The sequence below is a fragment of the Proteus genomosp. 6 genome (genome assembly GCF_040139785.1).
Taxonomy (GTDB): domain Bacteria; phylum Pseudomonadota; class Gammaproteobacteria; order Enterobacterales; family Enterobacteriaceae; genus Proteus.
Genome location: NZ_JBEEVJ010000013.1, coordinates 1 through 57,671, shown reverse-complemented (window position 1 = coordinate 57,671; position 57,671 = coordinate 1). Strand labels below are relative to the sequence as shown.

General features: G+C 37.5%; 51 protein-coding genes (1 of these 51 running past the window's edge). 15 read left to right on the top strand and 36 right to left on the bottom strand.

The genetic code is table 11. The features are described from left to right. A protein-coding gene (locus tag ABN212_RS15335; protein WP_109371377.1) for an aminoimidazole riboside kinase crosses the window boundary here: on the bottom strand, positions 1 to 651 show its 5' portion. It extends 297 nt beyond the left edge of the window; 651 of the gene's 948 nt are visible here — the first part of the coding sequence; it begins with the start codon at positions 649 to 651; its stop codon lies beyond the left edge, outside the window. Between the two features lie 272 nt (positions 652 to 923). On the opposite strand from ABN212_RS15335, the gene ABN212_RS15330 reads away from it, so the two are divergent. Beyond that, on the top strand, positions 924 to 2,390 hold the full coding sequence (locus ABN212_RS15330) for a glycoside hydrolase family 32 protein (protein ID WP_349443385.1): 1,467 nt from the start codon (positions 924 to 926) through the stop codon (positions 2,388 to 2,390). Between the two features lie 29 nt (positions 2,391 to 2,419). Here ABN212_RS15330 and ABN212_RS15325 read toward each other — a convergent pair whose 3' ends face one another. Further along, positions 2,420 to 3,415, bottom strand: coding sequence for a LacI family DNA-binding transcriptional regulator (locus ABN212_RS15325; protein WP_196533975.1), 996 nt, complete (start codon positions 3,413 to 3,415; stop codon positions 2,420 to 2,422). Positions 3,416 to 3,882: 467 nt separating this feature from the next. Here ABN212_RS15325 and ABN212_RS15320 point away from each other — a divergent pair, with 467 nt between their 5' ends. The 6 genes from ABN212_RS15320 (at position 3,883) to allS (ending at position 10,204) form a co-directional block, all read left to right on the top strand. Beyond that, a complete protein-coding gene (locus tag ABN212_RS15320) occupies positions 3,883 to 4,518 on the top strand; it encodes a response regulator transcription factor (RefSeq protein WP_109371383.1) in 636 nt (211 codons plus the stop codon). Positions 4,519 to 5,462: 944 nt separating this feature from the next. Continuing rightward, positions 5,463 to 6,125 (top strand): CDP-alcohol phosphatidyltransferase family protein, encoded by a 663-nt coding sequence (locus ABN212_RS15315; protein ID WP_198620858.1) that lies wholly within the window; start codon positions 5,463 to 5,465, stop codon positions 6,123 to 6,125. Between the two features lie 3 nt (positions 6,126 to 6,128). Further along, positions 6,129 to 6,851: a lysophospholipid acyltransferase family protein gene (locus ABN212_RS15310; protein WP_198620859.1), complete on the top strand. Its 723-nt coding sequence runs from the start codon at positions 6,129 to 6,131 to the stop codon at positions 6,849 to 6,851. Then, the gene (locus tag ABN212_RS15305) at positions 6,838 to 7,773 is read left to right on the top strand and encodes a phosphatidate cytidylyltransferase (protein ID WP_198620860.1); all 936 of its coding nucleotides are present in this window, start codon (positions 6,838 to 6,840) and stop codon (positions 7,771 to 7,773) included. Before ABN212_RS15310 ends, ABN212_RS15305 begins: the two co-directional genes overlap by 14 nt. 318 nt (positions 7,774 to 8,091) lie before the next feature. Next, complete coding sequence (locus ABN212_RS15300) at positions 8,092 to 8,913, top strand: CPBP family intramembrane glutamic endopeptidase (RefSeq protein ID WP_198620861.1); 822 nt, start codon at positions 8,092 to 8,094, stop codon at positions 8,911 to 8,913. Between the two features lie 376 nt (positions 8,914 to 9,289). Continuing rightward, a complete protein-coding gene (allS, locus tag ABN212_RS15295; RefSeq protein WP_198620862.1) occupies positions 9,290 to 10,204 on the top strand; it encodes an HTH-type transcriptional activator AllS in 915 nt (304 codons plus the stop codon). A 58-nt stretch (positions 10,205 to 10,262) separates the two neighbouring features. Here allS and ABN212_RS15290 read toward each other — a convergent pair whose 3' ends face one another. The 7 genes from ABN212_RS15290 to ABN212_RS15260 all read right to left on the bottom strand — a co-directional run bounded on the left by ABN212_RS15290 (position 10,263) and on the right by ABN212_RS15260 (position 18,178). Next, on the bottom strand, positions 10,263 to 11,507 hold the full coding sequence (locus ABN212_RS15290; protein ID WP_196533970.1) for an MFS transporter: 1,245 nt from the start codon (positions 11,505 to 11,507) through the stop codon (positions 10,263 to 10,265). Between the two features lie 25 nt (positions 11,508 to 11,532). Beyond that, positions 11,533 to 12,438, bottom strand: a complete 906-nt coding sequence (locus ABN212_RS15285; protein WP_160230627.1) for a carbamate kinase — start codon at positions 12,436 to 12,438, stop codon at positions 11,533 to 11,535. Between the two features lie 47 nt (positions 12,439 to 12,485). Next, the gene (locus ABN212_RS15280) at positions 12,486 to 13,313 is read right to left on the bottom strand and encodes a DUF2877 domain-containing protein (RefSeq protein WP_198620863.1); all 828 of its coding nucleotides are present in this window, start codon (positions 13,311 to 13,313) and stop codon (positions 12,486 to 12,488) included. A 42-nt stretch (positions 13,314 to 13,355) separates the two neighbouring features. Beyond that, positions 13,356 to 14,621 carry a DUF1116 domain-containing protein gene (locus ABN212_RS15275; RefSeq protein WP_100160111.1) on the bottom strand — a complete coding sequence of 422 codons (1,266 nt, stop codon included), beginning with the start codon at positions 14,619 to 14,621 and terminating at the stop codon, positions 13,356 to 13,358. A 12-nt stretch (positions 14,622 to 14,633) separates the two neighbouring features. After that, positions 14,634 to 16,301 carry an acyl-CoA synthetase FdrA gene (locus tag ABN212_RS15270; RefSeq protein ID WP_198625903.1) on the bottom strand — a complete coding sequence of 556 codons (1,668 nt, stop codon included), beginning with the start codon at positions 16,299 to 16,301 and terminating at the stop codon, positions 14,634 to 14,636. A 545-nt stretch (positions 16,302 to 16,846) separates the two neighbouring features. Then, a complete protein-coding gene (locus ABN212_RS15265) occupies positions 16,847 to 17,416 on the bottom strand; it encodes a YceI family protein (protein WP_409339554.1) in 570 nt (189 codons plus the stop codon). Positions 17,417 to 17,500: 84 nt separating this feature from the next. Beyond that, on the bottom strand, positions 17,501 to 18,178 hold the full coding sequence (locus ABN212_RS15260) for a hydrolase (RefSeq protein WP_023582649.1): 678 nt from the start codon (positions 18,176 to 18,178) through the stop codon (positions 17,501 to 17,503). Positions 18,179 to 18,471: 293 nt separating this feature from the next. Here ABN212_RS15260 and ABN212_RS15255 point away from each other — a divergent pair, with 293 nt between their 5' ends. Then, positions 18,472 to 19,347: a pirin family protein gene (locus tag ABN212_RS15255; protein WP_109371408.1), complete on the top strand. Its 876-nt coding sequence runs from the start codon at positions 18,472 to 18,474 to the stop codon at positions 19,345 to 19,347. Between the two features lie 77 nt (positions 19,348 to 19,424). Here the strand turns inward: ABN212_RS15255 and ABN212_RS15250 are convergent, their stop codons facing one another. Then, positions 19,425 to 20,330: a LysR substrate-binding domain-containing protein gene (locus tag ABN212_RS15250; protein WP_349443384.1), complete on the bottom strand. Its 906-nt coding sequence runs from the start codon at positions 20,328 to 20,330 to the stop codon at positions 19,425 to 19,427. 532 nt (positions 20,331 to 20,862) lie between these two features. Between ABN212_RS15250 and ABN212_RS15245 the strand changes: the two genes are divergently transcribed. Next, positions 20,863 to 22,335, top strand: a complete 1,473-nt coding sequence (locus tag ABN212_RS15245; RefSeq protein WP_196533964.1) for an anion permease — start codon at positions 20,863 to 20,865, stop codon at positions 22,333 to 22,335. 184 nt (positions 22,336 to 22,519) lie between these two features. Here ABN212_RS15245 and ABN212_RS15240 read toward each other — a convergent pair whose 3' ends face one another. Both ABN212_RS15240 and ABN212_RS15235 read right to left on the bottom strand, forming a co-directional pair. Further along, positions 22,520 to 23,125 (bottom strand): histidine phosphatase family protein, encoded by a 606-nt coding sequence (locus ABN212_RS15240; RefSeq protein ID WP_109371414.1) that lies wholly within the window; start codon positions 23,123 to 23,125, stop codon positions 22,520 to 22,522. A gap of 22 nt (positions 23,126 to 23,147) precedes the next feature. Further along, a complete protein-coding gene (locus ABN212_RS15235) occupies positions 23,148 to 24,641 on the bottom strand; it encodes an SLC13 family permease (protein WP_196533963.1) in 1,494 nt (497 codons plus the stop codon). Positions 24,642 to 24,750: 109 nt separating this feature from the next. Here ABN212_RS15235 and ABN212_RS15230 point away from each other — a divergent pair, with 109 nt between their 5' ends. The 3 genes from ABN212_RS15230 to ABN212_RS15220 all read left to right on the top strand — a co-directional run bounded on the left by ABN212_RS15230 (position 24,751) and on the right by ABN212_RS15220 (position 27,735). After that, positions 24,751 to 25,665 (top strand): LysR family transcriptional regulator, encoded by a 915-nt coding sequence (locus ABN212_RS15230; protein WP_198620868.1) that lies wholly within the window; start codon positions 24,751 to 24,753, stop codon positions 25,663 to 25,665. Between the two features lie 120 nt (positions 25,666 to 25,785). After that, positions 25,786 to 26,610 carry a VanW family protein gene (locus ABN212_RS15225; protein ID WP_349443383.1) on the top strand — a complete coding sequence of 275 codons (825 nt, stop codon included), beginning with the start codon at positions 25,786 to 25,788 and terminating at the stop codon, positions 26,608 to 26,610. A 195-nt stretch (positions 26,611 to 26,805) separates the two neighbouring features. Further along, positions 26,806 to 27,735 carry a Dyp-type peroxidase gene (locus tag ABN212_RS15220; protein ID WP_109371420.1) on the top strand — a complete coding sequence of 310 codons (930 nt, stop codon included), beginning with the start codon at positions 26,806 to 26,808 and terminating at the stop codon, positions 27,733 to 27,735. Between the two features lie 73 nt (positions 27,736 to 27,808). Here the strand turns inward: ABN212_RS15220 and ABN212_RS15215 are convergent, their stop codons facing one another. Next, the gene (locus ABN212_RS15215; protein WP_196533960.1) at positions 27,809 to 28,156 is read right to left on the bottom strand and encodes a hypothetical protein; all 348 of its coding nucleotides are present in this window, start codon (positions 28,154 to 28,156) and stop codon (positions 27,809 to 27,811) included. 277 nt (positions 28,157 to 28,433) lie between these two features. Then, positions 28,434 to 28,628 (bottom strand): hypothetical protein, encoded by a 195-nt coding sequence (locus ABN212_RS15210; RefSeq protein ID WP_198620870.1) that lies wholly within the window; start codon positions 28,626 to 28,628, stop codon positions 28,434 to 28,436. A 568-nt stretch (positions 28,629 to 29,196) separates the two neighbouring features. Here ABN212_RS15210 and mutS point away from each other — a divergent pair. Next, positions 29,197 to 31,761, top strand: a complete 2,565-nt coding sequence (gene mutS / locus ABN212_RS15205) for a DNA mismatch repair protein MutS (protein WP_198620871.1) — start codon at positions 29,197 to 29,199, stop codon at positions 31,759 to 31,761. A gap of 115 nt (positions 31,762 to 31,876) precedes the next feature. Here mutS and ABN212_RS15200 read toward each other — a convergent pair whose 3' ends face one another. From ABN212_RS15200 to cysJ, 17 genes are all read right to left on the bottom strand, one after another. Then, complete coding sequence (locus ABN212_RS15200; RefSeq protein ID WP_349443382.1) at positions 31,877 to 33,031, bottom strand: hypothetical protein; 1,155 nt, start codon at positions 33,029 to 33,031, stop codon at positions 31,877 to 31,879. Beyond that, the gene (locus ABN212_RS15195) at positions 33,028 to 34,287 is read right to left on the bottom strand and encodes a hypothetical protein (RefSeq protein ID WP_349443381.1); all 1,260 of its coding nucleotides are present in this window, start codon (positions 34,285 to 34,287) and stop codon (positions 33,028 to 33,030) included. Before ABN212_RS15195 ends, ABN212_RS15200 begins: the two co-directional genes overlap by 4 nt. 170 nt (positions 34,288 to 34,457) lie before the next feature. Continuing rightward, positions 34,458 to 35,441, bottom strand: coding sequence for an RNA polymerase sigma factor RpoS (gene rpoS, locus ABN212_RS15190; protein ID WP_023582671.1), 984 nt, complete (start codon positions 35,439 to 35,441; stop codon positions 34,458 to 34,460). Positions 35,442 to 36,128: 687 nt separating this feature from the next. Then, positions 36,129 to 37,247 carry a murein hydrolase activator NlpD gene (gene nlpD, locus ABN212_RS15185; RefSeq protein ID WP_198620874.1) on the bottom strand — a complete coding sequence of 373 codons (1,119 nt, stop codon included), beginning with the start codon at positions 37,245 to 37,247 and terminating at the stop codon, positions 36,129 to 36,131. Positions 37,248 to 37,400: 153 nt separating this feature from the next. Beyond that, complete coding sequence (locus tag ABN212_RS15180; RefSeq protein ID WP_075673789.1) at positions 37,401 to 38,027, bottom strand: protein-L-isoaspartate(D-aspartate) O-methyltransferase; 627 nt, start codon at positions 38,025 to 38,027, stop codon at positions 37,401 to 37,403. Continuing rightward, positions 38,021 to 38,785 carry a 5'/3'-nucleotidase SurE gene (gene surE, locus ABN212_RS15175; protein WP_088494730.1) on the bottom strand — a complete coding sequence of 255 codons (765 nt, stop codon included), beginning with the start codon at positions 38,783 to 38,785 and terminating at the stop codon, positions 38,021 to 38,023. Before surE ends, ABN212_RS15180 begins: the two co-directional genes overlap by 7 nt. Continuing rightward, a complete protein-coding gene (gene truD / locus ABN212_RS15170) occupies positions 38,763 to 39,815 on the bottom strand; it encodes a tRNA pseudouridine(13) synthase TruD (RefSeq protein ID WP_198620875.1) in 1,053 nt (350 codons plus the stop codon). The genes surE and truD overlap by 23 nt, the downstream gene beginning before the upstream one ends. Then, positions 39,812 to 40,297, bottom strand: coding sequence for a 2-C-methyl-D-erythritol 2,4-cyclodiphosphate synthase (gene ispF / locus ABN212_RS15165; RefSeq protein ID WP_023582677.1), 486 nt, complete (start codon positions 40,295 to 40,297; stop codon positions 39,812 to 39,814). Before ispF ends, truD begins: the two co-directional genes overlap by 4 nt. A gap of 4 nt (positions 40,298 to 40,301) precedes the next feature. Next, complete coding sequence (gene ispD / locus ABN212_RS15160) at positions 40,302 to 41,048, bottom strand: 2-C-methyl-D-erythritol 4-phosphate cytidylyltransferase (protein ID WP_196533954.1); 747 nt, start codon at positions 41,046 to 41,048, stop codon at positions 40,302 to 40,304. A 39-nt stretch (positions 41,049 to 41,087) separates the two neighbouring features. Continuing rightward, a complete protein-coding gene (gene ftsB, locus ABN212_RS15155) occupies positions 41,088 to 41,378 on the bottom strand; it encodes a cell division protein FtsB (RefSeq protein ID WP_196533953.1) in 291 nt (96 codons plus the stop codon). Between the two features lie 282 nt (positions 41,379 to 41,660). Continuing rightward, the gene (gene cysC, locus ABN212_RS15150) at positions 41,661 to 42,281 is read right to left on the bottom strand and encodes an adenylyl-sulfate kinase (protein ID WP_198620876.1); all 621 of its coding nucleotides are present in this window, start codon (positions 42,279 to 42,281) and stop codon (positions 41,661 to 41,663) included. Then, the gene (cysN, locus tag ABN212_RS15145) at positions 42,281 to 43,732 is read right to left on the bottom strand and encodes a sulfate adenylyltransferase subunit CysN (RefSeq protein WP_349443380.1); all 1,452 of its coding nucleotides are present in this window, start codon (positions 43,730 to 43,732) and stop codon (positions 42,281 to 42,283) included. The genes cysC and cysN overlap by 1 nt, the downstream gene beginning before the upstream one ends. Before the next feature lie 11 nt (positions 43,733 to 43,743). Further along, a complete protein-coding gene (gene cysD / locus ABN212_RS15140; RefSeq protein WP_198630477.1) occupies positions 43,744 to 44,652 on the bottom strand; it encodes a sulfate adenylyltransferase subunit CysD in 909 nt (302 codons plus the stop codon). A gap of 12 nt (positions 44,653 to 44,664) precedes the next feature. Beyond that, positions 44,665 to 46,086: a siroheme synthase CysG gene (cysG, locus tag ABN212_RS15135; RefSeq protein WP_198620879.1), complete on the bottom strand. Its 1,422-nt coding sequence runs from the start codon at positions 46,084 to 46,086 to the stop codon at positions 44,665 to 44,667. 205 nt (positions 46,087 to 46,291) lie between these two features. Further along, positions 46,292 to 47,023, bottom strand: coding sequence for a phosphoadenylyl-sulfate reductase (locus ABN212_RS15130; protein ID WP_198620880.1), 732 nt, complete (start codon positions 47,021 to 47,023; stop codon positions 46,292 to 46,294). Further along, positions 47,020 to 48,750: an assimilatory sulfite reductase (NADPH) hemoprotein subunit gene (gene cysI, locus ABN212_RS15125; protein WP_349443379.1), complete on the bottom strand. Its 1,731-nt coding sequence runs from the start codon at positions 48,748 to 48,750 to the stop codon at positions 47,020 to 47,022. Before cysI ends, ABN212_RS15130 begins: the two co-directional genes overlap by 4 nt. Continuing rightward, entirely contained in the window at positions 48,751 to 50,562 is a 1,812-nt protein-coding gene (cysJ, locus tag ABN212_RS15120) for an NADPH-dependent assimilatory sulfite reductase flavoprotein subunit (protein WP_349443377.1), read from the bottom strand. Positions 50,563 to 50,860: 298 nt separating this feature from the next. Here cysJ and queD point away from each other — a divergent pair, with 298 nt between their 5' ends. After that, positions 50,861 to 51,226: a 6-carboxytetrahydropterin synthase QueD gene (gene queD / locus ABN212_RS15115; RefSeq protein WP_198632679.1), complete on the top strand. Its 366-nt coding sequence runs from the start codon at positions 50,861 to 50,863 to the stop codon at positions 51,224 to 51,226. Positions 51,227 to 51,306: 80 nt separating this feature from the next. Here queD and queE read toward each other — a convergent pair whose 3' ends face one another. Beyond that, positions 51,307 to 51,978 carry a 7-carboxy-7-deazaguanine synthase QueE gene (gene queE / locus ABN212_RS15110; RefSeq protein ID WP_198632678.1) on the bottom strand — a complete coding sequence of 224 codons (672 nt, stop codon included), beginning with the start codon at positions 51,976 to 51,978 and terminating at the stop codon, positions 51,307 to 51,309. 166 nt (positions 51,979 to 52,144) lie between these two features. On the opposite strand from queE, the gene ABN212_RS15105 reads away from it, so the two are divergent. Continuing rightward, on the top strand, positions 52,145 to 53,512 hold the full coding sequence (locus ABN212_RS15105) for an amino acid permease (RefSeq protein WP_098942033.1): 1,368 nt from the start codon (positions 52,145 to 52,147) through the stop codon (positions 53,510 to 53,512). A 94-nt stretch (positions 53,513 to 53,606) separates the two neighbouring features. Here ABN212_RS15105 and ABN212_RS15100 read toward each other — a convergent pair whose 3' ends face one another. The 4 genes from ABN212_RS15100 to ABN212_RS15085 all read right to left on the bottom strand — a co-directional run bounded on the left by ABN212_RS15100 (position 53,607) and on the right by ABN212_RS15085 (position 57,382). Continuing rightward, positions 53,607 to 54,788, bottom strand: a complete 1,182-nt coding sequence (locus ABN212_RS15100; protein ID WP_198620884.1) for a methionine gamma-lyase — start codon at positions 54,786 to 54,788, stop codon at positions 53,607 to 53,609. Positions 54,789 to 54,807: 19 nt separating this feature from the next. Beyond that, positions 54,808 to 55,206, bottom strand: a complete 399-nt coding sequence (locus tag ABN212_RS15095; protein WP_349443376.1) for a hypothetical protein — start codon at positions 55,204 to 55,206, stop codon at positions 54,808 to 54,810. Positions 55,207 to 55,217: 11 nt separating this feature from the next. Further along, on the bottom strand, positions 55,218 to 56,411 hold the full coding sequence (locus ABN212_RS15090; RefSeq protein WP_109401386.1) for an NAD(P)/FAD-dependent oxidoreductase: 1,194 nt from the start codon (positions 56,409 to 56,411) through the stop codon (positions 55,218 to 55,220). 185 nt (positions 56,412 to 56,596) lie between these two features. After that, positions 56,597 to 57,382 carry an endonuclease/exonuclease/phosphatase family protein gene (locus ABN212_RS15085; protein WP_198625916.1) on the bottom strand — a complete coding sequence of 262 codons (786 nt, stop codon included), beginning with the start codon at positions 57,380 to 57,382 and terminating at the stop codon, positions 56,597 to 56,599. Positions 57,383 to 57,671 lie beyond the last annotated feature (289 nt).

Here is a 57,671-nt window from a genome sequence, read left to right as displayed (position 1 = left end):
GCCTTGGGTGATCACTTTTAAACGAGCGGGATAATCTTCTAATTTTTTAAGTGCATTATTCAATGTCACTTCTTGTGTCATCCACGTAAGCTCATCTTCGGATAATTTTAATATGTCTGCTTTATGCGCATAATTATCAATAACTTCGCGCATTTCTTCATGATCACGCCACATTTGAGGTCGTAAATTAATATCAAAACTCAGTAGTGAACCGCTTTCTTTAATATTTTTGATTGCACAATCTAAGGTCGAGCGACAAATGGGATTCACTAATGCTAAAGAGCAAAAATGCAAAATATCTTTTTCAAACGCAGGTAAAGATTTTTCTGTTAAAAATTGATCCGCAGACTCAGCAACTAAAAAAGTAAAATCACGCTCACCATTTTCTTGTAAAGAGACAAGAACAGTACTGGTACGATGAAACTCATCAAATTCCATTGCACGAGTATCAACGCCCAGATCAAACAATGTTTTTTGCATAAAATGGCCGAACGCATCTTCACCTACACGTCCAATAAAACCACTTTGTTGACCAAGCTTAGCAACGCCAGCAGCAACATTGACTGGCGCGCCACCAGCACATGCTTCATATTGCATGTTTTGCAATGGGATCAAGTCAACAACAGCGTCACCTAAAGACCAGACTTTCATAATCTCTCCTGAAGATAAGCAATTATTTTTCTTAACTATATTCTGTTTTTATGACTATTCATAACGAATAAGTAAAGATATTGCTCGTAAATCCACACTGATAACGTTAACATAATGAGATAAGATGATAAAGTCAATCTCATGCATCGTATTTTTTTCACTCTAAATGTTATCGTTAACAACAAGAGTAATAGTGTGATTACATCTGTTCTTTACCCTTTTGTGATCTTAAAAACACACTAATAACTCTAAAATATAATAAGGATAATGATATGAAACACCGCTTAGAACAATCAACAAAAGCCCTAAATACCTTGATTGAAAAACGAGGCAATAAATTTTATCCCCAGTTTCATTTGGCAGCGCCTGCGGGTTGGTTAAATGATCCTAATGGTCTTATTTATCATGATGGTTTATATCACGCCTTTTATCAGCACCATCCTTATTCTCAAGATTGGGGACCAATGCATTGGGGACATGCCACAAGTACCGATATGATCCACTGGCAACATCAACCTATTGCGTTAGCACCAGGAGATGACTACGACAAAAGTGGTTGCTTCTCAGGATCAGCAATTAGCCATGAAGGTAAACTCTATCTTTTCTATACCGGACACAATTGGTTAGCCGCCGAAGGGGATGATAATCAAATCTATGAAGCGCAATGTGTTGCTATCAGTGAAGATGGCATTCATTTTGAGAAAAAAGGGATCGTTTTAGAACCCCCTAAAGGTTATATGCATTTTCGTGATCCTAAAGTCTGGTATCAAGACGGTAAATGGTGGATGGTTGTTGGTGCTCGTGATGAAAAAGATCAAGGACAAGTCCTACTTTTCTCTAGCGAAACCTTATTTGAGGAAGGTCAACAGTGGAACAACGATTACACTGTTTTAGGAAAAACGGATGATAAAAATGTCTATATGTGGGAGTGCCCTGATTTCTTCCCTATTAGCCAAGAAAACGAATTTGCAATCGTCTTCTCACCACAAGGAAAACGAGCCGAAGGCTATCAATATCGCAATCTCTTTCAATCAGGGGCATTAATTGGCCAGTGGTCGCCAAATCAACCTTTTAAACCACAAGGTCACTTTATTGAACTTGATAATGGCCATGACTATTATGCGCCACAATCATTTACGACACCTGATGGTCGTCGTGTTTCAATGGGATGGATGGATATGTGGAATTCGCCAATGCCTTCAAAATCTGAATTTTGGTCTGGCTGTTTTACACTCCCTCGTGAAATCACGTTTGATAAATCCAAAAATCGCTTACGCATGATCCCCGTTAAAGAAGTCGAATCATTGCGCCAAGAAAAACAGACTATCCAGCCATTAACACTCAGTAATCAATCTATCGAGCTAATAAATAATACTGCCGCTATCGAACTCGACTTAACGTTATCTTTAGACAGTCATGCTGAAAAATTTGGCTTATGGCTAGGTGAAGGGCTTGAGCTATTTGTTGATAATCAATCACATCGTTTAGTTCTTAACCGCCATTATCCTCAGCACAATATGAGTGGAGCTAGAAGTATTCCATTACCTGAAGGTTGTGAATTGAATTTACGTATTTTTATTGATCGTTCATCAATTGAAGTCTTTGTAAATAAAGGCGAATTCACCTTTAGCAGCCGATATTATGCTCAACAAGATACTCAAACTTTACGTCTTTTTGCCATGAATGGCGATGCAACACTGATTAATGGTCAATATTGGCTGCTAAATAGTATTTACTGATATTGAGAAGGTAAGTAAGACGTGAGTCTTTAAATAGACTCACGTTCAACTAATTGACAAGGTACGTGTACGGTATCTCTATGGTTTCGTTCTTGAATAATATGCAACGTCGCCTCTTTACCTAATTCATAATGAGGCAGTTGTACCGTTGTTAATGGTGGATAAAACAATTCTCCCGTACCAATCATATTATCGTATCCCAAAACAGCCACTTGCTCTGGAATACGTAACCCCATAGAAAGTAAAACTTGGTAAGCGAGAAAAGCGATACGGTCATTACCACAAATGAGAATATCAAAGTCAGCCTTTTGATGAACACAATGCTTTTTCAATATTTCAATCACATCACGGTAGTGTTCATCTCCAAACATCATCGTATATTGTTGTAGATCCGCCAATGGTAGCCCAGCCTCTTGCCAAGCATCTTCAACGGCTTTACGACGAATAGGACCTGCAACAGACTCTTCAGGTATATAAAAGCACAAAGGACGGCGATACCCTTTCTCGATGACTTTTTTCATCCCAAAATACTGTCCATGATAATCATCGGGAATATAAGTTGGAAAAGCGTGCGTTTTATCTAAACAGTTTGCTAACACTAAATTCTTATCGAGCAACTTTTCATGTACGGTGATTTCACGCAACCCCATCGTGGTATAAATAATACCATCTGGACGTTGAGCCAAAAGTTGCCAAATGGCATTTTCATAACAATCTTGTGCAGTCAAATTAACAACAAATGAACTCCAACCAAATTCTCTTGCGGTTTGTTCTATCGATAAAATCATTTCCACAGAAAACGGTGTCGTTGCGGTATCAATTGCCAGAACACCAATTGATGATACTTTTGTTCCTTGACCACGAATTTTTCGTGCAGAATAATCTGGAACATAGTTAAGTTGATCAATCGCATTTTGGACTTGTTTCAGTGTTTCTGGTTTTAATAACTCAGGGTTATTAATCGCTCTTGAGACTGTCATCAAAGAAACGGATGCAAGTCGAGCTACATCTTTCAGTGACGCCATAGCATTGGCTCGGTTGGTTTATTAAAAAGGGTCAGTAGAAATAAAGTGCTATTTTACAAGAAGTAAAGCCAAAAAGCCACAAAGGGAATTGTATTGTAACTAAATGCGACTATTAATTACTTCATAAAAAAACACCTAAATATATTATTTTTTTACTTATTAAGTGAGTTTAATATAGTTAAAATCACTTACGATAAAAAACTTAGTTACAATTAATAATAGTTATCTCATCCTTTCATTATAGAAATAAATTATTCTTATCTATAAAATACAAATATTGAAACAAAACAAAGTTCTGATATTTTATCTATAATATAATACAGAAGTATTAATCATTTTTAATTTGATATATTCTGAATATGGCTCCGTTGCGTGAATGTTACCCTACATAAAAAACTTATAAATTAGTCAAATTTCGTTACTCATTCACTTTTAGTGTAAGAGCAGAGTAAAACCAGGAGCAACATATGGAATCAATAATCCACTTAATCACTTTTGAAGATGACAGTACAAAAGTTCAACTTAAAGCCGTTCTTTCTTCTTTAGCGGCTAATGTGAAAACCTATTCAAATGAGCAGGCTTTCTTGAAATACTATTTTTCATCAACAAAAGGAGCTCATAAAGAGTGCATCATAATTAATACAAAGAGTAGTGCAGCACCATCAATTGCACTGATTAAAGAACTCAACAAATTGAAAAACATCATCCCTGTTATTATTATTTCTGGGGATAGTTCCATTGAGAGTTGTCGTAACGCATTTAAATCAGGGGCTTTCGAATATTTAACTCGCCCTCTAAATGTGAATGAACTTCTTAATATTGTCTCGGAATCTTTCCTACATTATGAAAGTGAAGTTGAGCAATTCCGAACATATATATCTCTAAAAGATAAATTTGGTAAGTTATCTAATAGAGAAAAAGAGGTTATGGAGATGATCCTTGACGGAAATACGAGCAAAGAAGCGGCAGAAAAACTTTCGTTATCGCCTCGTACAGTTGAAGTGCATCGTTCAAATATGTATACGAAATTGAAAATAAGATCACTACCACAATTAGTTCAAGAGTATGATTTCTTTAAGAAATATGACTTAAGAGCAAACTGATTTATAATGTGATTTCTATTTATCAATGGGTTGTATTATCTTACTATATAACGATATGACCTGTTTAATTTTCATTATATTTTATTAATGAGAGAAAGCTGTACTTCTAAAAATATTCTATTTTGGATGAATTACACCTAATATGGGAATAATTAATACGCTAGACACCATTCTACGATAGAAAGGGCGGCAACTTATTTTGATGCCACCCTTTCATTAGTGTTCGTTTAATTTCAATTTAAAACATTTGTATATTTTATTTTCATAATCGCTATTATTAATAACTATTATCATTGTTTTTTATTAGTAATAGCAATATAAGAATAAATGAAGTCCTTCATTTGATATAAATCATTTTTTACTTATTATAAAGATGAGTATTCTCATTTCTAATTTCTCATTTCCTTTATTCTTATTTTACGAAGAAAATTATTAATGAGTAAAAAATAATACAAAAGAAATTCCCGTCTCTTTTTTTTATGCCCATTTAAAGACTGGTTATGCGTTTTGATTTTCGATTTAAACAAAAAATTCCTTATAAGAAAATTCTAATCGAAGTGTTTTAATTGTGATTATTTAAACAGTAAAATAAGAAATAATAATAAGTATTTCCTTTTATACTCCCTTTTACTTAAGAAATTTATTCTCTTTATAGTTTAATTAATGTAATACATCATTTACCATTTCTACTTAATAACAATCAAATAAAGAGCATCATTAAATGATCACATTGTGTAAGTATAATGCACTAGCCCTAAATAAGTATTAACACCTAGAAAAACAAATGATTATTAATAATTTATTTATAGTCTTAATAAGAGCAAAAAAAGAAGGAATTAATCTGCATAAAAAAATATAAGATAAACTTATACGTTTATTCTTATTTTCACTTTGAGTAAATGCCCTTATGCTATACCCTCCTAACTCGCTTTTTACAAAGAAAAATGAACACTCAAGATAAAAACCGTCGCCCGATAAAAGCAAGACAAACAAACTGGGCTACAAAGTGCAGCCGCTACTTACAACAAAAAGGGGCAACGCCTAACGGCATTTCCGTGTTTAGTGTCATATTTGCATTACTTGCAGGCTTATCACTCTTTTGTGCCCTCTTCTACACATCTGGACTATTACGCTCAATTTTACTGCTCCTTGGCGCTATCATGATCCAAGGTCGCCTCATTTGTAATTTACTAGATGGTATGGTTGCCGTCGAAGGAGGCATGAAAAGTCCAGTAGGTGCTGTTTATAATGAATTACCAGACAGAATTGCTGATACTTTAATTATTTTGGGTGTCGGTTATGGGCTATCTTCTGACTTTTCTATAGCCATTACGTTGAGCTGGGTGTGCGCTTTTTTTGCAGTAATGACCGCTTATGTTCGTGTATTAGGTGGTGCTTGTGGACTAGATCAACAATTTACAGGCCCCATGGCAAAACAACACCGAATGGCGTTATTAACCTCTGTTGCTGTTATTGCTGCATTTATTCCTAATCTTTGGGGAATATGGCTCTTTTTGATTTCATTATGGATTATTATTTTAGGTTCAATGCTGACCACAATTTTCAGAACCCGTCGAATTTTACGGGATTTAGCACAAGGTGTCTGATTAATGAAAAATGGAAAACTTGCTTTAGATGCAAAAGTGGTATCATCCGTTTTAGTCTCTATTTGTCGATTCCTAACAGGTATTCGCGCTAAACAAACTTCTCCTATTGCAAAAGATATTCCTTGTATTTATTACGCTAACCATTCTAGTCATCTTGATGGCTTAGTTATTTGGTCTTGTCTTTCACCCAATATTCGCCCTTATGTTCATCCCGTTGCCGCTGAAGATTATTGGAACAAAAACCGCTTACGCCGTTATTTATCTCATCGTATCTTTAGAGCTATTCTTATTCCTCGTCATGCCGCCAAAATGAATTTTCCACAAGAGGAAAATTCTTGCGGAGAAAGCGCAGAGCAACTTGCTAATGACGCTGCATCATCGGCACCAAATAAAGCCAATGCACTTGCTCTGATGCAAGAAATTTTAGACCAAGGGGATTCTTTAATTATTTTTCCTGAAGGTACTCGAGGTAATGGCGAATCTATTCAAGATTTTAAAACAGGTCTTTGGCATCTTTCTCGTAAAAATCCGAATGTTCAATTAGTCCCTATTTATCTGGAAAACTTAAACAGAGTTCTTCCCAAAGGCTCTCGCTTAGTTGTTCCTGTTATTTGCAGTGCAATTTTTGGTGCCCCTATTGAAGCCACTCATGAACATGAAAGTAAACAAGAGTTTCTAGTAAGAGCAAAAAGTGCGTTAGAGGAGCTACACAATGGAACGTATTAATAACGAAGTCCTCTGGATCTTTATCGGACTCTTCTCTTTCTTAATTATCGCCAGCATTATTGGTGCTATTTTAGCAGCAGTAAAAGGCCCTACATCCACCATCACCAATCTTAATTCAAGGATCAATGCGTGGTGGGTGATGTGTATTATTGCAGGTGTTGCAATAGGGATTGGAGCAATAGGTTCTGTCGTCCTATTTGCTATTATCTCATGGCTTGCATTACGTGAACTTATTACCTTAACACCCACACATCGTGGCGACCATGAAGCGCTGTTCTGGTGTTTCTTCGTTATATTGCCTATCCAATACATTCTTGTTGGTGTGCAATGGTACAACTTAATGGCAGTATTTATTCCCGTTTACGCCTTTCTATTAATACCAACACGTATGGCACTTTCAGGTGACACTCGCCACTTCTTAGAACGTATGGCAAAAGTGCAATGGAGCGTAATGATAGCAATTTATTGCCTAAGTTATGCACCCGCACTTTTAATGTTGCCAATTGAAGGTTTCGAAGGCCGTAATATCAATTTACTGCTCTTTTTAATGATAGTGGTGCAAGTTTCTGACGTACTTCAATATGTGTTTGGTAAATTATTTGGCAAACATCCTATCGTGCCTAAATTAAGTCCAAATAAAACAGTGGAAGGCTTTTTTGGTGGCATTATCTCTGCCAGCCTTATTGGCATGATGTTGTGGTGGGCAACGCCTTTCTCATGGTGGGCTGCATTTTTACTCTCTTTAGTAATCACATTGGCAGGTTTTGCCGGTGGTTTATGTATGTCTGCAATCAAAAGAGATAGCGGAGTAAAAGATTTTGGCACGATGATCGAAGGTCATGGTGGCATGATGGATAGAATGGATTCGCTCTGTTTTGCAGCCCCTATTTTCTTCCACGTTATTCGCTATTTTTACGTTTAGTTTTACTCTGTTTAATCAAAAGCAAACTAACCTATATAAACTAAAATGCCGATATTAAAACTATCGGCATTTTTATATTCCCTGTTTTACTTATGCTAATTTAATATCATAAATTAACTATCATTATATAAATTAAACATTTGTTTTAATTTTGGATTAAAAGTCAATATATTATATTTTACATATAAATCAAATAATTAAATAAAATTATTGCGCATAAAGAGGTCTGCTTTCTCTACTTTTTTATTTATAGTGATAGCTTAGAAAGCTGCTATCTTTTACCCTAACGCTCCTTTTCTTTCTAGATTATTTATCATTATGATCACTTGGCTACTCCTTGCTTTTTCTTTATTACTTTTGGGTTTTAATCGCACTCTTGCACTTATTACACTTGCATTTACGGCAGTTAGCGCATTTATAACTGGCGTTATTACATGGCAAACTTTGCCCATTATTTTTGGTATTCTGCTATTAGCATTTGCTTATTCACGTTATAAAACACAACCACTGCTACGCGGGTTCATCATTCTTGCACTTATCATCATTGCCAGCGGGTTAGCCTTTCACCTTATTCCTGGTTTTAACAATTTACGTTACCTTTCACACACCGCTATAGGGATAAAAAGCGCCCCTTTTTCATTTTATTTCAATGCTGACAAAGCATTATTACCTTTTATTTTTCTGATCTTTATTCCTACGCTTTTTGTCTGCACTCCATTAAAAGAAGCAAATAAATTACAGTGGGCAATGCTAATTATTGCCATTCCTGCACTGTTATTAATCGCCGTAAAACTAGGGGGATTAGCAATTGAATTGCATTTACCATCGTGGTTACCTGCATTTATTCTCGCGAACCTCTTTTTTGTCTCACTCGCTGAAGAAGCATTATTTAGAGGTGTTATTCAGCAAACATTATCACGCTATCTTCCCCCTTATATTGCACTATTAATAGCAGCCACTATCTTTGGTTTAGCACATTTCGCAGGCGGAGTATTGTTAGTTGTTTTTGCTTCACTCGCGGGGATTATTTATGGGTTAGCTTGGATGTGGAGTGGTCGGCTCTGGGTTTCAACACTATTTCACTTTGCACTTAATCTGACTCACCTGCTCTTTTTTACTTACCCATTTAAAATAGCCTGATTGATTTTTTTTCTTATCGGCTCGACGGATTTTTTATCCTAACTTTCACCACCTTTTACTGATATCTTAACTTCATCAGTAAAAGGATGTGTGAAACGTGAAAGCACTCACACAAATAGAATACAGATATTCTTATTGCGCCCATTATCCGATGAAATTTTTGTTAGTATGCTTTATCGCTTATCTATAAATAATCAAAACTTCATTCGGTACACAATAACAAGCTCAAAATAATAACATCCATTAATACGATAAGAAGTTGCCTCACTTTACGGTATAGACCTTAGAAAAAATAGGTAAGCTTTGCTCTGTTTTCTTTTTTTTAGTTCAGCATTATCTGCTGAAAATTTGCCTCTTTCGCCATCAGGACAAAAATATGTTAGATCAAGAAATGATCCGCACTTTTATACAGGTCGCCGACTGCCAAAGTTTTACCAAAGCAGCCGATATGCTTCATAAAACATCAGCGGCAATTAGTTACCGTATAAAAACATTAGAAGAAAATATTGGTACCCAACTTTTTAATCGCACCACAAGAACCGTTACACTCACACCGGCAGGCGAATATCTATTAGAAAAATGTCGTCAATGGATTGTATGGCTAGAATCAATGCCTATAGAACTTCAACAAATGAACGCAGGTGTCGAACATCAGGTCAATATTGTGATTAATAATCTTCTTTATGATCGCACCGCTGTTGCCAGTATGTTGGCTTGTCTTCATCAACGTTTTCCTTCTACCCAATTTCATATTACTCGCCAAGTCTATATGGGTGTTTGGGATGCACTTATTAATGAAGATTACCATTTTGCTATCGGTGTTACGGGTAATGAATCCCTTAAGAATAATATTAACATTTGTGCGATGGGCGAAATTCAATGGCAATTTGTTGTCGCGCCGAATCATCCTTTAGCCAATATCAGTGGTGTATTAAGTGATGATCAAATGCGTATGTATTCTGCTGTAAACGTCGAAGATACGTCTCGCCATCTTTCTAAACGTACTGCATGGCGCTTATCGGGTCAGCACGAGATCCGTGTACCTGATTTACACACAAAATTAGCCTGTCATTTAAAAGGCGTGGGAATAGGATTTTTGCCATTAAGTTTATGCAAACCACTTATTGATAGCGGACAGTTAATTGCGAAAGAAGTAAAAAATCGTCGTCATAACTCTCCTCTTTCATTGGCATGGTGTGAAGATAAAAAAGGCGCAGTAGTCAGTTATTTAGTGGAGTTGTTTAAGCAAAATCACCCGAGTGTGCAATCGTTTTACGATCCTTTAAATTAAAAAGGCAAACCGAAGTTTGCCCTTTTACTGTATATTCAGTGACTATCTGAATAGCGTACTATGCTTTTGCTTCTTCATTATTGTTGTTGCTTTCTTTAATAAAGAGGCTTGCCACAATACCGATACAAATCAGAATAGCTGCAAAGTAGAAACCTGAGTCCATGCTACCTGTTTTGTCTGATAGGAAACCAGTTAATGTTGGTGCAAAAACAGAACCCAGCATACCGATACAGTTATAAACACCAAATGATGTACCTAGTGCATGTCGCGGTGAGTTATCAGCAACCACAGCAACAAGTACTGGGTTTGTGCTGATTTTACCGACAATGCCGTAAAGGATCAGCGCGCCAATTAACACAGGCATTGATTCTGACATTGGCACAGCAAGAATAGCGACTAATGACAGCGGTAACATGATCAATAATACAGGTTTACGGCGACCAATTTTATCTGAAACCCAGCTAAAAATAAGTGAACCAGGAATAGCAAACCACGGCATTAATGATGCGATAGTTGAAATTTGTGTCCCAGTAATTCCACGCTCAGTTTCTAAGTAATACGGTAACCACGTTACTAAGACAAAGAAGCCATAGATTGAACAGAAGATGGTGACATACGCAAGGTTGATATTGCGATTACCAAATAAATCTTTAAATGTCAGTTTAACTTTTTGTTTTGGTGCGCCATTTTCTGCCGCAGGTTGTGCTTTTGGCTTATCTTTGATGATCCATAACATAACCAAACCAATAATAATAATTGGCACACCAATGATATAGAACGGAGCACGCCAGCTCATTCCCATCTCACCAACAGAAATACTTGAGATGTAGTAACCAATAGACAAACCAAATGCCATACCACTATTGATAATCGCACTACCTAATGTAATACGATGTTTTGGTATCGCTTCTGAGGATAGACCATACTGAGGGCCATAATAGAAACCTTGGAATATCCCCACCATGACCCATGCAAACATAAAGGTCACGTAAGTTGGCATCATACCCGCAATAATGGTGAATCCACCGAAGAGAACAACACCTGTTACTAATACTTTTTTCTTACCTAAATAGTCACCAATCATGCCTGATGGAATATTTAGCGCAGTATATCCGATAAAGAAAATACTCATGATGGAGCCAAGTTGAGCTTTAGACAGATCAAACTCAGCACCAATATTTACCATTAAAGGGCCAACAATAGCACGGCTACCATACAGCGCAATCCAACCAAAGAAGAAGATAATGGTCAGTTTAACCCAATAAGGGACTTTGCCTTTCTCATTCACTTGTGCATCGTTCATAATGACGCTCCTGAAAGCATTTTTATTAAGACTGATAAATTAAAGTGCCAGACTGACCTTCAATAACTTGTTGAATATTTTGTAATGCACCAATATGAGCTTGTTGCCCTGTTGCATTAACAAAATCACTCACTGCCATGATTTTTGGTCCCATTGCGCCATCAGCGACAGCCATTGGTGCAAGTTCTTCTGGTGTTGCTTCACGAATTGCAGCTTGTTCTGGTGTACCCCAATTTTTATAAATAGCATCTGCCTCTGTTAAAATAACAAAGTGCTCTGCATTTAATTCACGAGAAATTAAAGCCGCCGTTAAATCTTTATCAATAACAGCTTCACTACCAATAAATTCATTATTTGAATTGTTGACTGGAATACCGCCACCGCCACCACAAATAACAATATGACCTTTATCTAATAAAAGTCTTACTGCTTCGATATCAATAATCTTTTTCGGTGTTGGTGATGGCACAACACGACGATAATATTTACCGTCTTGTTTAAATGTCCATTGATACTTCGCAATTAACTCTTCTTTAGCAGCTTCATCATAAATAGGGCCAATAAATTTACTTGGATCGTTAAATGCTTCATCATTAATATCAACGGAAACTCGAGTCATTACCGTTGTAATAGCTTGTTCAGGGTGATTTTGATTAATTTTCTGCATCATCATATAACCAATCATACCTTGGCTTTCTGCGACTAAGATATCCAATGGATATGCAGGAACATCTTGATATGCAAGGTTTTGAAGTGCAAGCAATCCAACTTGAGGCCCATTACCGTGTACTAATACAACACGATACTCTTTAGCTAATTTATTAATTGTCTCTGACATCAATTCAATATTTTTATATTGATTTTCAGCAGACAAAACTTCCCCGCGTTGCAATAATGCATTTCCGCCTAAAGCAATAACAATTGTTTTCATAATTATCCGTATCCGAATGTTTATATAAATTCTTTTATTAAAAAATATTAATCAATATGCTGTTGTTGTTTTTTAGTTTGGTAACCAATCCATAAGCCCAGTAATGTATCTGCACCAGAATGATGACCAATAGAGAGTATTTCCAACATATCCTTAAAAATAATCTCTTTATTCTTTATTTTTTTACCTAGTTGAATGAGATAGGTAGAAAATATTCCCTGTGTGGCATATTCCAAATAATGCTTACTGACAATGGTGGTCAATTCAGATAAAGGCGGTGTGTTATTAAAAAAATTATTAAGTTTATTTTCTGGCTCTGCTAAATAATGTGCAAATAGCATCCCCACCAGCATATCATCTGAACTTGGCGTTAATCCGGGGCCTTTTCCTGTAAAAATAGCCCAGTTAACCGCATTGCCTAATAGCTGGTTATGAAATAGCTTAGTTAGTAATCTAATTTCACTGAGTTGCGCGATTTGACGGTAATTTTTCAATGAGCCGTATAGCCCCGTTGCAATCGAGGGAGATAACAGAGAAAAAAAACTTTCTAACCAACGTAAATCTAAATTCGCTTTATCTTGTAAGCGCAAATTCTCACTTTGACCTGCGATCAATGTGAGTTTATTTGCGAGTGTCACTTGATGATTTTTAAGACTCATCACAATCGAGGGATGGCACTGTTTGGCAAAATAATCAAAATCATCTTGTTTTAGTAACCATCCCATCGGGCTTAATCCTTTTCCTTCACGATGAAAAGTCATTAAGCGTTGTTGAGGGCAAATGAAATTCAAAGCATGGTCATAAATGCCCACACATTTAATCTCACCTTCAAAGTCAGTGATATGCTGGCTGGTTTGAAGTGCTTGAATTTGCATAATGCCCCCTTTATTGCTGCACTTTGTCGTTAAAAAACGAGATTAAGCGTCGATGCCTAGCTCTTCAGCAAGTGCAACAATTGCTTTTTCAAAGCAACCTAAAGGTGCGCGTACAGTACCAGCACCAATCTGACCAACACCCGGCTCTTTATGTGCAATCCCTGTGTTAATCAGTGGCGTGATCCCAGTTTCAACAACGCGACGAGCATCTAAACCTAAACATGCACCTTGGAAATCCCAAGTTGGAATTTGCAACATCATGTTGCGTGCAAGATAGATCTCAGCCATTTCTTCAGTCACTTCACGCGCCGCATCCATACCACCTGATGCCCCAACAAAGCGTGTTACACCAGGAGCTGCAACCATTGCTGCGCCACCAATACCGAAGGTTTCAGTGATTGCACTATCACCGATATCTGGATTCGCATCTGCTTGACTAAAGCCTGAGAAGAACAGACCTTGTGGTGTATTTACTGGAGCGGTAAACCATTGGTCACCCATTCCGCTGATTTTGATACCAAAGTTGCTGCCATTACGTGTCATTACAGTGACGATAGTACCTTGCTTGATTTGAGCACCCGCATCCATCGCAGCCTTACAGTAAGCCATTGCTAAGTTCAGGAAGAATTGGTCTGTAATGCTCAGGAATTTAGTTACTTTTGTGATTTCAGCTTCTTCGAAATCTAAAGTGCCTAGTACTGGTGCAAGCTGGCGCAGTAACAGTGCAGATGCGGCGATGTTACGTTGGTGGAATTCATCACCCATCGTAATTGCTTGTCCCATAATTGCCGTCAGATCGATACCGTTTTCAAACGTTGCAATCGCTGCTTTTAATACTGGCGCCAAGCTATTTTGCATCCAATGTAAACGCTCTTGCACATCTGGACCGTAAGCACCAAAGCGCATCACTTTACCGATACCTTCGTTCATGTTGCAGTAAGCGTAGTTACCATGAATGTGGTTTTTGATAACCAGCATTGGCATATGAGCAGAAGTAATACCGCCCATTGGGCCTACTGCATTCACGTTATGGCAAGGAATAAACTCAATTTCACCGGCTTCTAACATTGCCAATGCTTGTTCTTCAGTTTCTGCCCAACCTTCAAATAAAGAAGCACCGATACATGCACCGCGAACAGGGCCACTCATTTCCCCCCAAGTTACTGGTGGACCTGCGTGAAGTAATTTTTTACCTGTCTCTAAAGCAGGAACAACTTCTTTTGCTAAGCTAACATCACACCAGTGAGGACGGGCTTCACGGATACGTTCGATAACTGCTTCATTCGCTTGTTCGATAGTTGAGTACATATCTGCAATTCCTTATTTCAATTTCTTTAATATTTCAGCCAGTTTTTTATTGCCACCTGCGACAGGTGCCCACTGATAATGAACAACGGGGGTGCCACTTGATTGCAGATCGTCTGCAAAGCTACGTAATCCTGCGTTGATCACAGAGATCCCGTTAAGCAGTGGCGACACTTCAGCATGTGCTTCTGCTGGATGAGGCTGGATTAATTCTTTGGCTAATAAAACGGCTTCTGGCAACGTATCCATCACAATAATGCCCGCTTCTTTTAGCTGTTTTTGCTGTTCGCTACGGTTTTGTGGATCGTCTTCAGTACCCGTGATAGTTGCGATAGTGATCAGTGGATTTGCTTCGCCACGTTTCTCATTCAGTTTTTTGATTTCCTGAATTAACGCGCCAGCTGGATCTTGAGTTGCGCCATAACCAATAACAAAATCAACCAGTAACACGCCCGCTTCAGTTTTATTACTTAGCTCACTGATAAATTTGTTACGTGTAGATGGGTCAATCATTGGGTGTGGTTTACCCTGTGTATAGAAGTCATCACCCATATCGATAATTTTGTGACCATCAGCATCTAGCATCGTGCCTTGTTTATGCTCGTTATCGACTTCAACATTGAGTTTTTCAGATAACAACATGGCGCACTCAGCCGCTAACGTACCACCGGCATAAAGACCAATGATTTTCTTACCTGCTACTTTTGGTAATTCCGCGGCAATATCTTCAACACGAGCTAATTCAGCCGCAATACGTGCAGTTTCATCTAAAGTGCGAGTGAAATAGATATTGTCGTCTTGGAATTTCTCAGGTTTTGTTCCTAAGAATTGAGCCACAATCGGTTTGTTATGGCGTTTCATTTCAGCAATGATTTTTTGGCGAACAGCTGGCGCTGGTGGCTTAGAAACAAAAGCAATAACTCGAGTATTAGGATCAGCAGCCAGCATATTGATAGCTGTTATTGCACTGATGCCACCAATTTGCTCAGTTAAATCACGCCCACCTAAACCAATGGAGTGAGAAATACCTTGGCGCTGTAAAACAATCTGTGAGGTGATTTCTTGAATACCAGTACCTGATGCGCCCACAATACCTATTGAACCTTTAGGTGCAATATTCGCGAAAGCAAGAGGAGCACCCGCAATATTCGCAGTACCACAGTCAGGCCCCATCACAATCAGACCTTTTGCAGCTGCTTTTTCTTTTAATGCTTTTTCATCTGCGATAGAAACGTTGTCAGAGAACAGCATAACGTTACAGCCATCTTCTAAACCGGTATCAGCTAATTCAGCCGCATATTCCCCCGCAATAGAGATAAGTAACATATTGGCATTCGTGCTTTTTTGTTTAGCGGTACGCCAGCTACGCACTGTCGTTAATTTGTTACCACCTTTTTGACCACTGGCTATCTCTGCCAGTGCTTCCTCTAATGCCGTAGAAATCATATCGATAATGGAAGGATCGTCTGATTCCGCTTTAATCGAAACACAAATGTCATTCGGTGTGGCTTCGTTAAACATGTCGTGCCAGAAACCGGTGACATCGAGAAGAGATTTATTCGCTGGTGTTCCCATCATGACGGAAATTTCTTCCACCTCTGGGGCTTCACTTAATTTTCGGGAAATAATCATCAGGCTTACTGAATCCTGAAAGCTCCCTTTTTTAATAAAAGCATGGATCATTATGATATCCTTAACGCATTTAATATATGTAACAGCACATATCTATTTGCATTTCGTTTTTTTGATAATAAGAAGCCTATTTGCTTAATTTATTAAGCAATATAAATAAATGTCTGATTTATTAATTTCTAATCTCTGTATATAAACATACTGAAGAAATATCGAAATGTAGAGTGACAGAAGTCACACTTACTTATTGTAAAAAATTTTTATTTAATCGAACGATATTTATTAAATAAATTATGATGAGGAAAGCTTATTAATTTAAGGATAAAACCTAAAACTTCATAGAGGAATTTAACGAATAAGAAACAATCAATGGAATACAAACTTCAAATAAAACAAAGACAACCAATTATCAAGTTACAATTTTATAACATACAACAATAAATAATTATTATCAATAAATAAAAAAGGCTATTTTCCTTTGTTAAATTTTTAAGTTAATCTTTATTTTCAATTGTATTTAATTTTATAAAAAACAAAAAAGCCTTTTATTTAATAAGGCTTTTAAAATAGAAAGAATATTTAATATATAACTTAAGTTACTGCTTAATAGCTTCAACTTGAATTTTTAATGTCATATTATCCGCCATTCCTTCTTTGACTAAAAAGTCTACGCCCCAATCTGAACGTTTAATGGTTGTTTCAAAATCTCCCCCACAAACAGGTGCATTAAATACAGGGCTTTCATAACAATTAAATTTAGTTGCTGTTAAATGAATTGGCAGTGTTTTCCCTTTCATTGTTAATAACCCATCAATAGATGTAGGCTTATTATTAGAAAAATGCCATTGTGTTGAAGAAAACTGAATTGTTAGGTATTTATCTGCATCTAAAATATCGGCACTTTTCACATGATTATCAAATGCCTTTAATCCCGTATTTAATGTTTTAACTGGAATAGAAACATTTATTTTTCCTATATTCTTTTCTGGTGAATAAGTTAAATCCCCTTCAATCTCATAAAAACCACCACTATTGGTCGAAGTGCCAAAGTGATCAATATAAAACATAGCCTTAGTGTGTGTTGGCTCAAGTTTATATTCATTTGCTTGCACTGTCGGCACAAGTAATAATGAGGATAATACGGCAGGTAAAATAAATTTCATTATTGATTCCTAATATATTTTTATAAAATAATGCCCATAAAGAAAAAGCTTTATAGGCATTTTTAAACAAAGAGAATTTAAAATTAATTAACGCTGAGAATCTAAAACTTCGTTATTTTTTAATACGTCTTGAGCTTTGCTATAACTTTCAATTAATAACTGATAAGCAGGGAAAATCTGAGTATACGCTTGCGCCCATTCAGCGGCATCAGCACGATTCCATGTTTTTTGAATTTCAGAAGCAACCGCTGCGGTGTCCATCGGTACTACACCCGCTTGAACAATACGAGCTAAGGTAATTTCTTCAGCCATTTTACTGTAAGTACCTGATGCATCAATCACTGCAAAGACTTGATAACCTTCAGCAACCGCACTAATTGCAGGGAATGCCATACAAACACTCGTAATAGTACCCGCGATAATTAATTGCTTTTTACCTGTTGCTTTAACAGCTTCAACAAACTCAGGATTATCCCAAGCGTTAATTTCACCTTTACGTGCAATATATTTTGCATGAGGTGCATTTTGATGAATTTCAGGAATTAATGGACCATTAGGGCCTTGTGGTACAGAAGCAGTTGTAATAACAGGCATATTAGCTAATGTTGCCATTTTCGCTAATACTGAAGCGCGTGCTCGTAATTCAGTCATTGGCATATCACCTACGGTTTGAAATAAACCACTTTGGTGATCAATTAATAACATAACAGCATCTTCTGGATTAATTACAGGGCGTTGACCATTAAAATTTGCTGGAGTGCTCATTTGTTTATTCCTTTTAATTAATAAAGTTGATTATTAACATGATTGAAGAAAAATATTAGAGAAAAATATTAGGGAAAAATATTTTTATATCGTTTCTCTTCTGCTGTAATAAACAATAGTCAATTAATTAAAAGCTCGGTAGTAGCAATTCTGATAAACACTATTCTAAAAATAGAACACTGAAACATTTTATTATTGTTCTATTTTTAGGATGATGAAATCTAATTTTGATACTACTTAAATATATTAGTCGTTCTAAAATAGCACCTATAGACATTTTATAGGAACATTTTATGAAAAAGATCATAGGTATTTATAAAGCACCTCGTCAACATTGGGTTGGTGATGGTTTTCATGTTCGCTCACTCTTTAGTTATGGTAATCATGGTAAATATTTAAACCCATTTTTACTTTTAGATAGAGCTGGCCCTACTGATTTTCCTGCATCTCAAGGACATAATCGTGGTGTCGGTGAACACCCTCACCGCGGATTTGAAACGGTCACTATCGTTTATAAAGGTGAAGTTGCACACCATGATTCCACTGGAGAAGGTGGCGTAATCGGTCCAGGTGATGTGCAGTGGATGACCGCTGCTTCAGGTATTTTACATCAAGAATATCATTCTGATGCATTTACTAAAGAAGGCGGTGTGTTAGATATGGTGCAGTTGTGGGTTAACCTTCCATCTGAGGCTAAATCAGCACCTGCTGGCTATCAGTTATTAAAAGAAAGCGCGATCCCTGTACTTCCTTTGGCAGATAACGCGGGTCAATTGCGCGTTATTGCTGGGAATTATCATGATACAGATGGCGCAGCAAAAACCTTTTCACCTGTAGATGTGTGGGATCTCCAATTAAAAAGCACAAAATCAGTGACGCTGCCGACCAAGAAAGATCGCTATGTTGGCTTAGTCGTTCTACACGGTAGTGTTTATCTTGATAATCAGACCCAATTACAAACAGGTGATTTGGTTATTTTAGATAATGAAGGTGGTACTGTTAATCTTGAAGCGATTGAAGATGATGCTATCGTCTTATATCTCAGTGGTGAGCCTATTAATGAGCCTGTTGTAGGTTATGGTCCTTTTGTGATGAATAGCGAAGCACAAATCAGACAGGCCATTGATGATTTTAACCAAGGTAAATTTGGTCGTATTCCTAATGAGTAACACTTTTTTAAATACGGTATAAAGCAATAAACATTCAAACGGCTCCCTTTAATATTCGGAGCCGTTTTTATATTGTTCTACTCTTTCAATGGCAACATATTATCAGCAAGGTATTCCAGCAACACCTGAATAGCAGGTAATAACCCTTTTCTTGACGGATAAACTGCATGAATAACATCTTTAGGAAAACGCCAATTTGGCAACACTTCAATTAGCGTGCCGTCTTGTAATTCTTTTTCAACCACACTCAGTGGTAATCGCGCTATTCCTAATCCTTTTAATGTTGCTTTATAAAGCGTAATAACATCTGTTGTCGCTAATTTCGGCGTTACGTGTTGTGTGGAAACCGTACCATTTTCATGAGTCAACGTAAGTGTGTATTGTTGTGAGTGTTCGCTATTTGCCAAAATAGGATAATCTGCAAGTTGTTCTGGTGAATCAGGAAGCTCTTGCCCTTCAAATAACAGGGGACTGGCAACTAGAACACGTCGAGAATAGCCTAGAATTTTCATTGTTAAACCTGAATCATCTAGCGGTAATGCTCTTACTCGTAAAGCTAAATCAAGGCCTTCACTAATTACATCAACAGGTCGATTAATGGCTAAGATCTGAATATTAATATCTGGATATTTTTCCATAAAATCGACTAAAATATCTTGAATATAAATTTGTAATAATGCGACAGGACACGAGAGTTTAATGGTGCCATGTGGGTGCCCTTGTACCGAATAAATAATTTCTTCCGCTATTTCAGCTTCTGCAACCACATTTTTACACTGCTGATAAAATGTCTGCCCGATTTTAGTGACATGAAATTGACGTGTAGAACGATAAATCAAAGAGACATTGAGTTTCTGTTCCAAATCAGCGATACGACGACTTAGTTTAGATTTAGGTATACCTAATGTTTCTGCCGCTTGAGAAAAACCGCCAAACTCAACGACTTTCACAAAATAGTAGAGATCATTTAAATCGTACTTCATTGTGTATCACCTATTAGGTTATTTTCAATATTTAGCTGAATTGTTTCAGATCTCGATATTATGGCAAAAAATAATTGTAAATATTATTTACCATTATTCAGCTATTGTTAATGACATTATAATCACATAGGTTAATAAAATAAAGGCGACCGAGAATAGTAACACAATCCGTTATAATCTTATTAATTTAATATTATAAATGTGATATGAGATAAAATTACATACCATAATTATATTTTATTTCCACCTATCATTGAATTTAGTTTTTATTATTAATGTTTAGTTATAATAATAAAAATAAAAAAACAACAATAAAAACATAAAGATAAATAATCACCCTGTATTTCAATAACATTAAGTTACATAAAATCTCTTATTTTAAAATTAAGTTAATAAATAATTTTATTTTTATGACATCAATCAATGAATATTTAATAATATGTTAATAAGATCATCTTCAATAAAAATACTTATTAGCTTTACTTTTTACTTCCGATTATTTATTTAACCTGCAACCTAATGGAATAACCTGATGAATAAATTAACTCCATTACGACCTATACCTACATTAATCGCCGTTTCTATTACCCTTATTATCTGGTTTCTTGTTCCTGTACCACAGGGGGTTGATCCCAATGCTTGGCATTTATTAGCACTCTTTGTCGGTACTATCGCCGCCATTATTGGTAAAGCACTTCCTATCGGTGCTGTATCTATTATTGCTATCGCATTAGTCGCTGTTACAGGTGTCACTAATCCTAATTCAACCAAAGCCGCTATCGGTGATGCATTAAGTGGATTTTCCAATGATCTTATCTGGTTAATTGGTATTTCCATTATGGTATCAATGAGTCTAAATAAAACGGGACTCGGCGCTAGAATTGGTTATTATTTTATTTCACTTTTTGGTAAAAGAACCATTGGAATAGCCTATTCATTAGCAATTGCAGAAACAATCTTAGCTCCTGTAACACCAAGTAATACCGCACGAGGGGGTGGGATTATTCACCCCATTATGCGATCAATTTCAGATAGTTTTAACTCTAAAGCGGAAGATGGTACAAGTGGTAAAATAGGCCGTTACCTCTCTTTAGTGAACTACAATATAAATCCTATTACTTCTGCTATGTTTATTACGGCAACAGCTCCTAACCCGCTAATTGTCAGTTTAATTATTAGTGAAACAGATCCTACACATGAGCTTAGTTGGTCTATGTGGGCAATTGCGGCTTTTGTGCCAGCTATCGTTTCATTAATTTTAATGCCTATTGTTATTTATCTACTGTATAAGCCTGAAATAACCCGCACTCCAAATGCACCTCATTTTGCCAAAGAGCGTTTAGCGCAATTAGGCCCTATTTCATTACCTGAAAAAATAACTCTTGCCGTCTTCGCCTTGTTATTAATCATGTGGGCTGGTGTCCCAGCATTATTATTTGGTGATGGATTTAGCGTTAATGCAACAACAGCAGCCTTTATTGGTTTGTCGATTTTATTATGTACTGGCGTTTTAAATTGGGATGATATTTTAAAAAACAAAGGTGCATGGGATACAGTAGTTTGGTTCTCTGCATTAGTAATGATGGCATCCTTCTTAGGAAAATTAGGATTAATTAAATGGTTGTCACTCAGTGTAGGGGCAAGTATTGATAGCATGGGTATTAGTTGGGTCAGTGGCATGATATTACTGGTACTAATTTATGTTTATTCTCATTATTTCTTTGCTAGTACTACTGCTCATATTACCGCAATGTTCGCCGCTTTTTATGCCGCAGGTTTAGCCCTTGGCGCACCACCAATGTTATTAGGGCTTATTTTGGCATTCTCATCTTCATTAATGATGTCACTCACTCATTACGGCACAGGCACCGCCCCCATTATTTTCGGTTCTGGCTACGCCACATTAGGTGAATGGTGGAAAACGGGATTTGTGATGAGTGTGGTTAACCTTATCGTTTGGATAACCCTTGGTAGCATGTGGTGGAAGGTGTTGGGATATTGGTAGGATTTAATGGTTTGATTTCAATAAATCAGAGCAAAGTTTCCCTTGCTCTGATTTAATATCGGAGTGACTTATTTTAAATTTCAGATTTAAATTTCAAATTTAAATTCTAGATTTAAATTCTAGCCTTAAATAATAAATACGTTTAAAACAGGATGATTAAATTGAAAACCACTTCTTATTAATCTTAATCAGCGACATTCTTATCTGGCATATAAGATCCAATATTATAGGCTTCTAATTTTGGCGCTTTATCAGAATTAAGATCAAAATTAAATATCGTTATTGTGCCTGGTGTTGCGGGTAATAAAAACTCAGGTGACAAATTTAAAAATACTTTGCAGGCTGCACGAATAACACCACTATGCACAACCGCTAATAAATCACTGTCTTCTTTATGTACCCATTCCTTTAATGCCGCACCAATACGATCACAAAAATCAAACCAATTTTCACCTTTAGGTGGCGTATATGTTCCTGCTCGCCAATTTTTGTATTTATCTGCATGATGTCTTATGAGTTCTGGTTTTCGCTGTCCTGTCCATTCCCCCATATTTAACTCACGTAATAACGGCTCTTTAACCGCTTCGGGATGACCGACAATTTCTGCGGTTTGTACTGTTCGCCCTAAATCTGACGTAATAATCCTAGCGGGTGATAACAATTTAATACTCTCTTTTATCGCCATTGCTTGATTAATGCCTTTTGGTGATAAACAAGAATTAGCATGTCCTTGTAAGCGTGATTCCATATTCCATAAGGTTTCACCGTGTCTTAATAAAATTAGTCTCATTATTATTCCTTAATTTAATGGCTTAAAGACCATATCCAAGAATTTGGAACCAAGTGAATATCGCAATAGAAATTACCGATGCACCAACAAAACAGGTAATTAATCCATATTTCATTTGGTCTAATACACTAAAGTAACCACTTGAAAAATAGATGGTATTTACTTTTGAATGTGGTGGTAATGTAATGGTATATGTGAGTGTAAATGACGCGGCTAATGCTAATGTTACCGGATCCATGCCTAATGTTTTGGCAAGCGCAATAATGGCTGGAATTAATATGGTCGTTTTCACGGTTTTACTCGTAAAAATTAAATGGCTATACATACAGATAAAGACAACAACAACATAGACCATCGTCGTACTCATATTTTCGAGTCCGAGCCCATAAACCATTTTACCAATTAACCATTGCGCACCTTGTGTGGATTCTAAAGTATTACCTGCCGCATAAGCACCTGCTGCAAATATCATAAGATCCCATTTAATATTGGCTTCATTCCACGTTAATAAGCCAATACGAGGCATCAGACAGAGAATGGCAGCAATAACAGCAGTCATATAAACGCTAATTTTGAAGCCAAACATATCTTGGTGATAACTTTCGGTTGCCCATAAGAACACTGCCATTAAAAAGATATACATGGCTTTTTTCTCATTCTTAGTTAATGCACCAAGTTGAGAACGTTCTTTTTTTAATTTCTCTAGCGAACCTTCAAAATCCACTTCCCCCTTAAAAGAGAATAATTTTAATCCAATAAAAAAGGAGATAGTCATACCAACAATAGCTAATGGGAAAGAAGCAATTAACCAATCCATATAACCAATAGAACCACCGGCTTGTGAATTGATAAATCCAACTGCAATAATATTAGCCGCAGTTCCCGTCATTACACCGGATGTTGCCAAAGCATCAGCTTGTACGCCTTGCAACATCATTAATTTCCCGTAATTACTTTTTCCAGGAATTGCCTTATGTATCTCTAATAAGATCATACAAATAGGCACCATTAATGTCGCGCGTGCAGTCGTTGAGGGAACAAAGAAAACTAAGCTGAAGTTAATTAAAATAAGGACAAATAACGCTTTTTTGGGTGTTTGCCCAAATTTGGTGATCATCCATAGAGCAAAGCGTCTGGCAATATTCGATTTGATCATGGCGGACGTTAAAACAAATGCTGAAACCATCAACCAAATAACGTCATAACCTAATGTACCGAAAACCACTTTCTCTTTTGCAACAGTGCCCGTTATTGGAAGTAAGACAATAACGAGCATTGAGGTTAAATAAATGGGTAAAGATCCACACACCCATAAAATTAACGCGGCACAAAAAATAGCAATGGCTTTTTGCCCTTCAATACTTAATCCATCGGGTGTTGGCATAAAAAATAAAACGAGTAATACCAATAAAGCTAAAGGTATTCCTATTGTTTTTAAGGTTATTTTCTTACCGTTTTGTTTTGGTGATGATGGCGCTGGTTTAGCGATGTCATCTCGCTTCGCAGTCTTTTCCATAACCGATTCCTCTTAATGTGTAGGGTAGGAAGTTCAGTATAGAAATATTGAGGTATAAAGATAATTGTATTAATATATTATAACTATAAAAATAATTTATGGTGCTGAGATGAATTTAAGCCAACTTGATGCTTTTCTACTACTTGCCAACGGTTTTAATGTTACTGAAACCGCAGAGCGTCTATTCTGCACTCAACCAAGTGTCAGTATTAAAATCAGAAAACTAGAAGAAGAATTGCAAACAACATTGTTTGAAAGGATCAATAATCGGCTTTATTTAACGCCTCAAGGTAAGGTTTATCAGCAGTACGCAACCCAAATTATTAATTTAGTAAAATCCTCTTCTGAGCATATGCGACAATTTGATGATCCCTCTAAAGGTGAAATTAAGTTTGGCGCTAGCCATTTTGTTGGCGTTTACCTATTACCTCAAATTATGGCGCAATTTAGAGAACAGTATCCAGATGTGAAATTAAGTATGGATATTTCAAGCTCAACACAACTTATCCATAAACTTGATACCCAAGAATTAGAATTTTTGATCATGTCAGATCATATCTATTTAGATCCGACGGAATATCATCTTGATACCTTTCTTATCGATCCCTTAGTGCTTATTTGTTCACCTGAACATTGGCTGTCAAAAAAGAAACATTGCAGATTTTCTGATATTGCCTCAGAAGTTTTTCTGATCAAACCAGAGCACTCTGCTACCCGTGATTTTTTATTAGATAGGATCCAAGAAAATAATAAAGAACTCAAAAATGTGATGGAAATAAATAGCTTGGAAGGAATAAAACAGGGGGTTATTCACGGTTTAGGAGTCTCAATTTTATCTCGTTTGTCTATTATGCAAGAATTAAAATCAGGTCTTTTATGTGAAATTGCATTTGATGATATCCAATTTAGCCGAGGCATTCGTTACTTTTATCATAAAGAAAAGTATATCTCTCCAGCCACTAAGAATTTTTTATCTGTTTTACAATCTCAAGCTCAAATTTTAACGAAAGATATCAATAAATAAATTTATTGGCTAAATTCTTAGCTCTATTATTTTAAGGATATCGGCGTATCAATACACTCATTCAATCGTTATCATACTCACGTTTATCTCTTTCTATTAACTATTGTTTAAAAGGATTTTATGCGTAGAACACTCTCGTCTTATCACCCTATTCTTTATACTTTGAGAGTGGCACAACGTCGTTTATTTCGCTCTCTTAGTTGGCGATTTTCAAATCGAAAATACAGCAGAGACGTTCAACCAGAACATCGGCTTTCACACCGTTATCTAAAACACACATCTAAATTAATTAGTCGCCGTGGCGAAAGTGATATCCAATTACAATACAATAAGATAACGAATCTTAAATTAGTTGAAAAAGCATTAGATGGTATCGTGATAAAATCGGGAGAGTATTTCTCTTTTTGCTATTTAATTGGTAAACCTAGCTATAAAAGAGGTTTTATTGATGGCATGCAACTCTCCTATGGTGAAGCAAGAAAAGGTGTAGGCGGTGGAATTTGTCAAGCCAGTAATTTAATACATTGGTTAGCACTACATTCTGAATTAAAAGTGATTGAAAAAGCCAATCACAGTTTTGATCCCTTTCCTGATGAAGGACGAGTCCTCCCTTTTGGCTCAGGAGCCGCTATTTTTTATAACTATGTAGATTTAGTCTTATATAATCCAACGCCTTATGATTATCAAATTAGATTACATGTCGCTGAACATCAGTTAGAAGGCGAGCTCCTTTGTAGCGAAGCAAGGGAATATCGTTATCATATTTATGAGAAATCTTCTTCTTTTATCAAAAAGGGAGAGCATGTGTATCGTTGTAATGAAATTTGGCGAGATATTTACACTAAAAACAATGTGGGCGCTTTTCCTCAATTAATTAAATCAGAATTATTGTATAAAAATCGTGTTGTCATAAAATATGATATTCCAGACTCAGAATTGAATTAATTCATTTAGATAAATATTTGTTGCCCACATTTTATATTCTAAAAAAGAGTATCATATTGAAACTCGTTACTTATAAAAATAAAAATCTCACCCTCTCTTTGTAATAGAGAGGTTTTTGGTGTAAAACTAAAAAACAATATTTTGTAAATATAGCTTAATTATTATTCATCTATTATTCGTCATTTAGGGATCACTATGAAATACCAAGATGTTACGAAATCACCCTGTGAGAATGCTTATTTTTTAGTTTTTAACCTCACCCACTCATCTGAAAACCGCGATACTCTGATCGATTTTTGTAATAATTTTTCTGGTTTGATACGTAGTATGAGGACACGTTTTCCTGAATTGGAAACAAGTTGTGTAATGGGATTCGGTGCAAATGCGTGGACTACATTATTTCCCAATCAGCCAAAACCCAAAGAGCTAAATACCTTTAAAGAAATTAAAGGTGACACTTATACTGCGGTTTCTACTCCAGGCGATCTCTTTTTCCATATTCGAGCCCTCAAAGTTTCAGCCTGCTACGAATTAGCGTCTATCATCAGCCAAAAGCTAAAGAATATTGTTACGCCTGTTGATGAAGTTCATGGGTTTAGATATTTTGACGGCCGTTCTATTATTGGTTTTGTCGATGGAACTGAAAACCCAGAGTATGAAGATGAGCGTGCTTCTTATGCCGTTATTGGCGATGAAGATCCTGAATTTAAAGGTGGCAGTTACGCCTTTGTACAAAAATATATTCACGATATGGAAGCATGGGAAAAACAGCCCCTTATCGAACAAGAAAAAGTCATTGGTAGACACAAATTCAATGATGTGGAGTTAACCGATGAAGAAAAAGAACCCGGTTCACATAATGTTGTAACCAATATTCAAGATGAGAACGGCGAAGATTTAAAAATTGTCAGAGCCAATATGCCTTTTTCCAATCCATCTAGAAATGAATATGGTACTTACTTTATTGGTTATGCGCGTTATTTTTCAACAACTAACCGTATGTTAGAAAATATGTTTGCAGGCACACCTGAAGGCCATACCGATAAATTACTTAAATTCAGTACCCCTGTAACAGGTACATTATTCTTTGTTCCATCACCTGAATTTCTAGATGATCTAGCGTAATTTATTACAAGTAGATATATAGGCTTGTTACTTATATATCTACTTTTTTATTATGGTTTTTTCTCTGGATCAATTATAAACCGAAAACATTAACGTAAAATTCTTTGCCGTCATCGGTGCTTTCAATGGTATAAGTAATCGGAATTGAATTTTTGCCGCCTTTACCTTCAAAAGAAAGTTCCGCAGCACATGAGTAAGTATCTCTTTTCTCATCATGTTCACGAGTACGCACGCTTTCTACTTTGATCTTTATTTGATCGATCACAGCAGCCATTTTTTGATCACGAAGTTCATCTTTTGTAATATCAATGACTAAGCCTTTTGCTTCTGAGCTGTCACAAGTCGGTGTTCCACCACCACATCCCACTAAAGGTAATGCTAATGCGCTTAATAAAGCTAATTTTAGAATTCTAGTTTTCATGTTGATTATTTCTTCCTTGCTCACAAGATAAAATAAATTTTTCAATATTTTACCTAATAATTATCTCGCAACAATATAGTGAGTTAATAGTCAGAATAAGATAACGATAGAAATTAATATTTTAGTGTTAAGATAATCATTAAGTAAAACCTACAAACTTTAACGCCAATATTAATGTGCTTCGATTTCTTGTTTGTTAATCACACCAATAATATCAACACGAATATTTCGTGTATCCGCTCTTCCTTTATCATCTACTGCGCGAATACGATAGCGACTACTCTCTTTGGGATACCACTCTATTGAGCGCTGATTTTGTACTATTCCCTAGATAAGCATCATCAACAAACCAATAAATAATATTGCTGTCATTATCTGTTGTTGCATTAAATACAATTGATGTGTTTGGTGCTGAAGTACGTCTTAAAGTATAAGTGGTATTACGTAATGGCGATAATATACGAGGCGGCATTCCTGTAACTCTTTATGTTTATTTCAAGAAAATCCAGCAATTCATAATATTTATTATTAATAAAAATATGACTGGCTTGTTTTTGTCTTATTATCCATAAGATACCTTATTACTCTTACATACTCTTAATTTTTTCACACGCTTTAAAAATCGAAAAACACGAGTAAACTATTTTTATGCGAGTTATACCGCAAAAGGGATGATTTTCTTATGTTATGCACTTAAATATCTTGTTTTGCTTTGATGACCCGCGTATTTATATTTTATGTTTAAAAAAGCGTATATCTTTCCTCACTATTGCGTTAAAACATTATCTCCATCAATACTTACTATCGGATAATTAAAGAGTTTTCAGAAAAAATGTGAATTGTCATTGAGGGTTAATCAACGATATTATAGTGATTAAAATTATTTCGCTTTCGGTCTAAAAAGATATTTGTATCATTAAAACAACTGACTGAAACCTTGTGATATGATCGTGCAAAGCTTGTGAAATAGAACGAAATGCAGTGTAACAACAGATTTTCACAAATAACTCAAAATTCAATACGTTAAGACAGACAACAACATGACTGACATTCAACATTTAGACTCCCACACACCAATGATGCAGCAGTATCTTAAGCTTAAAGCAGAGCATCCTGAAATCTTACTGTTTTATCGTATGGGTGACTTTTATGAACTGTTTTTTGATGATGCTAAAAAAGCCTCTCGCTTATTAGATATTTCATTAACAAAACGAGGTCAGTCTGCGGGCCAACCTATTCCTATGGCTGGTGTTCCTCATCACGCCGTTGAGAACTATCTCGCTAAATTGGTGCAATTAGGCGAGTCTGTCGCCATTTGTGAACAAATTGGTGATCCTGCAACAAGTAAAGGTCCTGTTGAGCGCAAAGTTATTCGTATTGTTACGCCAGGTACAGTGACTGATGAAGCCTTACTTGAAGAGCGTCAAGACAACCTTTTAGCCGCAATTTGGCAAGACAAAAATGGTGCTTTTGGCTATGCAACGTTAGATATCACATCAGGTCGTTTTCGTGTTACTGAAATGCCAGATAGTGAAAGCATGATTGCCGAATTACAACGCACCCACCCAGCCGAATTGCTCTATCCAGAAACCTTTGAGTCAATGGCTCTTATTGAGCGCCAGCAAGGTCTACGCCGTCGCCCTATTTGGGAATTTGAACCAGAAACAGCAAAACAACAACTGAATCTGCAATTTGGTACTCGTGATTTAACAGGTTTTGGTGTTGAAAATGCACATTTAGCACTCTGCGCCGCTGGGTGCTTATTACAATATGTGAAAGATACACAGCGCACTGCACTCCCTCATATCCGTAGCATCACGATGGAACGCCCTCAAGATTCAATTATTTTAGATGCCGCAACTCGTCGTAATCTCGAATTAACACAAAATCTAGCAGGGGGCACTGATAACACATTGGCATCTGTACTCGACCTTTGCGTTACCCCGATGGGCAGTCGTATGCTAAAACGTTGGATACATTCGCCATTACGCCAACGTGAACAACTTATCAAACGCCAAGATGCAATTAGTGCATTACAACCGCTCTATTTTGAGTTACAGCCTTTTTTACGCCAAGTCGGTGATTTAGAACGCGTATTAGCCCGTTTAGCGTTACGATCAGCTCGTCCTCGTGATCTCTCCCGTATGCGTCATGCATTTCAGCAATATCACGATATTCATCAAGTGCTTGAACAAGCCGATATGCCTTACATTAAAGAATTACAAAAGCGCATTAGCCAGTTTGATGAATTATGTGAATTACTTGAACATGCCATTGTTGAAACACCACCTGTATTAGTACGTGACGGAGGTGTTATTGCCTCTGGTTATAATGCCGAATTAGACGAATGGCGCGCATTAGCCGATGGCGCAAGTGATTACCTTGATAAACTTGAAATTCGTGAACGTGAGAAATGGGGTATTGATACACTTAAAGTTGGCTTTAATGGTGTACATGGCTATTACATTCAAGTCAGTCGTGGGCAAAGCAATTTAGTGCCTATGCACTATGTTCGTCGTCAAACGTTGAAAAATGCTGAACGTTACATCATCCCTGAATTAAAAGAGTATGAAGACAAGGTATTAACCTCTAAAGGTAAGGCATTAGCTATCGAAAAAATGCTTTATGAAGAGATTTTTGAAAAGCTATTACCTCACCTTGCAGCATTACAAAGTAGTGCTGAGGCTTTAGCTGAAACAGATGTTCTCTCTAACCTTGCAGAACGTGCTGAATCATTAAATTATACTCGCCCAGAATTGAGTGAGAAAACAGGTATTCTGATCACTGGGGGACGTCACCCTGTTGTTGAACAAGTCCTTAGCGAACCTTTTATTTCAAATCCATTACAATTATCACCTCAACGTCGCTTACTGATAATTACAGGCCCTAATATGGGAGGGAAAAGTACTTATATGCGCCAAGCTGCATTAATTACTTTACTTGCTTATATTGGTAGCTTTGTCCCTGCTGAAAAAGCTTTAATTGGTCCAGTCGATCGTATCTTTACGCGTGTGGGTGCTTCTGATGATCTTGCTTCAGGTCGCTCTACCTTTATGGTTGAAATGACCGAAACAGCTAATATTTTGCATAATGCGACTGAAAACAGCTTGGTCTTAATGGATGAGATTGGTCGAGGTACATCCACTTATGATGGGCTATCTCTAGCTTGGGCCTGTGCTGAAAACTTAGCAAATCGAATTAAGGCAATGACACTCTTTGCAACCCACTATTTTGAATTAACCACACTGCCTGAAAAACTTGAAGGTACTGCAAACATTCACTTAGACGCAGTTGAGCATGGTGACACAATTGCCTTTATGCACAGTGTGCAAGAAGGTGCGGCAAGTAAAAGCTATGGTTTAGCTGTTGCTGCATTGGCGGGTGTTCCAAAAGAAGTTATCCGTCGAGCTAAGCAAAAATTAAAAGAGCTTGAAATGCTATCAGGCAACTCCGGCTCTGGTCATGTTGAAACATCACAGCTGATGTTATTAACAGAAGCGGAACCTTCAGAGATTGAATTAGCGTTGGATAAAATCGATCCTGATGCCCTAACACCACGACAAGCATTAGAACAACTTTATCGTTTAAAAGAGATGGCAAAATAGGCCATAAACAGTACAACATACTGATAATAAAAAAAGCTCTGTTTGATTTCACAGAGCTTTTTTATGGTTTTTTTTATAATTTATCAAACAGAGATAGTCAGAGATAAATACAACTCTACTTAATAAAAGCATGGCTATATTTCAGTCGTTCACCCAATAATAGTAAAGTATCTTCGTCGCCGTAATTATCAAACAAACGAATAAATGAAGATAAAGCAGGATTAAACATCATATCGTCATTAATTTTCTCATAAGAAGTATAATTTTTTGTTTTTAATGAGAAAACTAGCGTAGTTTGATCATCGTTACGACCTTTATTTAAAATCAAATCATCATTACTTATCATCAAATCATTTAGATATTTATAACCACTTTCATAGAAAGTTTTTAAATTTCCATCAGTTTGACGTTGAACCACAGAATAGAGATCACGAGAAGCATGTTGAGCAATAAAATAGATATCACCTTTATCATTTTGAGCAACCTCTTTAACACGCAAAGGAAGCCAGCGTGTTTTTGTTACTTCTTTATTCACTAAATTTAGCGTGATTTCTAACGTGTTTGTTGTGTAATGATGATTGTAAAAAATAACCAGAGAATCACCTGAAAGGGCATAATGAAATTGTGTAAACTCACCGAAATCCTCAGCGTAATACTGCTTCACCAGATCTTCTGTATTAACTGAATATTCCCAGCTTTCACCTTCATCTAAACTTGTCAGTATCGTCTTATTATCAACTAATACTAATTGTGATGTTGTTTGTGAAAACAGTAATTTTCCACCGATAAGCGCTAAAGGGAAGCGATAATAGCCAGCGTTAGTCTCTTGCCAAGGCATTAAATCTGCGACTGTAAACTTTGCTAAATCTATATTTTGACGCCCCTGTTCTGTAAATAATACACACTTATCAAGAACGCAATAAGCGTTATAAAAGCTACCTTGGCCTTGTGATACAAAGCGTGTGCCTTCTTTGTCAGAAAAGTACAGCGTATATTTTCTCTGATTATCTTGGCGGTGAAGTCGACCATAAATATCTACGTCATATCGCCCACTATCAGATTCAGTCTTAATTAATATCCCACTAGCAGCATAAAAAACCTTATGCCAATCATAACGAGAATAAGGATATGAAGATAACTCAGAGGCGTTTTCATTTTTCCATTGCCACTTAGAGGCAAAACCATGAAAAAGCACACCATAACAGAGCAGTAAGCTTAAAATAAATAAGCTTGTGATGATGATAAAAGGCTTACGGAAAAAAGGATTCATTGACGCAGCTCCGTAATATACAGCGGTCGCTTGTTCTCAACACATTGCTGCTGAAGTAAAAAATGGGTTTGATAACTACTATTACCTTTTTCTGAAAACAAAATATAAAGGTTTGAAAACAATGCAATTAAAAAGGCAAAGCCACTCATGATTAAACCATAGATAATACCCATTCCTAAAAAAGCATCACCAATAGAATACCAATCCCATTTATCCCAATAATTTCCATTATCATAAACATCGGAAATAGATAAACCAGCAACCATTGAGAACACAAAAATACTGACTAATGCGGTTATTAACAGCGATAAACAATATGTGCGCTGATGCCCAATATACATTTGTCCTGAAATTGAATAAGCGCCATTATCTGTATGATTATAAACCCCTAAGATAACAGGCTCTGAGTTCTTATCTTCAGCTTGCCAAAAGAACAATTCAACATCATCGCCATCAGCAAGAAACAAATTATGATCAGAATAAAATAAGCGCTCTCTATAACTTAATACAAAAGGATGTTTATTAATCAGACAGGATATTTGCATTATTACAGTCTCGCTATTGCGGGAATGTATTTGAAGTCTATTAATACTATGAATTTGTATTATTCCTCTAACTCGCTGTACTTTACTTTGCTTTATTTGAGGAAACGACTTTTTACTCAAGGTAAATGAAGGTAATGGTGCTGATTTTATTCCAGTAATAATGAGTTGCTCGCCATCTGGAGCTATCAATGCTTGCTTGGCGATGACTTTATCCAACGCCTTTATTCTCTTTCTATGTTTGGGGCTGGTGCGCTGAAAATAGCGATAAACTTTTTCTCCGATATAACTGATCCCAGCCATGACAGCACCAAATGAAATAATCATTGTGATAATGATAAAGAAATTAGGCTCTAAATAAATTAACGAGAAATAACTCCACCAGCCTCCAATCACGGTCAGAAAAAATGCAATCAATAACCATTTTTTCTGTTTTGCTGTTAGCGTGAATTTTCGTTCAGGCTCCAATCTTCCTTTTGTATCATGATAAATCCATTGCACCCAGAAACTGCCATCTTTCAGTAATTCTGCACAGATTTTAAGCTCATCACCTTGTTTTAATCGTTTAAGAAAATCTTGAGAGTTAGCAAAATCAGCTTCATTAAGATAAAAGTTTTTACCTGATGCTATTAATCTCACCATTCCCTTTGGAGAGATTTTACTTTGGCTAAAATCGCAACGCTCTAGTTTAACGTTTAAAAAATAATCTTTCATATCTTCCTTTATTACTTTCATCAGGCTGACGAGGTACAAGACTGCGCTCTTGTTTTATCGTTTTGAATCGTATAATACAAGATAAAGAAAAGCCGATTAGCAAACCCACTAATCGGCTTTGGTAATAACAATATGTCAATTAAAGCTATAAACAGAAATTGGGTGGCTAACTATGCTTTGAAAAGTGCTTCAATACATAATCCCTGACTTTGTAGAATGTCTTTTAGTCGACGTAGTCCTTCAACTTGAATTTGACGAACCCTTTCTCTTGTCAGACCAATCTCTCTACCAACATCTTCTAAAGTTTCTGCTTCATAGCCTAATAACCCGAAACGACGTGCTAATACTTCACGTTGCTTAGGATTCAATTCAAATAACCACTTTATGATATTTTCCTTGAGGTTATTATTTTGAATTGTTGCTTCCGGCCCTTCTTCATTTTCGTCAGAGATAATATCAAGTAATGCTTTATCTGAATCACCCCCAATAGGGGTATCAACAGAAGTAATACGTTCGTTTAAACGCAGCATTTTACTCACATCTTCAACTGGTTTATCCAATGTTTGTGCAATTTCTTCAACACTAGGCTCATGATCGAGTTTATGTGCTAATTCTCTTGCCGTTCTTAAATAAACATTCAGCTCTTTAACGATATGAATGGGAAGGCGGATAGTGCGGGTCTGGTTCATAATGGCACGTTCAATTGTTTGACGTATCCACCATGTCGCATAAGTTGAAAAACGGAAACCTTTTTCAGGATCGAATTTTTCAACAGCACGAATAAGACCTAAATTCCCTTCTTCAATAAGATCAAGAAGAGCAAGTCCTCGGTTTGTATAACGACGAGAAATCTTAACAACTAAACGTAGGTTACTTTCTATCATTCGTTGTCTTGAAGGAATATCACCACGTAGCGCTCTACGGGCAAAGAAAACCTCTTCTTCAGCGGTCAGCAACGGAGAATAACCAATTTCTCCTAAATAAAGCTGAGTTGCATCGAGCGCACGCTGGTTGACTCCTTCAATAAGTTCAATTTCGTCTTGAGCATCAGACTCATTTTCTGCCTCTTTTGCAGCAACTTCATCGAACTCTTCCATGTTCTCTTCAATTTCATCTGTATATAACTCGTCTACTCTTAGCGTACTTTGGCTCATCAGCTGCTCCTACCCTTGATAATTTAGGTAAACGACTCATGATTAAAGTCTGTTTACCAGTTTATCGCTGTGTCACGACACAACGGGTTTACTGATTTTCCCTTGTAACGAATTACAAAATAAAAGATAACATAATCTATTTTACTGTTAATTTTATTCTTTCTTTATTCAATATATAACTTAACTATTGAGTGCAGGTTATTAACAGTTTTTTTATTATATTTTACGTACATTTATCTATACGTAAAATTACTCTATTTGATGCGCTATTTGTGACTACTTACATCTAAAAAAACAAATAAAAACCCATAATAATAAAATAATATCCAATAATTTTTATTACGTACTATTATTTAAAAGATAATCTAATAAAGGAAATATCCACCTAAACAAGGGGTTATTTTATAGTCCATCTTTTAATAACAACGAATCTTTATTCATTTTTTATATAACAATTTTTAGCATACGCATTCATTGGTTGAGAATCAACCGTCTAATTTAACGTTATCTATAATTTTATATTGATCTCTCATTTTTAATAATCTTTTAATAAGCACTTATACTTAGATAAAATTTATTTTGTTTCAATATTTTAATTAATTACAGATAAGAAAAAGCCCTCTCCTTTTTGTAAAGGAGAGGGCTTAACTTTAGGATTATTCACTATGCGAGTAAAAAACCACTTATTTATTTCTTAGGCAAATAACTCATTGGGTTGAGTGATTTTTCTTTATAGCGGATCTCAAAGTGTAGTCGGACAGAACTGGTTCCAGAGCTACCCATTGTGGCAATTTGCTGACCCGCATTCACATTTTGCTGTTCACGCACCAAAATGGTGTCGTTATGTGCATATGCACTGAGGTATTCGTCATTATGCTTAATGATAACGAGGTTACCGTAGCCGCGTAATGCGCTACCTGCATAAACCACTTTACCCGCAGCAGTGGCAACTATTGGTGAACCTTTTGTACCACCGATATCAATACCTTTATTGCCGCCAGGCGCACTTGAGTAACTTTCAATAATATTACCTTGCGCAGGCCAAATCCACTTACCAGAAGCTGCCGTTGGTGCTGGTGTTGCAGCAGTTGTAGTATTTGTATTCGTTGTTGGTGGCGGTGTCGTTGTTTTTGGTGGTGTTGTTGCCGGTTTAGTAATCAATGGTCCCATAGCACCATTGTTTGTTGGTTTAGTGTGTGCCGTTTGAACACCAGCGCTACTTGATTGATTAATAACCGATGTATTGACATTGGTATTAGTACCCGTGTTGACCTGACGGTTACCAATATTCAACACCTGCCCTACGTTTAAGCTATAAGGTTCTGAGATGTTATTCATTGATGCTAGTTCTTTTACATCACTATCAGTTATCCAAGCGATATAGAACATAGTATCACCGCGTTTTACGGTGTACGTATTACCGTTGTAGTTTCCTTTTGGAATACTGTCGTAGTTACGGTTATACACAATGCGTCCAGAACCATCAGTGTTTACATTTTGAGCCGCAACTGACGTTTGAGAGCGAGGCTGGCTTTGAGACTGAACCACGCCTCCATTAGTCGAAGCGGAGTTCACCTTAATAGAAGGAGGAGGTGACGATTGTAAGGGGGTAGTTCTTTCAATAGGTGTCGCATTACTGCTAGTCATCACAGGTGCAGTTGATACCGTATTATTTGAAGAGCTATCATTTACAGAGGTAATTGGCGCAGGACGATAAGGTGTATCTGCACAGCCTGTTAATGCAAATCCAATTACCGAACACATGATTGCCCAGCGGACATGCTTAATTGGGCTTTCTGAATTCATACTTCCTTCTCCCTTTAAAAAGGCATTAGCATCTAGCAATTTGTCGAGTTAAACAAAAAGACTGCAATTTTTTGAAAATGTTTCATTTATTAGTGCAGATTACGACAAGCTATTAAAAAGCAGTAATAAAAAACGGTCAGATTTATCTGGAAGTTATGCTAACTCACCTGCGATTAAAGGAACAAATCTAACAGTTTCTATAGATTGATAGTGAAAATCATTACCTAAACGTCGGATAAACTTCAGTATTTGTTGTTGTTCACCAACAGGTATGATCATCCTGCCACCATCGGCTAACTGCATCAATAACTGTTGTGGTACTTCTGTTGCACACGCTGTCACTATTATGGCATTAAAAGGAGCTTTTGATGACCAACCTTCCCATCCATCACCATGACGTGTCGAGATATTATGTAAATCAAGATGTTTAAAGCGCCGTTTAGCTTGCCATTGCAATATCTTTATACGCTCAACGGAACTAACATGATGAACTAAATTTGCTAATACTGCAGTTTGATATCCCGAACCTGTACCAATTTCTAATACAGAATCGGTACTTTGTAATTCCAGTAGCGTTGTCATTTTGGCAACAATATAAGGCTGTGAAATAGTTTGCCCATTGCCAATAGGCAAAGCCGTATTTTCATAAGCCTTATGAGAAAGCGCTTCATCAATAAAAAGCTCTCTTGGTACTTTACTCATTGCTTCCAACAGGCTCTCATCCTTGATGCCATGCTGTTTTAACATTGTCAGTAAGTCTTTCATTGACCGACTTAACATGTTTTTTTGACCTCTGCTTTATTTAACCAATTTTGTAGTAAATCAAGTGCTTTATAGGCTGTTAAATCGACATGTAATGGGGTTATCGATACATAACCTTCGTCAACAGCAGCAAAATCTGTATCAGGGCCTACATCATTTTTTTCACCTGGAGGCCCAATCCAATAAAGACTATTTCCTCGAGGATCAGTATGTGTATAAACATGTTGTGAAGCATGACGACTACCACAACGTGTAATACGAAAACCTTTTACTTCATCAAGAGGAATATCAGGTACGTTAATATTGAGAATATTTCCCGCTCTTAACGGTACTTGTTGTAACATTGCCAAAACTTCACAAGTCACTTGAGCGGCGGTCTCAAAGTGCGTTTCACCATCAAGTGAAACAGCAATGGCAGGTAAACCTAAAAAACGCCCTTCTGTTGCCGCTGCAACAGTACCTGAATAAATAACATCATCACCCAAATTAGGACCATGATTAATACCAGAAACCACAATATCAGGGCGAGGACGTACTAAATGGTTTACACCAAGATAAACGCAATCTGTCGGTGTTCCCTCAACAATCGCAATATCCCCATTCTCAAGCTCTTGCTTACGTAGAGGTCTGTCAATTGTTAAAGAATTAGATGCAGCACTACGATTACGATCAGGTGCAACAATTTGTACATCATAACGCTGGCGCAATGCTTTAGCGAGAGTCTGTATCCCCTTCGCCATCACACCATCGTCATTACTCACCAATATTTTCAGCATCATCATTCCCTAATAAAATTAATTCACGTACAACGCTAGTTGCAAAGCTTCCTGCGGGTAAAAAAAATGACAGAGAAACAGTGGTGTCGTCTACCCAATTCCATGACATATTTTCTGGTAATACATTGATAGCACGTCTTGTATTATCAACGCGTTCTTGTCGAGCGAGTGACCAGAAGGCTTCATATTCTGCCAGATTTTCAGTTTCAAAATCCAATGCTTGTGATTGTGTACCTAAATCACCTTTACCCGGCAAAGGTGCCGTAATATGAACATCATGCTCTTCATAACGAGTTTGTGTTTGAGCCAATTCTGCTTCATCAACAACAAACCAGCTACCTCTTCCATGAAGCTGCATTGCATCACCGAGTATCACTTTTGAATATAAATCATATTCCAATCTTGTGCTGACAATATGATTAAACATCGCACTACGAGCTGCTGAGAGATAAAAGCTACGTTTTCCTCGTTCTTTTACGCGGATTTCGTCCGTTGCCCAACGCATGGCTTGTCGTAAATTATCACCATTACGACCGAATCGTTGAGCACCAAAGTAGTTAGGAATACCTTTTGCTTTTATTTGCACTAATCGAGTATCAACAAAATCGCGATCAGAAATTTCTCGTAACACCAATGTAAAGTGATTACCTTTTAGCGTTCCTATACGTAATTTACGTTGTTGGCGAGTCGTTTCTAGAATTTCACAACCTTCTAAAACAAGCTGACTAAAATCGGGCATCTCTTTACCCGGCATTCGCAGACAAAACCATTGTTCAGTCACTGCATTTCTATCTTTTAGACCAGCGTAACTGGCATCACGAGGATGGATACCAACAAATTTTGCTAATTTTTCAGCAACAAAAGCCGTATTACAACCTGTTTTTCTGATTTTCACCATGACATGCTCGCCTTCCCCATCAAGGGTGAAGCCAAGATCTTCACAGACAATAAAATCTTCAGGGATTGACTTTAATAAACCTGTTGCTTGTGGTTTTCCATGTAACCAATGGAGTTCGGGTAAATCACTCATTCAGGTAATGACTCTTTCATTAGTAAAACAACGGCTTCACAGGCAATGCCTTCTTTTCTACCAACAAATCCAAGCTTTTCTGTTGTGGTCGCTTTCACATTGATATCATCAACATGGCAATGAAGATCTTCTGCGATATTGACGCGCATTTGTGGTGTATGAGGTAGCATTTTTGGAGCCTGAGCAATGATCGTGACATCTAAATTACCAATTCGGTAACCTTTTGCTCTTACGCGTGAGAAGGCTTCACGAAGGAGTACACGGCTATCTGCACCTTTGTATGCAGGGTCGGTATCAGGAAACAATGTGCCAATGTCACCCATTGCCACTGCACCTAAAATAGCATCTGTCACTGCATGTAATACGACATCGCCATCAGAGTGAGCTAACAGCCCTTGTTCATAAGGAACTCTGACACCGCCAATAATAATAGGGCCTTCACCGCCAAATTTATGTACGTCGTAACCGTGTCCAATTCTCATTTTATTATGTGTTCCTTATACTGGTGATTTGGCGTGAGAGGAAAAACTCTGCAAGCGCTAAATCTTCTGGCTGAGTAACTTTAATATTATCTGCACGACCTTTAACTAATAAAGGTTCATATCCAGCAAACTCCATCGCTGAGGCTTCATCAGTGATCGTTGCTTTTTGTGAGAGTGCATTTTCTATATTTTGTTTTAATAACAATGCAGGAAAGAATTGTGGCGTTAAAGCATGCCATAGGGTTGTTCTTTCTACTGTTTGTTCAATATGGTTATCTTGTTGATGACTACGTTTCATTGTATCGCGAACAGGTGTCGCAAGAATGCCACCACAAAATTGTGGATCCATAACGTTTTCATCAATGAGTTTAATAAGATGGTCAAGATCGCCAAAATGCAGGCAAGGTCTTGCTGCATCATGAACTAACGCCCATGTATTTTCAGAAAAATGTTGAGTGACATACTCTAAACCTGACAATACAGAGTCAGCGCGTTCACCACCACCATTAACCGTAATTATTCTTTCATCTTGCGCTAAAGGTAAAGTGTGAAAATAGCTGTCATTAGGGCTGATCGCCACGATAATTTGCGTTATACGTGGATGTTTTAATAAAGCATTAATGGTATGTTCAAGAATAGTCAATCCGCCAATTTTCAAATATTGTTTTGGGCAGACTGATTGCATTCGACTTCCAATACCAGCCGCTGGAATAACGGCAACAATAGGAAGAGTTGAGTTTGTTATATTCATTATGATATTTGTATCAGGGCACACTATTAATTCAATAAATTAACGACGTGGTTGAGATTTATCGCTCACAATACGGAAAAATGTCTCATTAGGCTTTATCATTCCTAATTCACTACGAGCACGTTCTTCTAACGCTTCTTGCCCGCCATTGAGGTCATCAATCTCTGCAAATAGACGATCATTACGCTCTTTTAACTGCGTATTTTGCGCCAATGCAGATTCAACTTCTTGACTTACTTTGTTGTAATCATGGATACCATTTTTACCTAACCACAATGAATATTGTAGCCAACCAAGTAAAATCAGAAGTAAGACTGTTAATTTCCCCATTACCACCCCCAAGATTAATGGGCTAATCATCCCACAACTCAACAACAGACGCCACAAAAGTGCTGGAATATATTACATTATTATTCCTATTTTCCTCACTATAAACGTGGGTAACTTCTATAAAATTCAGACTAAGGTGTGATTTTTTCTTATTAAGATAAGGATCTATACACTGAATTCATCAGTAAATGTATGCGTGGTTGAAAATCTTAAATAGCCATAATATCTCTACACATCCCCTCCTTTTATAGGGTGTTTGTGTAGAGATAATGTAATGTCGTCCTAAAACTCACGATAGATTTGATTTTGCTGTAGGTAAGCGAGGATTTGTTGGATTAGTTCACTTATAGAAAGTGTGCCGTCTAAATGTAATTCAGGATCAATGGGCTGTTCATAAGGCGAATCTATACCTGAAAATTGTTTTATCTCTCCACGTCTTGCTTTTTGATAAAGCCCTTTCGGATCACGGGCTTCACAAATAGAAAGAGGTGTATCAACAAAGATCTCAATAAATCTTCCTTGCTCAAAGCGATCTCTAACTTGTTGTCTGTCTTTTTGGTAAGGAGAAATAAAAGCGGTTAAGACAATCAGTCCCGCATCGACCATCAATTTAGCCACTTCCCCCACACGGCGAATATTCTCATGCCTATCTTCGGCACTAAACCCAAGATCACAACATAAACCATGGCGTAAGTTATCCCCATCTAATAAATAGCTATGAATAGGCGAATGCTTTTGTGAATATTGATAAAGTGCTTGCTCTAACGCATCGGCAAGTGTGGATTTACCTGAACCAGATAACCCTGTAAACCAAAGCACACATCCTTTGTGTGCTTGTTGTGATTCGCGTTCATTTAATCCAATTTTATGAGGATGCCAAACAATATCGTTGCTTATCACCACTATTTTCCTCCAAGAAGATCTCTTGCGCCCCAATGGGGAAAGTGGCGACGGATAAGCTGATTTAACTCGACTTCAAAAGCATCATATTGCGTCATAGTTTGTATCGCGTTATCTCTCGTTTCTCGAATAAGTCCAGCGCCTACGGTGACATTGCTTAGTCGATCAATCAGTATTAATCCTCCAGTATCAGCATTAACTTGATAGTTATCCAGCACCAGAGGCTCTTCAAATGAGACTTCAACACTACCAATCGCATTTAAACTTAAGTTATCTGTGACTTGTTGGGTGAGTTTATTTACATCCACTTGATAATGAATATTTTCTATTTTGGCGCGGCTTTTTTTACCTGCAATTTTGATATCCAGAGTATGACCTTGCACTAAAGGCTGCTCTGACATCCACACCACGTCAATTAACGCATGAGTGCTAATATTGGCGGTTGTATCGTTATCATCAACGATAATATCCCCTCGACTAATATCAATTTCATCTGCCAGAACCAATGTGATTGCTTGCCCTGCTTTAGCTTGCGTTAAATCACCATCAAAAGTGACAATACGTGTAATCGTTGTATGTTTTTCTGAAGGTAATACTTTGATTTTTTGCCCTTGATAAAGCACACCTGAAGACACTGTACCGCTGTATCCTCTAAAATCTAAATCTGGACGATTCACATATTGCACAGGAAAACGCAATGCTTGCGGATCTGAACCCAATTTAACCGGTGCATCCTCTAATAATGAAAGTAGCGTTTTTCCTTGATACCAAAGCATATTCAATGAGGGAGAAACCACATTGTCACCATCAAGGGCGGAAATAGGGACAAATTCAATAGTAAGATCTGTTGGGAGTTGATCGGCAAATTTAAGATAATCTTGCAGGATCGAATCAAAGGTCGCTTGCTGATAATCCACCAGATCCATTTTATTGATCGCTACGATTAAATGACGGATCCCAAGGAGTGTGCTGATAAAACTGTGTCGCCGTGTTTGTTCTTGTACGCCTTTTCGAGCATCGATCAACAGAATAGAAAGTGAACTTGTTGATGCTCCTGTCGCCATATTGCGAGTATATTGAGCATGCCCAGGCGTATCAGCAATAATAAACTTACGTTTTGACGTTGAAAAATAGCGGTAAGCAACATCAATCGTGATCCCCTGCTCTCTTTCTGCGGCTAATCCATCCACCAGCAAAGCAAGATCGAGCTTTTCACCTTGAGTACCGATCTTTTTACTTTCATTTTGTAATGTAGAAAGCTGATCCTCGTAGATCTGCCTTGTGTCATGAAGTAAACGTCCTATTAATGTACTTTTTCCATCATCAACATTTCCACAGGTTAGAAATCGCAGTAATCCTTTATTCTGTTGAGCCTTAAGATAGCGATCTACACCGCCTTGTTGTGCGATTTCACCCGCGACAAGTTGATTCGTTTTTATGGCTAAAAGTCCCATATTTCCTCCGATTAAAAATAACCTTGGCGCTTTTTCAGTTCCATTGAGGCCGACTGATCACTGTCAATTAAACGCCCTTGTCGTTCGCTGCTGGTGGAAATCAGCATTTCTTCAATAATGGCGGGTAACGTTTCTGCTTGTGAAGGAATAGCACCCGTTAATGGCCAGCATCCCAGCGTTCTAAATCTCACTTGTTGCTGTGTGATCACTTCACCCGGTTTTAGATCAATTCTGTCGTCATCTACCATAATTAAGGTGCCATCACGTTCAATAACGGGTCTATTTTTGGCAAAATAGAGAGGAACAATATCGATATTCTCTAAATAGATATATTGCCAAATATCGAGTTCTGTCCAGTTAGAGAGTGGAAATACACGAATACTTTCACCTTTATTAATCTGTCCGTTATAGTTTTTCCATAATTCAGGTCGTTGGTTTTTCGGATCCCAGCGATGCTTTCTATCTCTAAACGAATAAATACGCTCTTTGGCGCGTGATTTTTCTTCATCACGGCGCGCACCACCAAATGCCGCATCAAAACCATATTTGTCTAAGGCTTGCTTTAGTCCTTCTGTTTTCATGATATCCGTGTGTTTTGCACTACCATGAATAAATGGATTGATCCCAAGTTCTGCACCTTGCGGATTTCGATAAACGTTAAGCTCAAAGCCATATTCTTTAGCCGTTTTATCTCGAAATTCATACATTTCTCGAAATTTCCAGCCAGTATCAACATGCAATAAAGGAAAAGGTAATTTTGCGGGATAAAACGCCTTACGAGCTAAATGCAACATCACCGAGGAATCTTTGCCTATTGAATAAAGCATGACGGGATTTTCAAACTCAGCGACAACTTCACGCAGAATATAAATGCTTTCTGCTTCTAATTGCTGAAGATGTGTCAATTGTGTTTCATTCATAACAACCTCGTTTTAGGCAAAATGAACCAAAGGTGAATGGATTGATGATGTTGATTGGGATTGTCTATCACCAAACCACGCAAGTTGGTGATGTAGTGCCGCGACTTCCCCTACAATTAATAAAGCGGGCATTGGCGCGTTTTCGGCTAACTGCGCTAATTGTGTTAGATTTCCCGTGAAAACTTGCTGATCACGACGTGTACCACAACTAATCACCGCGATGGGCGTTAATGGAGAACGCCCGAGTTTAATTAAACGCTGGCTAATAAGCTCGGCTTTTGTTGTTCCCATATAAATTGCTAGCGTATGGTTCGCCTGCGCTAATGAAGCCCAATCAGGCTCTATTCCGTCGGGTTTACAATGTCCTGTCATAAAGGTGACAGTTTGTGCGTATTGACGATGCGTTAATGGAATACCAGCGTATGCACTTGCGCCACTTGCCGCAGTAACCCCAGGAATAACTTGGAATGAAATGCCATGTTGTACTGCAACCTCTAGTTCTTCGCCACCTCGTCCAAAAATAAAGGGATCGCCCCCTTTTAATCGGACAACACGTTTACCAAGTTGCGCATGTTTCACGATCAGCGCATTGGTTTCTTCTTGAGAAACACTATGGTGCCCCGCTCTTTTACCTACACAAATAGTGTCAGCGTCACGACGAACAAGCTCTAAAACCTCTGGACTCACTAAACTGTCATAGAGCACAACTTCGGCTTGTTGAATAACCTGTAAGCCGCGCAGTGTTAATAATCCTGCGTCACCAGGGCCTGCCCCAACTAATGCTAGTTCACCTTGTTGGATCTCTTTTTGTTTCAATTGTTGTGCAAGCAAGGCTTCTGCTTGTGCCAGTTGATCACTTGCCACTAAAGCGGCAAATTTGCCACTAAACGCTTGCTCCCAAAAACGGCAACGCGCTTGAAACGAGCCTAATTGCTGTTTCACTTTATTGCGCCATTTTCCAGCAATTGTTGCCATTGTGCCTAATGAGTTTGGTAATAAAGCTTCTAATTTTTCACGTATCATTCGCACTAAAACAGGGGCTTTTCCTGCCGATGAAATCGCAATCAAAATGGGATTTCTATCGATAATGGCGGGAAAGATAAATGAGCATTGAGGTTGTGAATCCACAACATTGACAAAAATATGCCGTGCTTGTGCATCAAGATAAACTTGCTGATTAAGCACACTGTCATCAGTTGCCACAATCACAAGCATCATTCCTAATAGATATTCAGATTGATATTTGGCTGATACCCATTCAATTTTTTCTTGCTGATAAGCAAGATGTAATTCATCACACAACTGAGGTGCAATCACTCTTAAGCGAGCGCCTGCTCTTAATAACAGCAAAGCTTTACGCGCAGCAACATGACCACCACCAACCAATAACACTGGGCGTTCTTTTAATTCCACAAATAAGGGTAGGTAATCCATACGCGCATTTCACCTTCGTTGTTCACTTTATAACTAACGACTATAAAAGGTGCTTTAAGGGTTATGAAATGACAAAAAGATATGTAATGGAACAGAAAGGAATAAGGAAAAATAAAATATTTTCAAATAGTTATGATTTTTAAAAATGACAAAAAGGGCAATAGATAAGCTCTATTACCCAACTATTTATTGGCAGATAATGACGTTATTCGTGTAATCCACACTCGCGTTTTAAGCCAAAAAATCGTGTTTCTTCTTCACTCATACCCTCTTCCCATTTTCGAGTTGTATGAATATCTCCCACTGAGAGATAACCCTGCTCCCATAAAGGATGGTAAGGTAAGTCGTTTTCTTTAAGATATTGATAAACTTTCTTATTATCCCAATCTACGATGGGTAAAAACTTAAAGATCCCTTTTGCGATTGAAAGCACAGGCAAATGTTCACGACTTTTAGATTGCTGACGACGAAGGCCTGCAAACCACGTTTGAGCCTGTAATTCACGTAAAGCTCTTTCCATTGGCTCTACTTTATTTATCTGGTTATAACGCTCAATACCGTCAATGCCTTCTAACCAAAGTTTGCCGTAACGCGCTTCTTGCCAAGATGAAGATATTTCAGCTCGATAGACCTTCAAGTTAAGTTGTAACTGCTGCGTTAGACTATCAATAAACTGGTAGGTTTCAGGAAATAAGTAACCTGTATCAGTCAAAATCACGGGGATATCAGGGTATTGTCTTGTCATTAAATGCAAACAAACCGCGGCTTGAATGCCAAAACTGGAGCTTAATACAAAGGCTTTAGGTAAATTATCTAAAGCCCAAGTAACCCGTTCAATGGCGCTTAATTGCTCTAACCGTTGATTAATCTGGCTCAAAGCATGTGTCTGCTCTTCAACAGGTAACTGTTTTAGCGAAGCAAGCTGAAATAGACTCATACCGCCTCCTGCACTTCATAAAAATCAATCGCAGAATTAAGTACGGGTTTAACAACGTCAGTGCGAATAAGAAAATCACCAAAACCTTCATTGTTATGACGAGAAACTGCCCATTCACCAATCAGTGAATCAAGTATTGAGATGATTTCTTGTGAGGTAATATTTTCGCGATACATTCTCGGAATACGTGTCCCGATGCGATTACCGCCTAAATGTAAGTTATAGCGATCAGGTGCTTTCCCCACCAGCCCAACTTCTGCAAGCATTGCTCGACCACAGCCATTTGGGCATCCCGTTACGCGCACAACAATATGCTCTTCACTCACACCATGTTTAGCCATTAAGCTATCAAGTGTATCAGTAAATGCCGGTAAAAAGCGTTCTGCCTCTGCCATTGCCAATGGGCAAGTTGGGAAAGAAACACACGCCATTGCATGTTCACGCAGAGGTGTGACGTTATCGTTAATCAAACCATATCGACGAGTAATTGCCTCAATATTGGCTTTTTCATTCTCTGGTACACCTGCGACAATTAAGTTTTGATTTGCGGTAAGGCGAAAATCACCCTGATGAATTTTAGCGATTTCAGCAATACCTGTTTTTAGCGGAGCATCAGGTGTATCAATCAGCCGTCCACTTTCAATAAATAAAGTCAGGTGCCATTTATCATCAACACCTTTTAACCAACCAATTTGATCGCCTCGATGGGTAAATTCATAAGGTCGAATAGCCTCAAAAGTCACCCCCGAACGGCGTTCAACTTCTTGTTTAAACGTTTCTACGCCAACACGCTCTAATGTGTATTTTGTTTTTGCATTTTTGCGTTCAGTTCGATTTCCCCAGTCACGCTGAGTTGTCACAATCGCTTCTGCAATTGCCAATGTATTCTCAATAGGGATATAACCAAACTCACTGGCTAAGCGAGGAAAGGTCTTCTTATCGCCATGTGTCATAGCTAAACCGCCCCCCACAAGTACATTAAAACCGACTAAATGCCCATTTTCAGCAATCGCAATAAAATTCATGTCATTCGCATGAAGATCAACATCATTATGAGGAGGGATCACCACTGACGTTTTAAATTTCCGTGGTAAGTAGGTTTCCCCCAAAATAGGCTCTTCGTCTGTGGTTGCAACTTTCTCTTTATCTAACCAAATTTCCGCATAAGCATGAGTGCGAGGTAATAAGTGTTCTGATATTTTTTTCGCCCACTCATACGCTTCTTGGTGTAACGAAGATTGCACTGGGTTTGAAGTACATAAGACATTACGGTTAACATCATTCGCAGTAGCTAGAGAATCCAACCCTGTTGCTGCAAGCATCTGATGTGCGGGTTTTACATTACCTTTTAAAATACCATGAAATTGAAATGTTTGACGATTAGTAATACGAATACTGCCATAAAGTGTATTTTCAGTCGCAAACTTATCAATACTAAGCCACTGTTTAGGCGAAATAATGCCGCCAGGTAAACGGCAACGTAGCATCATGGCATGGCGAGGTTCTAGCATTTGCTCCGCACGTTCAGCACGAATATCTCTGTCATCTTGCTGATACATGCCATGAAAGCGAATTAACAAAAAGTTATCGCCTTCAAAGCCACCAGTTAAACCATTTTGTAAGTCTTCTGTAATAGTGCCGCGTAAAAAGTGACTCTCTCTTTTCATGCGTTCACTATCAGCCAGTTTCCCTTCAACCACTAAGGGCGCTTGAGTGTGTGATTTCATTTAATAGACATCCCTCTGATAACGCCGTTCTAGGCGTAGCTCACTTAAGTATTCATCTGCTTCTTCAATATTTTTATTGCCATACTCCATCACAATATCTAACAACGCCTGTTCAACATCTTTTGCCATCCGAGATGCATCACCACAAACATAAAGATAAGCACCTTGCTGTAACCATTGCCAAATCTCACTACCACGTTCGCGTAATTTATCTTGTACATAAATTTTATGTGCTTGATCTCGTGACCATGCTAAATCGATATGAGTTAACAGACCGCTTTTGACATAACGTTGCCATTCCACTTGATAGAGAAAATCTTCTACAAAATGAGGATTACCAAAAAATAACCAGTTTTTACCTGTTGCAGCGTCATTTTCGCGCTGCTGCATAAAACTTCTAAAAGGTGCAATTCCAGTACCTGGACCAATCATAATGACAGGTGCGGTGTTATCTTCAGGGAGACGAAAATGTGCATTTTTTTCGATAAAAACATTGACGCTATCGCCTTCTTTTAAGCTATCGGCTAAAAAACCAGAGGCTCCACCGGTATAAGCTCGAGAGTTAACGTCGTAACGTACAACCCCTAAAGTAAGATGTACTTCGTCTTCTACTTCTTGTTGTGACGATGCAATAGAGTAAAGGCGAGGAGTTAGTGGACGTAAAATATCAACAAAATCTTGTGCCGTGGGTTGAGCACAATATTGACGCACCATCTCATTAATAGGATGTTTGTCTGCATATTGCTGAAGCTTGGTTTTATCAGCTACCAATGACAATAGATCTTCATGGCGCGTCAATTGGGCATAGGCTTTTACGATAGGTGCGCTATTTTGAGTTAGTTCACAATGATGTAGCAACGCTTCTTTTAAGGTGAATGTTTGAGATTTTAACGTGACAGGTTCATCACCTTTTAGCCACAACAAGGCAATAAGTTCATCAACTTTTTCAGGTGAGTTATTAAACCAAACGCCTAGCGCATCGCCCGGTTGATATTGTAAATCAGAACCTTCAAGGCTGATTTCAATATGGCGAATATCTCTATCTGAATTTCTGCCTGTGATTTTTTTATTAGTCAGTAATGTAGCAGTAAAAGGGGCATCTCGATGATAAATAGAAGCATTAACTGTATCCGTCGTACCTGACTGTGTTTGTTGCAGGATTTGCGTACTTTGTTCTGGTACTCTTGCTTTTAAGAGTTCTGTAAGCTGTTTTATCCATTCATCCGCAACAGATTGATATTCAACATCGGCATCAACTCTTGGTAATAAACGAGTTGCGCCCAGTTGTGCTATTCGCTCATCAAAGTCTTTTCCTGCCTTACAGAAATGCTCATACGAGGTATCACCTAAGCTCAATACTGCATAAGCCGTTTCTTTCATTTCAGCGGCTTTTTTAGAGTTCAGATATTTATAAAAAGCTATCGCTTCTTCAGGAGGATCACCTTCACCTTGCGTCGATGCAATGATGATCAAGGTTGTTGTTTTATGGATCTGCTTAAACTTATATTCACCTGCGGAATATAGTTCTACATTCAATTTGTGAGCAACCAGATTATCTCGTAACTGTTCGGCAAGATGACGCGCATTACCCGTTTGAGAAGCAGAGATCAATGTAATGGTTTCCTGCTCTGGTACGTGTACTGAATTAACCGCTGTCGATGCGGATACAACAGAAGGATTAAGCTGCCCCCACAAATAGCCAGATAACCACGCAATTTGCGCTGTTGAGAGATCTTTTGTTGCGTCCTTTAATTTACTCAATTGCTCCGAGGTTAATGGAAGCATTGATAATAATGGAGGTTGATTGCTCATTTATCCTGCCTTAAAAAAGCGAAGCACTTATCTGTGCTTTATTGTTCTTTGATAATATTTCTAATATTGAGAGGGTATCTCACGACTAGAAGGCGAATTAAAGACCTGTTGGCTCTATCTAATAACCTTAAATGCTAAATTTATTTATTGGTTTCCTTTATCAATATAATGAATAAGCAAAAAGAAACATAATAAGCCATTAAGATTAAGGGAGATTAGGCGTGATACGCTAAATCAGCTACACTGGTAGACTTCGTTCTATTTGTGTCTTTTTTTTACTAATTAAGTCAAGAGAGTTTTGATGACAACCACCATCTTTAAAGATTTTCAGTTTGAAGCAGCCCACCATTTGCCACATGTTCCTGAAGGCCACAAATGTGGGCGTCTTCATGGACACTCTTTTCTTGTTAGATTAGAACTAACAGGTGAAGTTGATGAACATTCAGGTTGGCTTATTGATTTTGCTGATGTGAAAGCCACATTTAAACCTACTCTTGAGCGTCTAGATCACTACTATCTCAATGAAATTGAAGGCCTAGAAAATCCAACCAGCGAAGTGCTGGCAAAATGGATTTGGCAACAAGTAAAACCGTCATTGCCATTATTATCTGCGGTGATGGTAAAAGAGACGTGTACAGCAGGATGTATTTATCGCGGTGAATAAATCGGGTTTTACATTAACCCATTATCACTTAAAAGAAAATCAGCCTTTTATTGGCTGATTTTTTTATATTAAAAACGCGATCACGCAATATTTAAATACTTATGCGTTTGCATAGAGAAACGCCAATTACGTTCAATACAGGTTTTAATACATAATGCTGTTGCACTCTCTTTACAACTAATGGGCTGTAAGGCAACAACAGGCGCAGGGTGTTCTGTGCGTAATATCAGTAAGGCATCTAACACTTCAATATCTTTTTCACGCCCAACGGGATGTTTTATCTCATTAGCTCTATTAATTGCGCTGGGTAATACCGTCAATCCCCCTTTCATGCCTACTTTTGGGGAAAGTGTCACCCATGTTTTCTCACTACATAAAATATCGTGAGTACCACTGGTTTCTATCTGACAGGCAAAACCTGCTTGCTCTAGCCCTTCTGTTAAAGGACGTAAATCATATAAGCAAGGCTCGCCTCCTGTGATAACCACGTGTTTTGCACTATAACCTTGTTGTTGGAAAAGTGATAAAATCTGAGCAACACTGGCTTCTCCCCAAGTATCGCTTTCTTGCGTTTTAATAGGAATATCGCCAAGAAGAACTTTTTTTTCCTCTTCTTTTTCCCAAGTATGTTTGGTATCACACCAACTACAACCTACAGGACAACCCTGTAATCGAACAAAAAGTGCAGGAACGCCAGTAAAAACACCTTCACCCTGTAAGGTTTGAAACACTTCATTAATGGGGTATTGCATAAGAAACTCTGATATCCAATGAATGCTGATGATTATTACAGATAACTATCTCACCGTAAGAGGCTTTATGATAAGGTACATGGTTTGTTTTGAATAGCTAACGTGCGAGAAGACACTGAAAAAGAGGATAGCATTCCTCCGTTGGACAGAGATGGGAATACTTTAGATGCAAAAAGAGAATCAACTTTCACGAGGATTATCAGGGCGGCACATTCGTTTCATGGCGCTTGGCTCTGCAATCGGTACAGGTTTATTTTATGGCTCTGCGGCTGCCATTGAGAAAGCGGGTCCAGCTGTATTGCTTGCTTACCTTATTGGTGGTGCAGCAGTATTTATGGTTATGCGTGCATTAGGTGAAATGGCAGTTCATCATCCTGTTGCAGGCTCTTTTTCACAATATGCAAGCCATTATATGGGGCCTTTAGCTGGCTTCTTAACTGGCTGGAACTACGTTTTTGAAATGCTGATTGTATGTCTTGCAGACGTCACGGCATTTGGCTTTTATATGAAACTCTGGTTCCCAGATGTTGATCAATGGATATGGGTATTAGGGATAGTTTGCTTTATTGGTGCCTTAAACCTTTGCCATGTGAAGATATTTGGTGAAATGGAATTTTGGCTTTCCATTGTTAAAGTGACCGCCATTATCGCCATGATAATTGGTGGTGTTGTCATTATGATGTATGGCTTTGGCCAACAAACTGAACACCCTATTGGTATCTCTAACTTATGGGAGTTTGGTGGCTTTATGCCGAATGGCATTGAAGGGGTTATCGCCTCACTTGCCATTGTGATGTTTGCGTTTGGTGGGATTGAAGTCATTGGTATTACTGCCAGTGAAGCTAAAGATCCTGAAAAAACCATTCCTAAAGCTATCAATGCCGTACCGTTTCGTATCTTATTATTCTATGTACTGACGATTTTCATTCTAATGTGCATTTTCCCTTGGCAACAAATCGGCCATAACGGTAGCCCATTTGTACAGATTTTCTCAAATCTAGGGATCAATTCAGCGGCAAATATCTTAAACCTTGTGGTTATCACAGCAGCAATTTCTGCGATCAACAGTGATATTTTCGGTGCTGGTCGTATGATGTACGGCATGGCTCAAGAAGGGCAAGCACCAAAATCTTTTATGAAGCTCACTCGCAATGGTGTGCCTTGGATGACGGTGCTAGTGATGTCTGTTGTATTGTTGCTGGGCGTAGTACTTAACTACCTTATTCCAGAACAAATCTTTGTTTTAATCGCTTCTATTGCGACATTTGCAACAGTTTGGGTGTGGTTAATGATTTTGCTTTCTCAAGTTGCTATGCGTCGCAAGATGAGCGCAGATGAAGTGAAAACGCTTAAATTTCCAGTACCGCTATGGCCTGTTGCACCAGCACTGACTATCGTCTTTATGGCGTTTGTTATCGCAATCTTAGGCTATTTTGAGTCAACCAGAATGGCATTGGTTGTCGGTATGGTATGGGTAGCTATTTTAACTGTTGGCTATTATGTCGGTATCAAACCGAGAATGAACCAGAAATAAATCACATTTCTGAATCAAACAATTCTGAGTTAAACAATAAAGGCTGTGGATTAATTCACAGCCTTTTTCTTTATTATAAATTATGCGATTTTCACTAAGCCAGAGCTTGTTTTAAATCAGCAATTAAATCATCCACATCTTCAAGACCAATCGATAGTCGAATTAAACCATCACTAATACCATGTCTTTGTCGTTCTTCTGCACTATAAGTGGCATGAGTCATTGTGGCAGGATGTTGAGCTAAAGATTCGCAATCTCCTAAACTCACTGCTCGACTAAAGAGATTTAAACGATTGAGAAACTCTCTACCCGCTTTTATGCCTCCTTTTAGCTCAATAGCTATCATGCCACCAGATAAACGCATCTGGCGTTTGGCGAGTTCATATTGAGGGAAAGAAACTAATCCCGGATAATAAATAGTTTCAACCTTAGGATTATCTGTAAGATATTCTGCAATACGTTGTGCATTTTGGCAGATCTGCTCCATCCTTATGCCTAGCGTTTTTATTCCTCGCAATATTAACGAAGCATCATGAGGAGACAAACAAGCCCCAGTCATATCCTTTAAACCTTCAACACGTATTTTATCTGCTAGGGCGTGCGTGGTAATAATTGCTCCTGCAGTGACATCTCCATGACCTGATAAATATTTGGTCATAGAATGCACAACAATATCAGCACCAAGCCCCAAAGGTTGTTGTAAATAAGGCGAGCAGTAAGTGCTATCTACCATGACTAAAATATTATGTTGATGCGCTATTTCTGATATTTTTGCTATGTCACTGACACGCATATTAGGATTAGCAGGAGTTTCAAAAAAAATTAATTTTGTTTTCTCAGTAATCGCTTCTTTCAGTTTTTCAAGGTTAGTTAAATCAACGTGCTTTATTTTAACACCAAATTTAGCCAGTCCATGATTGAAAAATGTAAAAGTGCAGCCATAAAGCGTCATATCAGCAATGAGTTCATCACCAGGCTGAAGTAACGACCAGCAACTAGAAGTAATTGCCCCTATTCCTGAAGAAAAAACAACGGCGCCTTCACCATTTTCTAATTGTGCTAAACGCTTTTCTAATAACTCTAAAGTAGGGTTTGAGATCCGAGAATAAAAATACCCTTTTTGTTTTCCAGCAAAGCAATCAGCACCATATTGTGCCGTTGGAAAAACAAAAGTGGATGTTTGAAAAACAGGAGGCACTAATGCCCTCTGAAAATCTAACGGAGAATAACCATAATGTATTGCTTGAGTATTAAAATGTTTATTACTTTGCGTCATTATATCTCCTAATTATTAATTAATTTTCTATTCTTTGGTTATTTTCCCCGATAATTTGAACTGTTCTTAAAATAATTGAGATCCCTTTAAGCGTATCAGGGTTTCTTAATAACGCAAAAGTTGAACCTAATGTATATTTTTTATCTTGATAAATAGATTCTTTCTTTGCCATATTATAAGCAGCACTTAACTCCCATACTGGAATTAATGTTTTTTCAAACGCAACCGAAAGTTTTTCAACCGTTGCATTATCCATAATATCTATTGAGTCAGATATTAAAGATAATAAATCGACGATATTATCAAAGCGCTTTAATGCTAATAATGGTCTTGCTTTTTCTAATAAATGTTGAAGATGTAATTTATCTTCATCAGATAATAGTTGAATATCTGCTGGGCTTAAGTTATTTTCACTCATTATTGTATCCCCTATAATAATCCTCTAACGGTTGCCCAATATAAACCTCGGTTATAACTATTACGCAGTAATCCGCCTAGCTTTGTCGGTGGTGTAGGAATCACGTCATGTTTATAGTCATACTGTAATGGCATACCGGCTGATAATCCCATTTGTGCGACCGCCTGCACACGACCATCATAAATCGCAGCAGGATAACCGTAACGAAGCTCGCCACAGATGTTATTTGCAATTACACCCGCTTGGTTATGACAACTACCACCGGCTTTACTAATCGGTAAATCAACCGTATCACCAAGAACATACACTTGATTTAATCCATAGACTTGCAATGTTTCAGGATCAGTAGGTAACCAGCCTTCACCATTATTATGTTCACTCAAACCTGTATTACGAATCGCCTCAACGGCCGTAATAGGCGGTGTACTCATAAGGATATCAAATGGCTCTGCCTCGCCCTCTTTTGAGTAAGCTATTTTCTTATCAGGATCAACATGGCTCAACGTAAAGCCTCGCTTAGCTTTAATATCTCGCTCAGAGAATACGGCCGGAAGAACTTCACAAACCTCTTGTTGCATAAACAGACAGTTTCTTAGAAGTTGAGCAACCGTAGGATAGGTATAAACAATTTCAATATTATTTCTCACCCGACGCTGACGAAGAAGCTCATCCAGCATCAATGTTGTCTCCATAGGAGCAATACCACATTGATGCGGTACATTAGGTGTTTCAGGGAAGCTAACAGTAATAAATACACGACCTTTTTCAATTTTAGCTAATTTATCAGCAAGTGTTCTTGCGGCTTCATATTGGTAAAAATGATTTCCCGCTTCTTTTAAGCCTTCAATTCTATGAGGACTAGGAACACAACCTGTTGCTAATACTAAAAAATCATAGTTATATTTTTTATTAGATTCGCAATAAATCACTTTATTATTAAAGTCAAAACGTTCTGCTTTATCGATAACAAATTCAATTTCGGGTCTTAATAAACTTCTTTCTGAACGCATTAGCTCTTCTTTTAAAAAAAGATTAAATGCAATATACATAAATGCAGGTTTGTAATAATGATTAGGATTATCTGAAATAAGCGTAATTTTAATTTTATTTGAAAAGATTTCGTCATTTAATTTTTTAGCTAGGATATTAGCAAGAATAGTTCCGCCGGTACCACCGCCAATAATAACTATATTTTTTGTTGGCATTTTATTTCCTATATCTAGTGATATTAGATAGACCAAAAAAGTATAGTAAATAACATTAATATAACAAATAGATTAAATAGATAGATTAGTTAAGCATAATATAGCTATATTAATAAATGATAGATATAATCATATTTAATTTAAATATTAAAAAATTAAACATTAACTTATGTTATTATTACCTACTAATAAAATGTTGCGATTAAAGGATGATGGTCAGATGCATCTGTGATTAAGACCTCAGCTTTATTCAACGATAACCCTCGATAAAAAATATAATCCAAAGGTTTACCAAAGGCTTTTGTACGCCAATCATTATCAAAAATAACTTCTTTAAGTCTTAACGCTCTTGCAAAACGTTTTAATACATTGACTCTTGGGCGGCTCCACGCATTAAAATCACCCGCTAAAATAACAGGTCCTTTGTGATGCATGATATGAACAGATAAATTGCTCAATTGACGCTGATAAACATCGACACCAAAACTAAAATTAATCGCATGTACATTAATAACCATTAAATGATCACCCGTAATTAATGGATATACCGTAATTAATGCTGATTTGGGTAGTCGTAAAAAGGGCTCTTTCTCTCTGAGAGGGCAGCAATAGATAGGATGGGAACTTGATAATGTCATCACACCAGCTGGGTGTTGTTGAAAAGCCAAGGCAGGGACTTGGTCTGCAATTAAATGGTGAATTCCAGCAAAACGTACAAGCTCAGGTGTAGTTTGAGCTTCTTGTAACAAAAGCAAATGCGTATCTGTTGAGAGCGTTTCCAACATATTACGCCAATTGAGTCGTTGCTGTTTATAGATATTCCAAACCGCAATTTTTAGAGTGCCTTCAGTGTAAAGGGGCATTCCGATAGGTAAGGTATCCTTTCTTTCACTTAAAGGTGGGCTGGGCTCAATCCTTTCAACAGGTTGACCTGCTACAAAACGCACTGAATAATTCGGTTTTTTCGCCATTAGCAACCTCAGATAAACAGCAAGATATCTTGCTATAACTAAAGTATACCAAAGCCAAGCTTCGCTCTCACCCTTTAAAAGGACACCATAATCAACAAAAGTAATTATTTTTATATATAATAGTTATGTTTACTTAAAATTATCCGATTAATTTATTTTTTATTCTAAATTTTAAGCAAAAAAAAACCTAAGTCGTTAGACTTAGGTTTTTTAATGTTGGCGGAACGGACGGGACTCGAACCCGCGACCCCCTGCGTGACAGGCAGGTATTCTAACCAACTGAACTACC

What these genes read in the sequence shown, in the direction of transcription:
- ABN212_RS15180 (WP_075673789.1), bottom strand. Translation starts at nt 38,027, where the DNA reads ATGTTAAGTCGGTCAATGAAAGACTTACTGACAATGTTAAAACAGCAT.
- ABN212_RS15095 (WP_349443376.1), bottom strand. Translation starts at nt 55,206, where the DNA reads ATGAGTGAAAATAACTTAAGCCCAGCAGATATTCAACTATTATCTGAT.
- ABN212_RS15130 (WP_198620880.1), bottom strand. Translation starts at nt 47,023, where the DNA reads ATGAGTCTATTTCAGCTTGCTTCGCTAAAACAGTTACCTGTTGAAGAG.
- allS (WP_198620862.1), top strand. Translation starts at nt 9,290, where the DNA reads ATGTTAGATCAAGAAATGATCCGCACTTTTATACAGGTCGCCGACTGC.
- nlpD (WP_198620874.1), bottom strand. Translation starts at nt 37,247, where the DNA reads ATGAATTCAGAAAGCCCAATTAAGCATGTCCGCTGGGCAATCATGTGT.
- ABN212_RS15320 (WP_109371383.1), top strand. Translation starts at nt 3,883, where the DNA reads ATGGAATCAATAATCCACTTAATCACTTTTGAAGATGACAGTACAAAA.
- ABN212_RS15090 (WP_109401386.1), bottom strand. Translation starts at nt 56,411, where the DNA reads ATGCCAACAAAAAATATAGTTATTATTGGCGGTGGTACCGGCGGAACT.
- ABN212_RS15270 (WP_198625903.1), bottom strand. Translation starts at nt 16,301, where the DNA reads ATGATCCATGCTTTTATTAAAAAAGGGAGCTTTCAGGATTCAGTAAGC.
- ABN212_RS15330 (WP_349443385.1), top strand. Translation starts at nt 924, where the DNA reads ATGAAACACCGCTTAGAACAATCAACAAAAGCCCTAAATACCTTGATT.
- ABN212_RS15085 (WP_198625916.1), bottom strand. Translation starts at nt 57,382, where the DNA reads ATGGCGAAAAAACCGAATTATTCAGTGCGTTTTGTAGCAGGTCAACCT.
- ABN212_RS15250 (WP_349443384.1), bottom strand. Translation starts at nt 20,330, where the DNA reads ATGAAGTACGATTTAAATGATCTCTACTATTTTGTGAAAGTCGTTGAG.
- ABN212_RS15315 (WP_198620858.1), top strand. Translation starts at nt 5,463, where the DNA reads ATGAACACTCAAGATAAAAACCGTCGCCCGATAAAAGCAAGACAAACA.
- cysJ (WP_349443377.1), bottom strand. Translation starts at nt 50,562, where the DNA reads ATGAGCAATCAACCTCCATTATTATCAATGCTTCCATTAACCTCGGAG.
- ABN212_RS15225 (WP_349443383.1), top strand. Translation starts at nt 25,786, where the DNA reads ATGCGTAGAACACTCTCGTCTTATCACCCTATTCTTTATACTTTGAGA.
- ABN212_RS15290 (WP_196533970.1), bottom strand. Translation starts at nt 11,507, where the DNA reads ATGAACGATGCACAAGTGAATGAGAAAGGCAAAGTCCCTTATTGGGTT.
- cysD (WP_198630477.1), bottom strand. Translation starts at nt 44,652, where the DNA reads ATGAATGAAACACAATTGACACATCTTCAGCAATTAGAAGCAGAAAGC.
- ABN212_RS15210 (WP_198620870.1), bottom strand. Translation starts at nt 28,628, where the DNA reads ATGCCGCCTCGTATATTATCGCCATTACGTAATACCACTTATACTTTA.
- ABN212_RS15310 (WP_198620859.1), top strand. Translation starts at nt 6,129, where the DNA reads ATGAAAAATGGAAAACTTGCTTTAGATGCAAAAGTGGTATCATCCGTT.
- ABN212_RS15245 (WP_196533964.1), top strand. Translation starts at nt 20,863, where the DNA reads ATGAATAAATTAACTCCATTACGACCTATACCTACATTAATCGCCGTT.
- ABN212_RS15200 (WP_349443382.1), bottom strand. Translation starts at nt 33,031, where the DNA reads ATGAATCCTTTTTTCCGTAAGCCTTTTATCATCATCACAAGCTTATTT.
- ABN212_RS15280 (WP_198620863.1), bottom strand. Translation starts at nt 13,313, where the DNA reads ATGCAAATTCAAGCACTTCAAACCAGCCAGCATATCACTGACTTTGAA.
- ABN212_RS15100 (WP_198620884.1), bottom strand. Translation starts at nt 54,788, where the DNA reads ATGACGCAAAGTAATAAACATTTTAATACTCAAGCAATACATTATGGT.
- ABN212_RS15305 (WP_198620860.1), top strand. Translation starts at nt 6,838, where the DNA reads ATGGAACGTATTAATAACGAAGTCCTCTGGATCTTTATCGGACTCTTC.
- ABN212_RS15260 (WP_023582649.1), bottom strand. Translation starts at nt 18,178, where the DNA reads ATGAGCACTCCAGCAAATTTTAATGGTCAACGCCCTGTAATTAATCCA.
- surE (WP_088494730.1), bottom strand. Translation starts at nt 38,785, where the DNA reads ATGCTGAAAATATTGGTGAGTAATGACGATGGTGTGATGGCGAAGGGG.
- ABN212_RS15285 (WP_160230627.1), bottom strand. Translation starts at nt 12,438, where the DNA reads ATGAAAACAATTGTTATTGCTTTAGGCGGAAATGCATTATTGCAACGC.
- truD (WP_198620875.1), bottom strand. Translation starts at nt 39,815, where the DNA reads ATGAGTGATTTACCCGAACTCCATTGGTTACATGGAAAACCACAAGCA.
- ABN212_RS15325 (WP_196533975.1), bottom strand. Translation starts at nt 3,415, where the DNA reads ATGGCGTCACTGAAAGATGTAGCTCGACTTGCATCCGTTTCTTTGATG.
- ABN212_RS15195 (WP_349443381.1), bottom strand. Translation starts at nt 34,287, where the DNA reads ATGAAAGATTATTTTTTAAACGTTAAACTAGAGCGTTGCGATTTTAGC.
- mutS (WP_198620871.1), top strand. Translation starts at nt 29,197, where the DNA reads ATGACTGACATTCAACATTTAGACTCCCACACACCAATGATGCAGCAG.
- ftsB (WP_196533953.1), bottom strand. Translation starts at nt 41,378, where the DNA reads ATGGGGAAATTAACAGTCTTACTTCTGATTTTACTTGGTTGGCTACAA.
- ABN212_RS15275 (WP_100160111.1), bottom strand. Translation starts at nt 14,621, where the DNA reads ATGTACTCAACTATCGAACAAGCGAATGAAGCAGTTATCGAACGTATC.
- ABN212_RS15230 (WP_198620868.1), top strand. Translation starts at nt 24,751, where the DNA reads ATGAATTTAAGCCAACTTGATGCTTTTCTACTACTTGCCAACGGTTTT.
- ABN212_RS15300 (WP_198620861.1), top strand. Translation starts at nt 8,092, where the DNA reads ATGATCACTTGGCTACTCCTTGCTTTTTCTTTATTACTTTTGGGTTTT.
- ispD (WP_196533954.1), bottom strand. Translation starts at nt 41,048, where the DNA reads ATGAATATAACAAACTCAACTCTTCCTATTGTTGCCGTTATTCCAGCG.
- ABN212_RS15215 (WP_196533960.1), bottom strand. Translation starts at nt 28,156, where the DNA reads ATGAAAACTAGAATTCTAAAATTAGCTTTATTAAGCGCATTAGCATTA.
- cysG (WP_198620879.1), bottom strand. Translation starts at nt 46,086, where the DNA reads ATGGATTACCTACCCTTATTTGTGGAATTAAAAGAACGCCCAGTGTTA.
- ABN212_RS15255 (WP_109371408.1), top strand. Translation starts at nt 18,472, where the DNA reads ATGAAAAAGATCATAGGTATTTATAAAGCACCTCGTCAACATTGGGTT.
- ABN212_RS15220 (WP_109371420.1), top strand. Translation starts at nt 26,806, where the DNA reads ATGAAATACCAAGATGTTACGAAATCACCCTGTGAGAATGCTTATTTT.
- ABN212_RS15240 (WP_109371414.1), bottom strand. Translation starts at nt 23,125, where the DNA reads ATGAGACTAATTTTATTAAGACACGGTGAAACCTTATGGAATATGGAA.
- queE (WP_198632678.1), bottom strand. Translation starts at nt 51,978, where the DNA reads ATGCAATACCCCATTAATGAAGTGTTTCAAACCTTACAGGGTGAAGGT.
- cysN (WP_349443380.1), bottom strand. Translation starts at nt 43,732, where the DNA reads ATGGGACTTTTAGCCATAAAAACGAATCAACTTGTCGCGGGTGAAATC.
- cysI (WP_349443379.1), bottom strand. Translation starts at nt 48,750, where the DNA reads ATGAAATCACACACTCAAGCGCCCTTAGTGGTTGAAGGGAAACTGGCT.
- ABN212_RS15105 (WP_098942033.1), top strand. Translation starts at nt 52,145, where the DNA reads ATGCAAAAAGAGAATCAACTTTCACGAGGATTATCAGGGCGGCACATT.
- ABN212_RS15235 (WP_196533963.1), bottom strand. Translation starts at nt 24,641, where the DNA reads ATGGAAAAGACTGCGAAGCGAGATGACATCGCTAAACCAGCGCCATCA.
- ispF (WP_023582677.1), bottom strand. Translation starts at nt 40,297, where the DNA reads ATGAGAATTGGACACGGTTACGACGTACATAAATTTGGCGGTGAAGGC.
- rpoS (WP_023582671.1), bottom strand. Translation starts at nt 35,441, where the DNA reads ATGAGCCAAAGTACGCTAAGAGTAGACGAGTTATATACAGATGAAATT.